This is a genomic window from Frankia sp. Cppng1_Ct_nod (assembly GCF_920656135.1).
GTDB lineage: Bacteria > Actinomycetota > Actinomycetes > Frankiales > Frankiaceae > Protofrankia > Protofrankia meridionalis.
Genome location: NZ_CAKKTK010000019.1, coordinates 1 through 57,671 on the forward strand (window position 1 = coordinate 1; position 57,671 = coordinate 57,671).

Consider the following 57,671-nt stretch of genomic DNA (forward strand, 5'->3'; position numbering starts at 1 on the left):
GGGCGGCCGAAGCCGCCGAGGCACGCCGCCGCGCGGAACACTCGCTCGGCGAGGCTCGCGGGCTCGCCGAACGCCAGGCCGAACGCCGCGACCTCGACGCGCGGCTCGCGGCGCTCGAAGCTCAGCGGGAAACGATCGGGGACATGGCCGCCGAACTGGACGCGGCACGCCGCGCCGACCCGGTTCGCCGAGCCCTCGACCACGTACGGGACCGCGCGGACAGCCTTGAGCAGGCCCACCGCGCCGAGGATGCCGCACGCCACCGGCTGCGGCTGCTCAGCGCCCGCCATGACGCCTCCGCCGACGAGCTGGCGCGGCTGTCCCGGCTCACCCACACCGACATGGGACGCCTCGAACAACTCACGGACGTCCTCACCGAGGCCGACGCGGACGACGCTGCGGCACACGCCGCCGAAACCGACGCCGACACGCATGCTGGCGCAGCCGCCGCTCTCACCGCCTACCTGCGTACCGACCTTCCCGATCAGCGGGCCGCCCTCGACGTCCGGCTGCGCCGCGCGAGGGATGCCATGGTTGCCGTGCCGGGCGTGCGTGAGCAGGCACGCCTGGCCGCCGAGCTTGCTGTCGCCGTCCGGCAACGCCATAATGCCGCCACCGGAGCGCACGATGCCGAGCGGGCCGCCCGCGACGCTCGGGACCAGGCCAACGACATCCGCCAGCAGCGGTTCGACGCGATCACCGCGGAGCTCGCCGCCGCCCTGGTCGACGACTCCCCCTGCCCGGTGTGCGGTTCGCTCTCGCATCCCGACCCCGCCGAGGTCCGGGCGGAGCATGTCAGCAAGGACGACGAGCTCGCCGCCGAAGCAGCGGCCAACCGACTCGCGGCGCAGGCCACCGACGCCCGGCGCGACGCAGACCGGTTGGACGAGCGGATCCGCACGCTGACCGGGGAACTGTCGGGCCATCTGGATTCCGCCACCGTCGCAACCGATCCCAGCGGGTCCACCGCCGATTCCGACAGGTCTCCCAACAGGTCCTTCGACCCGGTCGAGGCGTTCGCGACGGTCACCGTGCTCGGGATCGGCGACCAGCACTCCGATCGTGAAGGCACGGGCAGCGGCAGGACCGGGCGCGCCGACGACGTCTCACGGCCGTGGGATCTCCTCACGGGTTCCGAGCTGCCTGCCGAGCTGCCTGCCGAGCTGCCTGCCGAGCTGCCTGCCGAGTTGTTCGAACGGACCGCCACCGACCTGGCGAGCCAGGCCGACATCCTCGCCGCGACCGCCGATGACGCCCCGCCCGCCGAACGGGCACTCTCGTTGCTGCACGACGAGGAAACCCGGGTCTCGGCCGAGCTGGCCGGGCACAACTCCGCCGAGCAGCTGGCTCGGGCCCACGCCCAGGAGTGCCGGGCGCGAGCCGTGCGGCAGCGTTCCAGCCTCCCGCCGGAGCTGCGGGCCGCAGACCAGCTCGCTGTCCGCCAGCGGGAGGTCGCGCAGTTCGCCGAAGCCTATGCCGAGGGTCACGTGGCCGCGTCCGCTGCGACGCTCGCGGACACCGAGCACCGCCGCGCTGTGTCGGATGCGCAGGACGACGCCCGCGCCGCCGGCTTCCCGGACGCCGCCTCGGCCCATGCCGCCGGTCGGGAGAACAGCTGGATCACCGACGTCCAGGCGCGTCTGGACGCCCACCGTGACGAGCTGGTGGGGGTGCGGTCCCGGTTGGCCGGTCCCCAGTTGGCCGTTGACCCGGACGCCCCGGTACCGGTGGCCGAACGAGAGGCAGCCGTGCTGGCAGCCCGCGATGCGCACGAATCGGCGCTCGCCGAAGCGGCTCGCGCCGGTGACCGGGCTCGGCGCCTGTCCGACCTTGTTCCGGTCTTCGCCGAGGCGTTCGCGATCGTGCCGCCACTGCGGGATGGCGCCCACGAGCTGCGCGGCCTTGCCGATGTCGCCGCGGGTCGGGGCGGTAACCGCCACGGCATGCCCCTGTCGAGCTTTGTCCTCGCCGCCCGTCTGGAGGAGGTCGCGGCCGCGGCAAGCCATCGGCTGTCCGCGATGAGCGGCGGCCGGTTCACCCTCGTCCACGACGCCGGCGGCGCACGCCGCGACCGACGCCGCCGGGCCGGGCTCGGGCTTCTCGTCGAGGACGCGTGGACGGGCCGGCAGCGTGACACCGCCACCCTGTCCGGCGGGGAGACCTTCCAGGCCGCTCTCGGTCTGGCACTGGGACTCGCCGACGTGGTCACGGCCGAGTCCGGCGGGCAGACCATGGATGCGCTGTTCATCGACGAGGGTTTCGGCAGTCTCGACCCCGACAGCCTGGAGGAGGTCATGAACGTCCTGGACGACCTGCGTTCCGGCGGGCGACTGGTCGGCGTAGTCAGCCACGTCGCCGACCTGCGCCAGCGCATCCCCGCCCAGATCATCGTCGTCAAGGGCCCCCGCGGCAGTCAGGTGCGGACCACCGCCCCCTGATCGACCGAACGGCCCGGGACAGGACCGCGGCATCGTGTTCATCGTGGTGACGACGCCAGGTGGTTGAGTGTTCTTCAACAAGATCGGTACGAGTTTGTCTATATGTACACCTACTCCGCTGAAAAGCGTACACACCGATGAACTTGCGCGGATCATGGACTGTACGGCGGTTATAGGAGGTTGCAGGCCCCGGAGACGGCTACCGACCGGCTTCGCGGTACTGGACCGACATTCCAGATCAGGTCAGCGGCGGGGCGGGAGAAGGACGAGATCGTCGCGGTGGACGATCTCGCGTTCGTAGGACGAACCGAGTTCCGCGGCAAGTTCGGACGTCGAACGGCCCAGCATCCCGGGCAGCTCCACCACGTCATAGGCGACCAGCCCCCGGGCGACCGGCTGTCCCGAAGGGTTGACCAGATCCACCGGGTCACCCGCGGAGAAGTCACCATCGACCTTGGTGACCCCGGCCGGCAGCAGCGACACCCGGCGGTCGACGACCGCGTCGACCGCGCCGTCGTCGAGGAAGAGCCGACCCTGCGGGGTGGTTGCGTGCTCGAGCCACAGCAACCGGGACGCGCGGCGCGGCCCAGTGGGGTGGAACACCGTCCCCACATCGACTCCGGCGAGTGCGTCGGCGGCCTTCGCCGCCGAGGTGATGATCGTTGCGACACCACCCGACGCCGCCATCCGGGCGGCCTCGATCTTCGTCGACATCCCGCCGACGCCCACCCCGGCGCTGCCCGTCCCCCGGGTACCGACCCCGTCGAGGTCCGCGTCCGACCGGACCTCGCGGACCATTGTCGCCGGACCACGCCTGGGGTTCGCGTCATAGACGCCGTCGACGTCCGAAAGCAGGACCAGCAGGTCCGCGGAAACGAGATGCGCGACGATCGCCGCAAGCCGGTCGTTGTCACCGACCCGGATCTCCTGTGTGGCCACCGCGTCGTTCTCGTTGACGATGGGGACGACGCCGAGTTCCAGCAGCCGGTCAAGGGTGGTGCGGGCGTTGCGGTAGTGGGTCCGGCGGATCACATCGGTCGCGGTGAGCAGCACCTGACCGACCCGGTGCCCGGCCTTCCCGAACGCGGTGGCGTACCGGTGCACGAGCATGCTCTGGCCGACGCTGGCCGCGGCCTGCAGGGTCGCGAGATCCCGCGGGCGCCGCGTCAGCCCCAGCGGCGCGAGACCCGCGGCGATGGCGCCGGAGGAAACCAGCACCAGGCGTCCGGCGCGTGGCAGCACCGCGCGCACCAGAGCATCGACCCGGTCACCGTCGATGCCGCCGGTCGCGGTTGTCAACGATGACGACCCGACCTTCACCACGACCCGGTCAGCCCGGGTCACGAAGTCACGGGCCGTCACGGGCCGTCACGGGCCGTCGGACTTGTCAGGCCCGTCAGGGGTTTCGAGGCTGCCGCCCCGGCGGGCAAGGCGCTGGGCCCTGGTCAACCGGACCGTGCTGGCGAGCCGATCGTCACTGCCACGCGGGCCGAGAGCCGCGTGTTCGTACTCGGCGGAACCCGGGCCGTGGGCACCACGTCCGCTCAGGTGCGGCTCCCAGTCGAAGGTGACGTCACCGATGGTCACCGCTACGCCAGGCTCCGCGCCGAGGCGGGTGAGTTCGGCCTCCAGCCCGAGCCGGGCCAACCGGTCGGAGAGGTAACCGATCGCCTCGGTGTTGGTGAAGTCGGTCTGGCGGACCCATCGCAGTGGCTTGGCACCGGTTACCACGAATCCGTCGTCGTGGGCTCGGACGGCGAAATCGGCTTCGTCAACCGCACGCGGACGAAGAACGATCCGCGTGGCGGTCTGCGGCGGCTGTGCCGCCCGGTGCCCGGCGACCTGGTCTGCAAGCGCAAGTGAGAGCGCACGAACGCCTTCGCGGGTGGCACTGCTCACGGCGAAGACAGCCAGCCCACGGGCGGCGAGTTCGGGCCTGACCAGTTCCGCCAGGTCACGGCCGTCCGGAACATCGATCTTGTTCAGTACGACCACCCGGGGCCGGTCGGAGAGGTCCGCCGAGTAGGCCGCGAGTTCGGCCTCGATGACATCCAGGTCGGTGAGGGGGTCACGGCCCGGTTCGAGGGTCGCGCAGTCCAGGACGTGCACGATGAGCGAGCAGCGTTCGATATGGCGCAGGAACTCAAGCCCCAAGCCACGCCCGGTGCTCGCGCCGGGGATCAGGCCCGGGACGTCCGCCACCGTGTAGGGGGGCAGGTCCCCCGCCTGCGCCACACCGAGGTTGGGCACGAGCGTGGTGAACGGATAGTCGGCGATCTTCGGCCTGGCCGCGCTGAGCACCGACACCAGCGACGACTTGCCGGCGCTCGGGAATCCGACCAGCGCGACATCCGCGACGGTTTTCAGCTCGAGGACGGCGTCGAGCTGCTCCCCGGGTTCACCGAGCTCGGCGAACCCGGGGGCCTTTCGCCGGGCGGAGGCCAGCGAGGCGTTGCCACGGCCACCACGGCCGCCACGGGCCAGCACCAGGCAACTACCGGCACCGACGAGGTCTGCGATCTGCTCGCCGTCCGGGCTCAGGACGACCGTCCCGTCCGGTACCGACAGGACAAGGTCGACACCGTCGGCACCGTGCCGATTCGAGCCCTGACCGGGCCGGCCACCGGACGCTCGCTGGTGGGGATGGAAGTGGAAGTCGAGAAGGGTCGTCACGCTCGGGTCGACCCGGAGCATGACCTCCCCGCCGCGCCCGCCGTTACCACCGTCCGGTCCACCGAGTGGCTTGAACTTCTCCCGGTGAACCGAGGTGCAGCCATGCCCGCCGTCACCTGCGGTGACATGAAGGATGGCGCGGTCGACGAAGGTGGGCACTGCTGCCTTCCTCCACCGCGGCTGGCTTCGGGATGTCCGCCTGGGTCAGGCGGACACAAGCTCCGCGGCGGGCACGATGTTGATGACGCGGCGTCCCTGACGGGTGCCGAACTGGACGTGCCCGGGGGCCAGCGCGAACAGCGTGTCGTCGCTGCCACGGCCAACCTGCGAACCGGGGTGGAAGTGCGTACCCCGCTGGCGCACGATGATCTCGCCGGCGTTGACGTACTGACCACCGAAGCGCTTCACACCGAGACGCTGGGCGTTCGAGTCACGACCGTTGCGCGACGAACTCGCGCCCTTCTTATGTGCCATGTCTGTCAGGCCTTCCCGGTCTCGATGCCGGTCACCCGCAGGCGGGTCAGCTTCTGACGGTGGCCCTGCCGCTTGTGATAGCCGGTCTTGTTCTTGAACTTGTGGATCCTGATCTTAGGACCCTTGACGATTTCGACAACCTCGGCGGTCACCTCGACGGACGCGAGCGCGCCCTTGTCGTGGGTTACCGCGTCGCCGTCGACAAGCAAGAGCGCCGGCAGGCTGACGGCCGCGCCCGGCTCGCCATCGACGAGCTCGACGTCAACAACATCGCCGACAGCGACCCTATGCTGCTTGCCGCCGCTGGCCACGACCGCGTACACCGGTTCTCCTTGCTGAAGTCGGGACGGGCTTCCTGACACGGCGCAAAGACAACCGCGACCGGCCCTGATTGCACTACCTTAACAGGCCCGTCGGCAGTGCTGGCACGGCCCGCCCACCAGCGGCCAGATCTCTCCATGGCACCGATGAACCATGGCGCGTCGCCCACCATCGCGCGACCATCGGTGCTTCGCAAACGCACCGTGGTCCCGCAACCGTGCACCAGGTGAACTTCTGGTCGCAGGCGGCAGGCCCACGGCACGGTGGCGGTAGGCATAGAGGTAGGCATGGGTAGGGACGCGTGCGGCTGTCCGGACCGGCGGTCAGGGCACCGGCTCACGGCCGGGCGGGAGTTGGTTGCAGTGGGTTGGCAGGTTGTGATCTGCGTGGCTGGAGCCGTCACGGTCGCCGCTGTCCTGACAGTGAGTTGGCCGTTGATGACCTCGGCTCGCACGGCAGACCCCCGGCGACGGTCGGCGACGGTCGCGGCGTCCGCCGTGGTCGTCACGACAGTGACCGGGGTTGCCGTCAACGGGCTGGTCGGCCTGCCCGCGGGGGTCCGCGCGGGGTGGGCGCTCAGCACGGCGGGTGCCGCCTGCTGGCTGGCTGTACGTGCCCGAGGGCTGTCCACGGCCGGCGTCGCCGAGCAGCCGCCATCCGCCGGGCAGAAACCGAACGCCGACGCGTTGTCCGCCCAGGACGACGTCGTCCAGGCGCTGGTCGTAGCCTCCTACGCCCTGCAGATGGGAGACAACCGCCGGGCCAGCGATGCGGTGGACGGCGCGCTGGCCCGGTCCCGCGCGACCCTGGACACGCTCCTGCGCGAGCGAGGCCGCCATGACCTCGTCCGACGGGAACCCGCGCAGTACCGCGTGGTCGGCGACATCGCGTCTCCCGTCCGGCGATGACCGGCCGAAACCAGCCGGCACCGCACTCATCCGCCTGGTCGGGCCCGGTCGCATCGGTCAGTTTTCGCGGCCTCCCGCCACCGATTCCAGGCCGCTGGACGCTGTCTCCTGCGGCGCGGCCGTCGCACGCGACGCACGCCGGCGACCGGCCGAACGAACGCCCGAGGTCCGGGAACCGTTGGTCACCGACCCCGACGTGTTCGTCGCACCCGTCTGCCCGGTGGTAGCGGCATCGTCGGTGTCCACCGGGGCGGACGCGGCCGGCTGATCCTGGACGCCGGCCGACGGCCCACCAGCCTGCGGGGCACTGTCCGGCGGGGGGATCGGTACGGCAGGAGTGGACGGACCCGGGTCCCTCACGGGCGGCGCGGACTGGCCGTCCAGGTGCACGATGACACCACGTCCGTTGCAGTGTGCGCAGGGCTCGCTGTAGGCCTCCAGCAGCCCCTGACCGACCCGCTTGCGGGTCATCTGCACCAGCCCGAGGCTTGTCACCTCCGCGACCTGATGGCGGGTGCGGTCCCGGCCGAGGCATTCGGTCAGGCGCCGCAGCACAAGCTCCCGGTTGCTTTCCAGGACCATGTCGATGAAGTCGATGACGATGATCCCGCCGATGTCACGGAGCCGAAGTTGCCGGACGATCTCCTCCGCGGCCTCCAGGTTGTTCTTGGTGACCGTCTCCTCGAGGTTGCCGCCCTTGCCGGTGAACTTGCCGGTGTTGACGTCGATGACCGTCATGGCCTCGGTACGGTCGATCACGAGGGATCCACCCGAGGGTAGCCACACCTTGCGGTCCAGGGCCTTGGCGAGTTGCTCGTCCACCCGGTACTCCTCGAACACGTCGGCCGGGCCGACATGCCGGCGGACACGGTCACGCAGGTCGGGTGCCACCATGTCGACGTAGTCCTCGATCATCGTGGCTTCCTCGGTTCCCTGCACGACCAGCTCGGAGAAGTCCTCGTTGAAGATGTCCCGGATCACTCTGATCACAAGGTCGGGCTCGCCGTAGAGCAGCGCGGGGGCGGTGGACTTCGCAGCCTTGCGGGTGATGTCCTCCCACTGTGCGGACAGACGTGCGACGTCGCGGGCAAGTTCCTGCTCGCTGGCACCCTCCGCGGCGGTCCGGACGATCACTCCCCCGTTCTCCGGTGTGATCTTCTTCAGGATCCCCTTCAAACGAACACGTTCAGTATCCGGAAGCTTACGGCTGATCCCCGCGTTCTGTCCGTCTGGCACGTAGACCAGGTAGCGACCGGGGAGGCTGACCTGACTCGTCAGCCGTGCGCCCTTGTGGCCCATCGGGTCCTTGCTGACCTGCACAATGATCGACTGGCCTGACTTCAGCACCTGCTCGATCTTGCGAGGTCGCCCGTCCAGCCCGCTGGCGTCGTAGTTGACCTCACCGGCGTAGAGGACGGCGTTGCGCCCCTTGCCGATGTCCACGAACGCGGCCTCCATGCTCGCGAGCACGTTCTGGACCCGGCCGAGATAGACGTTGCCCGCGTACGACCACGAACTCGCCCGGGTCACGAAGTGCTCCACCAGGACGCCGTCCTCCAGCACCGCGATCTGCGTGCGATCGCCGGCGTTGCGGACGACCATGCGTCGCTCGACCGCCTCCCGACGGGCGAGGAACTCGGCTTCGGTGACGATCGGTGGGCGGCGACGACCGTTGTCGCGCCCTTCCCGACGACGCTGCCGCTTGGCCTCCAGGCGGGTCGAGCCGCTGAGCCCCCGGACCTCGTCGTCACGGCTCCGGCTCTCGCGGACGTGCACGACCGTGACCGGCGGATCGTCCGGGGCCGCTTCGTCGACCGGCCCGACGCTGTCCCTGCGACGGCGCCGACGACGGCGACGCGAACTTCCCGACCCTGCCTCCTCGTCGGGCGCGCCGCCCGCCTCGGCCCCACCCGCCTGGCCGGGTTCGTCCCCGGCCGGGTCATCCGCGTCATCCGCGTCATCCGCGTCATCCGCATCGTCCGCATCGTCCGCATCGTCCGCGTCATCGTGGTTCGGACGACGGGAACCGCTGTCGCCCGAACCGTCGCGGTCGCCGGCTGTCCGCACGCCCGGCTCGTCGAACGTGGACACATCCACGTCGTCGGTGCCATCGATCTCGTCGTCGAGCCGCGCGCGCCCCCGGCCCCGCCGGCCGCGGCGACGGCGCCGCGTCGAGTTGCCGTCGCCGCTGTCGTCGGTCGCCGGATCGCTGTTCCCGTCAGCCTCCAGGTAGGCGGACGTGGCCTCCGGCTCGAACTCGCCATCAGCATCGGCATCGAGGTCGGCGGCGAGGATGTCGGTGTCGAGGCCCCGCCGTGACCGCGGGTTCGGATCGCTCCTGGTAACCGGACCGGACGCCACGGCACCCGAGGTCCCAGCCGCGGCGTTCAGAAGGCCTACTCTCACCGCATCGGTATCGAACGGTGAGGTCCCCCTGCGCCGGCGACGCGGTACCAGGTCGAGGACAGCCGGGTCCGGCGCCTGGAAGGTCACCGTGGTGACGGCCCGCCCGCGGCGTGGGCGCTGACCGGGCTGCCCGGTCGGGCCTGCATCCGTGGTCACGGGTGTCCCGGAGATACCCGTGGGTGTCGAAGGCACGGGCGGGGAGGCCCCCGCATCGGTAAGATCGGATGGAATCCGATCCGCCGGGGACGGGTCGCCGCCGACGGTCGACACAGGTTGATCAGCCTGCGCACCCACGGGTTGGTTGGTTGTCGGTGGCTGGAGGATGGATGACTCGGCCAGCGGGAACGCGTCGGTCAGGACGTCCGGTGGCGGTCCGGCGGACCGTCCGGCTGCGCGCCGTCGTCGCGGGGCAGGACGAGTGATGGGTGTCCCATCGGAGTCTGTCGGGATGTCGTCGGGCACGGGTTATGAAGCCTCTCGGGTCCCCGGGCGCGCTGCTTTCGCAGTCGCGACCGCTCAGGAACCGCTGTCTCGGTCCGACGGCGTACCGTCGGCGAATCCTGCGACGCCCTGCATCATTCATCGAGTCGGCCGACCAACCGGCCTGCCTCGTCGCGGTCCGGCATGAGCGGGTCCGCCACGGTGCCATCCTCCAGTAGCCGACCTTGCCCGAGCCGGATCGGTTCGGGTGGCACTGGCAACCGAAGAGCAGCGACCACGCAAAGGGCGGTCAGCACGTCATCGGGTCGTACGGCGGGCGTCGTGTGCCGCACAACCACATCCAGTATCGCACAGGTGTCGTTCTCCGCACGGCAAACCATCGAGACCACTGCCTGGCGGGCATCAAACCGGCGGCGTCCGTCCTTGGTCACCCGATCCACCTCGACCCGGTCACGGGCGAGCAGCGCATCGGTCGCGGCGGTGAGCTCACCAACCGTGACACCGGGAAGCCGCACCCGCCAGCGCGACGCGTCCACCAGCTCCGCCAGCGGGGTCGAGGTGACAGGCGCGCACGCCAGAACGTCCAGCCCGGAGGGCAGCGCCGCGTTCAGCGCCTCCCGCAGCGCGGTGAGGTCACGATGTTCCGCCAGGGCGAGCTCGACGTACTCGGCCTCGCTGGCAGCGCCTGTCGGGGCCGCGCCCAGCCAGGAGATGCGCGGATGCGGGCTGAACCCCGCCGAGTAGGCCATGGGGACGTCCGCGCGCCGAAGGGCACGCTCGAAGGTCCTCGCGACGTCCCGGTGGGACAGAAAGCGCAGCCGGCCCCGTTTGGCGAAACGCACCCGCACCCGTGCGACGACCGGGGGCGGGGGCGGGCCGTCAGGACGCCGGGGCATGGGCCGACGGGGCATGGGACGACGGGGCATGGGACGCCGGGGACGGCATGAGTGGCAGCAGGGTCCGGCCGGTCGGGCCGATCTGCGTTTCGGTACCCATGGTCGGGCAGACCCCGCAGTCGTAACAGGGCGTCCAGCGGCAGTCGTCCAGTTCGGTCTCGCGCAGCGCATCCTGCCAGTCCGACCACAGCCAGTCACGGTCAAGACCGGCGTCCAAGTGGTCCCACGGCAACACCTCATGCTCGTCGCGTTCCCGGACGGTGAACCAGTCGAGGGACACCCCGAGCGGCCCCAGTACCTGGGCGCAGGCCTTCTCCCAGCGTTCGAAGGAGAAATGCTCGCTCCACCCGTCGAACCGACCGCCGTCACGCCACACCTGTTCGATCACTGCGCCGACCCGGCGGTCGCCACGGGCGAGCAGGCCCTCGATGATGCCCGGACGTCCGTCGTGGTAACGGAACCCGATCGCCCGCCCGACGTCCCGGTCGCCGCGGATGGCGTCACGCAACAACTGCAGCCGGCGGTCGGTGACCTCGTGGGACGCCTGCGCGGCCCACTGGAACGGCGTGTGTGGCTTCGGGACGAAGCCTCCGATCGAGACGGTGCAGCGAACGTCGCGGTGGCCGCTGGCCCGACGTCCCGCTTTGATCACTTCACGGGCCAGGCCCGCGATCGCGAGAACGTCGGCGTCGGTCTCGGTGGGCAGACCGCACATGAAGTACAGCTTCACCTGCCGCCAGCCCTGGGCGTAGGCCGTGCTGACCGTACGGACCAGGTCCTCCTCGCTGACCATCTTGTTGATGACCTTGCGTAGACGCTCGGAGCCGCCTTCTGGCGCGAAGGTCAGCCCGCTGCGGCGACCGTTGCGGGAGAACTCGTTGGCCAGTGTGACGTTGAACGCGTCCACCCGTGTCGAAGGCAGGCTGAGCGAGGTGTGGGTGCCCTCATACCGGTCGGCCAGACCCTTGGCGATCTCATCGATCTCGGTGTGGTCGGCGCTGGACAGCGACAGCAGTCCGACCTCGGTGAAGCCGGACGCCTCCAGGCCCCGCGCCACCATCTCGCCGATGGTGTCGATGGTGCGCTCCCGGACCGGCCGCGTGATCATCCCGGCCTGGCAGAAGCGGCAACCGCGGGTGCAACCACGAAAGATCTCCACGCTCATCCGCTCGTGGACGGTCTCCGCGAGCGGCACCAGCGGTGCCTTCGGGTACGGCCAGGCATCAAGATCGGAGACAGTGTGCTTCGTCGGCCGGGCCGGCACCCCGGGACGGTTCGGGACAACCGCGTGGATGCGGCCGTCGGGCCGGTAGTCCACGTCGTAGAAGGCCGGGATGTAGGCAAGCCCGCGCCGGGCGAGACGGGTGAGCAGCTCGCCCCGCCCACCCGGGGAGCCCGCGGTCCTGAAGGCCCGGACCACGTCGGTGATCGCAAGTACAGCTTGTTCACCGTCGCCGAGGACGACCGCGTCGACGAAGTCCGCGACCGGTTCGGGGTTGAACGCGGCATGCCCACCGGCGATCACGATCGGATGCTCGTCACCCCGGTCGAGCGCGTGCAGTGGGATGCCCGCCAGGTCGAGGGCGGTCAACAGGTTCGTATAGCCGAGTTCGGTGGAAAAACTCACACCCAGCAGATCGAAGTCACCGACCGCGCGGTGGGCGTCCACGGTGAACTGGGGGATGCCGTGCTCACGCAGCAGGTCCTCCAGATCCGACCAGACCGAATAGGTTCGTTCGGCCAGGACGTCGGGCTGCTCGTTGAGGATCTCGTAGAGGATCTGGATGCCCTGGTTGGGCAGGCCGACCTCATAGGCGTCCGGATACATGAGACACCAGCGGACCACCGCGTCCGCCCAAGGCTTGACCTGGGAGTTTCCTTCTCCTCCAAGGTAGCGCACGGGTTTGCGGACCCGCGGTAGCAGCGGTTCCAGACGGGGAAACAGCGACTGTCCGGACATGCACGCGAGCCTACGGCACACAACCCTACAGAGCGTACGGGTCGGAGCGGGAACGCAGGCGGACGTTCTGTAGCAGGCCGACCGCCAGCATGTTCGCGAACATCGACGACCCGCCGTAGGAGAGGAACGGCAGCGGCAACCCCGTCACCGGCATGATCCCCAAGGTCATCCCGATGTTGACGAACGCCTGGAAGGCGAACCAGCACACCACCCCGGTGGCAATCATCGTCCCGAAGGAGTCCCCCGAGTCGAAGGCGATCGACAATGCCCGCCACAGCACCAGGCCGAGCAGCACGAGGACGCCACCGGCACCGAGATAGCCCAGTTCCTCCCCGGCGACGGTGAACACGAAGTCGGTCTGCTGCTCGGGCACGAACTGGCCCTGGGTCTGCGTCCCGTGGAACAGCCCCCGACCGGTCACCCCGCCGTTGGCGATCGTCGTCATCGCCTGGTTGACGTTGTACCCGGTGGACGAGGCGTGCTGGTTGTCCCGGACGAACTCGGTAAGACGCGCTTCCTGGTAGGGCTTGAGCAGGTGAAACTGCAGGATGGCAGCGCCGAAAAATACCCCGCACAGGATGAGTCCGATCACCCATCGACTCGGGGCGCCGCTGACCGCGAGCATCCCGAGGATCACGAACACGAATACCATGACGGTGCCGAAGTCGGGCTGCATCATGATGAGCGCCATCGGAACGGCCGCGAGCACCAGCACCAAAATCACGTCCCAGTGGCCGGGGTCGAGCCGGATTCCGGTGTCGCGGTCGTCGTGCCGCTCCCCGAGGATCATCGCCACCCCGACGATGAGGGCCACCTTGGCGAACTCCGAGGGCTGCAACTGGAATCCCGCCGGCAGGACGATCCAGGAGTGCGCGCCGTTGATCGTGCTTCCGACAGCAAGGACCGCGACCAGCCCGAACAGCGATCCCAGGTACACGAACGGCGCATATGCACGCAGGATCCGGTAGTCCAGCAGCATCGCACCGGTCGCCAGTACCAGCCCGATGGCCAGGTTGAGCACATGGCGCTTGAGGAAGATCTGCGGGTCGCCACCGCTTCCGATCTCGCGTTGCCGGGTGGCGGACCACACCAGCAACGCGCCGAGGACCGACAGCGCGATCACGCTGACCTGCAGCGGCCAGTCCAGCCGGCGCAACGGCGAGTGCCGGCCCGAGGCCCGGTCACGTAGCTGCCCGATCCGTCCCCGCAGCGCAACAGGAGACGAACGCAGTGCGGTCGGGCTGGTCATGACACTCCAGATATGATCATGAATGCTGACGGACGCGCTGAACCGGCGGACGCGCTCTCAGGGCGGCCCACGGACCGGGCCGTCATCGGCCCTGACCGTGGACCGGCTCTCGGAGACGGGGACGGGGGATTCGCCCGGATCCACGACCAGCGGCCCCCGCGACGATCCCGGCCCGCCGGCGATCACAGGAACGACCGTCCTGCCGGTCACGGCGAGTGCCTGCACGTCCGCGGCACGACCCGCGAGCGGCTCGGTGGACGGGCCGGTGGACGGGCCGGTGGACGGGCCGGTGGACGGCTCCGGCGTGGCTCCGGTCGAGGTGAACGTCCCGTCCCGATCAGGGGTCGGCAGGTCCGCGGGAGGCTTGCCACCGGGCAGCGCCGCGGCGCGCCCGATGCCGTAGATGCTCTGGTAGACGGCCTTGACCGCCGGGGCCGCGTACTGCGCGCCGGTTCCGGAATCCGGGATGGTCACGACCACCACGTACTGCGGGTCGTTCGCGGGCGCGAACGACGCGAACCAGGATGTGTCCCCGTGCCCCTCCACCTCGGCGGTACCGGTCTTGCCCGCGACCGGGATCGTGTCGTTCGGCCAGTCCGCGAACACGCCGGTCGCGGTCCCGCCGTTCTCGCGGGTCACACCCGCCAGGGCGTCACGGATGTAGGCAAAGGTCTCGGAGGCGACCGGAACCCGCCCGACGACCGTGGGGGGGATGCGCCGCACGACCCTGCCGTCCGGTGACATCACCGCCTCGGCGATGGTAGGTCGGTACACCGTCCCGCCGTTGGCGATGGCTGCGTAGGCGACCGCGAGCTGCAACGGACTGACCGACAGGTACTGGCCCTGGCCGATCGCGAACTGGGTGGCCGCGCCGCCGTTGTACAGGTAGCCGTCGACGCACGCCTCCGCGGCGTACTGGCGGTACCGCTCGGCCTTGGCAGGGTCGGTGACCTCCGGGTAGCCGTTCTGTGCCCGGCGGCAGTAGGAGTCCTTCAGCTCGTCCCAGATCGCCTTCGCGCCGTCGCGGCCGACCACCGACCCGGCGATCTCGCCCGGCAGGTCGACCCCCGTCCTCCTGCCGAATCCCAGGGCCCGCGCCATCGTCACGAAATACTCGCCGGGGGTCGCATACGGACCGCGGCCGTTACGCAACCCGCCGTCCGCGATCCAGGCGTCAAAAGCGAACTTGTCGAAGATGACGTCACAGGAGATCACCAGTGCCTGGTGCAGGGTGATCGGTCCGGCGGACGACCCCTCGAAGTTGTGGAAGACCTGGGTACCGATCTGTAGCGACGGCCCGCAGTCGTACCTGCCGTCGGTCGACGCTCCCAGGTTGCTCAGGGCCACCGCGGTGGACACCGGCTTGAACGTCGAACCGGGCGCGCTCGAACCCTGGTACGCCCGTGACAGCAGGGGAATGCCGTTGGCCGGATCCGACAACGCCTTGTAGTCGGCCTCGGAGATCCCACCGACGAAGACGGACGGATCGTAGGAGGGCAGACTGGCCATGGCGATGACGCGACCGGTACGGGCGTCCAGCACGACACCGGACGCGGTACGCGAACCGCCACCGATCTTGTTCACCGTATCCTGCAGGGTCTGCTCGAGAGTCTGCTGGACACCGACGTCCAACGACAGCACCAGGTTGTCACCGCTGCGTGGCTCGAGCGACGACGCCGTTCCGGCGACCCTCCCGAACCGGTCGACCTCCAGTTTCTGCACACCGTCGGAGCCGCGCAGGTCAGCGTCGTAGGTGTATTCCAGACCCGATACACCGATGAGGCTGTTCTGGTGGTACCCGTGCCCGGCGCCGTCGGAGTCGAGCTGTTCCTGGGTGACCGGGCTGAGATATCCCAGTTCGTGGGCGGCCAGGGAACCGTAAGGGTATTCCCGCACAGCCTGTAGGTCGGCCGAGACCCCGGGGAACCGGTCGGCATGCTCGATGACGGCCAGCGCCTGCTGGGGGGGGACATCCTTGGCCACCGGTACCGGCTGGTAGGGCGAGCCGTTCCAGCACGGCGGCTTCACCGTGGCCGAGCAGAACTGGATGCGCTTTGCGATATCGGCGGCGGGGATACCGACAACGCTCGACAACTGCGCCAGCACCGCCGCGCCGGAGTCCTTCTGTCGGTCGATCACCGAACGGTTCACCGAGATGACCAGTGACGTGCGGTTACGGACCAGAGCATGCCCCTGGTCGTCCACGATCAGGCCGCGAGTCGCCGGCATGACCACTTCACGTACCCGGTTGGCCTCCGCGACGTGGCGGTAGTGCTCACCGTTGAGCACCTGCAATGCCCACAGACGAGCACCAAGGGTTACCAAGAGTGACACAACGAGAACACGCAGGACCACCACCCGCAGCCGGATGCGGTCGTCCAGCGTCTCGGCCGCGGGTCGGCGCCTTCTCATGACGGCAGTCCTCTCATGAGCGGTCCCCGCGCAGCCGCCGCAGACCGACTCCCACGAGCGGGAACACCAGCGGGGTCAGCACCAACGCATAGAGCGCGGCACCGACCGTGCGGAGCAGCGCCTGGGTTCCGGTCAGGCTGACATCACCGAGGATGGCGGCCATTGCCGCGTGACCGGCCGTCCCCAGGGCCGAGGCTGCCGCGACCACCACCAGTGGCAGGTATGCCGTGCGTTCAGCCTCGTCAGAGGCCAGTCCCACGCCGTACCCGACCAAGCAGAAAATCATCGTGGTCTGTCCGAGGACATGAGTCGAGAGCAGGTCGGCGACCAGCCCGACGACGAAACCGACGATCACTCCGAACAGCCGTCCCTCCACGAGCGCCGCGCAGGCCAGCATGATCAGAACGATGTCGGGAGGGCCGAGCGGCAGGTCGAGGGCGGCAACGACCGACAGCTGTAGCACGATCGCGACGACCATCGTGACGATGGCCATCGCGACGCTCCTGCCCCGAACCTCGGCCTCACGCGTCCCCGCGTCCCACATGGCCGCGCCTCAACCGGTGCCGGCGGTCGCCGCGGGGGCGAGCGCCGGTACCGGAGAGATCTGGGCGGGTCCCGAGGGTCCGGCCTGCGACGGAGCCGGGGATGGAGCCTGCGACGGAGCCGCCGAGGACGGAGCCGGTGACGGCGGTGCGGGAAGCGGTGTCAGCACCCGGTCGCCGGGGTCGCTCACGGGTTTGCCGACGATGACGCCGACCATGTCCAGCGACCCCATCGAGGCGAACGTGGTGATCTCGACCGAACGCGAGAGACCCCCGCCCGCGTCGAGAACCTTCGCGACGACACCGATCGGTACCCCGGCGGCATAGTCCAGACTGCCGAACGTGACCAACCTGTCTCCCACCTTCATCTGATGGGATGCGTCGTAGAGGGTGAACGTGAGGACGTCGGGACCACCACCGCCGGAGACCGCGCCGAGCAGCCGGGTGCTCTCCAAGCGGGCGCCGATGTGGCTCGCGGGATCGCAGGCAAGCCGGACCACCGAGGTGTGGGCTGTCACGGAAAGCACCGTGCCCACCAGCCCGTCACTATTGATCACCAACTTGTCCGGTGCGACCCCGTTGTCGCTACCCGCGTTGACCGTGACGGTCCAGTCGGTGCCGGTGACGTCCCCGACCGCGATGACCCTGGCGGGTACGATCATGTACTGCCCCTTGTCCGCGAGCAGCCGCAGGCTGACCAGCGCGGCGGCTTGGCGGCGCACCTCGGCATCGTCTGCGACCTGACGCCGCAGCTGCGCGTTTTCCGCCGCGAGCGCGTCCGCGCGCTGCCGGTAGCGGTTGGGGTGGGTGAGCGACGACACCGTACGCCCGATCGGGCGGGTGACCGTGCTCACCGCGTCCTCGACCCCGCCGAACGCGCCACGCAACATACCCCGGGCACCGGACGAACTGTCGCTGGAACGATAGTCGACTGTGATCAGGATGAAGGCGACCACGAGCAGCACGAGGACGACGATGCGGGAGCGCCGGGTGTCACGTCCCACCACAGGCCTCCGTACCTGACGCCTCCGTACCTGACGCCTCCGCAGCCGGCATCCCCGTGCCCGGCAAGGGTCAGCGACGGGGCTCGGAGATGAGCACCTGTTGAAGCGCTTCGAACTCCTCGACGCACTTGCCGGAGCCCATCGCGACCGAGTGCAGCGGGTTGTCCGCGATGTGGATCGGCATGCCGGTCTCGTGACGCAGGCGTTCGTCCAGGCCCCGCAGCAGCGCTCCCCCGCCGGTCAGGACGATCCCGCGGTCCATGATGTCGCCGGACAGTTCCGGCGGGCACTTGTCGAGGGTGACCTTGACCGCGTCGATGACCGCGTTCACCGGCTCCTCCACCGCCTTACGGATCTCCTCGGCGGTGACGACGATCGTCTTGGGCAGGCCGGAGACCAGGTCACGGCCGCGGATCTCGGCGCTGGGCTCATCGGACATCTTGTGCGCGGAGCCGATAGCCATCTTGATCTCCTCCGCCGTCCGCTCCCCGAGCATGAGCGAGTACTCCTTCTTGACATAGGAGATGATCGCCGTGTCAAGTTCGTCCCCGGCGGTCCGGATGGACTGGCTGGTCACGATCCCGCCCAGCGAGATCACCGCTACCTCGGTGGTTCCGCCGCCGATGTCGACCACCATGTTGCCGGTGGGTTCATGGACGGGCATCCCGGCTCCGATGGCTGCGGCCATCGGCTCCTCGATGATGTAGACCTTGCGTGCGCCGGCCTGATAGCCGGCGTCCTTGACGGCTCGTTGCTCAACCCCGGTGATACCGGACGGGACGCACACGACCAGCCGCGGTTTGGCGAAGTGCCGTCGCCGGTGAACCTTCTGGATGAAGTAGCGCAACATGCGCTCGGTGGTGTCGAAGTCGGCGATCACACCGTCCTTGAGGGGACGGACCGCGACAACGTTGCCGGGAGTGCGGCCGATCATCCTCTTGGCCTCGGTACCAACCGCGAGAATCCCTGTCGTGGTGGTATTGATCGCGACCACGCTCGGTTCATTCAGCACGATCCCCCGACCACGCACGTAGACGAGGGTGTTGGCGGTGCCAAGGTCGACGGCCATGTCACGGCCTAGGAACGACAACGAACTGGACATCGTCGGATGCCGGCCTTCCCGGGTGTGCGGTTTGGTTGCGCACGCAGGGCGTGCTGGGGTTGTAGGGCAGGCGGTGTCCGTAACGAGGGCATATCCACTGCTTCTTCGACGTGCCCCATCCAGTAGTCCAGTAACTCAGTAGAGACGCTGTAGCGGACACCAAAGCCTAGACCGGGCCCCTCGAGCTGCCGTCCGTGTAAGGGATACCTGACGCGTGACGGTCCACGCGACACGCCGGGCCATCCGGCCTGCCGGCCCCTACCCGTCCGACCAGTTCTAACACCCGGAGTCACAAGGATGCTACCTGAGGCAACCAGTGGAGACACCTGGAGCGACAATATTCCCCAACCTGGGCAGACCCGCCACAATCGACGACCATGACGTATCCACCCAGGCGCAGACCTTCGCGGGCCTCAGCTGAGCCCGGGGAAGAACAGGTCGATCTCGCGCTTGGCCGACTCCGGTGAGTCGGAACCATGAACGAGGTTCTGCCCGATCTCCAGGGCATGGTCACCCCGCAGTGACCCTGGGGCGGCCTTGACCGGATCGGTAGCGCCGATCAGGCCGCGCACCGCCTCGATCGCCCGCGGGCCCTGGACCACCAGCGCGACCAGCGGACCGGAAACGATGAAGTCGACCAGCTCACCGAAGAACGGCTTGGCGGCGTGCTCGCCGTAGTGGGTCTCGGCGACCGATCGCTCCAGCGTGCGCAGCTCGAGCGCGACAAGGGTGAGACCCTTGCGTTCCAGCCGGCCGACGACCTCGCCAACGAGGCCACGGCTCACGCCGTCGGGCTTGACCAGGACGAGGGTACGTTCGACGGACACAGAACTCCTTCTTCTGCTCACTCACACGGACAGTCGCAGCATTCCGCAACTGTTGTTGCCTCTTCGAGGCCTCCGGTGGCGCAGGAAAAACCATGATCGCGCCACCTTCGGCACAGCGACCTCTCGAAGGCCTCCGGTGGCGCAGGAAAAACCATGATCGCGCCACCTTCGGCACAGTAGCAACCTACCCGTCAGCGACGCAGAAGGTGCCGGGCCTCCCCCACCGTCACAAGCGACCCGGTCACCAGCACCCCGGCACCGCCGAGCTCCGCCTCCTGCTCGGCGAGACGCACACCGGCGTCGAGCGCGTCGTCAAGCCGAGCGGCGACCTCCACCCGGTCGTCACCGAAGATGTCCACCGCGATCTGCGCAAGGTCGTCAACAGGAATTGCCCGCGGCGAACTGCTCTGGGTGACGACCACCGCATGCAAAACCGGCTCGAGCACGGCCAGGATGCCGACGGCGTCCTTTTCGGCGAGTATTCCCACGACACCGACCAGGTGATCGAATCTGAACGCCTCGTCCAACGCGGTGGCCAGCGCCTGGGCGCCTGCCAGGTTGTGGGCTCCGTCCAGCAGGACCGTGGGTGAGCGCCGGACCACCTCCAGGCGGCCCGGGGACTCTGCTCGGGCGAACCCCGCCCGAACGGCGTCGATGTCCAGCAGGTCACGGCCGCCACCGAGGAACGCTTCGACCGCCACGAGCGCGCACGCGGCGTTGTGTGCCTGGTGCGGTCCGTGCAGGGACAGGAAGAGATTCTCGTAGACGCCGCCCAACCCCTGGATGGTGACCAGCTGCCCGCCGACGGCGACGCTGCGGGCGAGGACCCCGAACTCCAGCCCCTCCCGGGCCACCGTGGCGCCGACCTCGGCGCACCGGCGCAACAGGACCTCCGCCGCTGCCGGCGGCTGTTGGGCGAGCACCGCAAGCGCACCCGGGTGGATGACGCCGGCCTTCTCCGCAGCCACCGTCTCGGGCGAGTCCCCAAGCTCCGGATGATCGAGGGAAATCGGGGTCACAACCGCCACGGCCGCGTCAACGACATTGGTCGCGTCCCAGCTCCCGCCCATGCCGACCTCGATGATCCCGACATCGACCGGCGCGTCCGAGAACGCCGAGAAGGCCATCGCGGTCAACAGCTCGAAGAACGTGACCCGCTCGGGATGCCGGCCGTCGACAAGCTCCACGCAGGCGATGACGTCGTCGTAGGCCTGGGTGAAGGCGGCTGCGTCCACGGGCCGTCCGTCCACGCTGATGCGCTCGGTGACGTTCTCAAGATGCGGAGAGGTGTAACGGCCGGGCCTGATCCCGAAGGCGCGCAGCAGCTCGTCCACCATGCGGGCCGTCGAGGTCTTGCCGTTGGTCCCGGTCAGATGGATCGACGGGTAGGAACGCTGTGGCTGCCCCAGCAGGTCGACCAAGTCCCGCATGCGTTCCAGGTCGGGCAGCATGCGGTGCGGAAACCGGCCGGCAAGGGCCTTCTCCACCCGGGCGAGACCAGCCGCGTCGACACCAGAATCTCCCACGCTGTCCAGTCTAGTGCCGCATCAGGCCGACTTCTCCTGGCGCGGGGTCCGCTTGGATGCGGCGACATCGCGTGGGACCAACGTGGGGTTGACGTGTTCGAGGACGACCTCACGGGTCACGACCGCCCGGGCGACGTCCTTACGGCTCGGGATGTCGTACATGACCGACAGCAGGACCTCCTCCATGATTGCCCGCAGCCCGCGCGCGCCGGTACCGCGCAAGATGGCCTGGTCCGCAATCGCGTCCAGGGCGTCAGCGGTGAAATCAAGGTCGACGTTGTCCAGTTCGAACAGTTTCCTGTACTGCCTGACCAGGGCGTTCTTCGGCTCGGTAAGAATGCGGATGAGCGCTTCCCGATCGAGGTTCGACACACTTGTGATCACCGGTAGGCGCCCGATGAACTCGGGAATCATCCCGTACTTGAGCAGGTCCTCCGGCATGACGTCGCTGAAGACGCTCGCCGCCTCCGGATCGTCCTTCCCGTGCAGGACCGCCCGGAATCCCAGCGACTTCTTACCGATCCGCGAGTCGATGATCCGGTCCAACCCGGCAAAGGCCCCACCAACGATGAACAGGACGTTCGTGGTGTCGATCTGGATGAACTCCTGGTGCGGATGCTTGCGACCGCCCTGCGGTGGAACGCTTGCGGTCGTCCCCTCCAGTATCTTCAGCAGGGCCTGCTGGACGCCCTCGCCGGAGACGTCCCGGGTGATGCTGGGGTTCTCCGACTTACGCGCGATCTTGTCGACCTCGTCAATGTAGATGATGCCGGTTTCGGCCTTCTTGACGTCGTAGTCGGCAGCCTGGATGAGCTTGAGTAGAATGTTCTCGACGTCCTCACCGACATAACCGGCCTCGGTGAGCGCGGTCGCGTCGGCGATCGCGAACGGGACGTTGAGCATTCGGGCGAGGGTCTGCGCCAGCAGCGTCTTGCCGCACCCGGTGGGCCCCAGCAGAAGAATGTTACTCTTCGCCAGTTCGACATCACCCTTGGTGTCGCCACCGGCTCCACCGCCGGCCTGAACCCGCTTGTAATGGTTGTAGACAGCAACCGACAAGGTCTTCTTGGCCTGTTCCTGGCCGACGACGTAACCGTCCAGGAACTCATAGATCTCGCGAGGCTTCGGCAGTTCGTCCCACTTGAGATCCGAGGACTCCGACAGCTCCTCTTCGATGATCTCGTTACAAAGGTCGATGCACTCGTCGCAGATGTAGACGCCGGGCCCGGCGATGAGCTTCTTCACCTGCTTCTGGGACTTGCCGCAGAACGAGCACTTGAGCAGGTCACCGCCATCACCTATGCGTGCCACCGAGGACTCAGTCCCTTCGTCCAGACGATGGTGTCGCCTGCGTGTCAGGGGCGGCCACGCCACCCGGTCATCGCTTGCCTGTTACCGTCCTGCCCTCCGCCACCGGCGACTTCGCCACGACGCCAACGGCTTTGGTGGGCTACCTGTCGCGTCCACGTGGGGACCGTACCCCCTACAGCCGCCCGGTGAGAGCCCTATCGCGCGGCTCGTGTAGGTCAAGCCTACGGTCATCTGCCGTGTCCTCGCCCGTCCACGCCGTCCGGTAGAACCTTCGAACGGCGTGGACGGGGCAACCGTCCCGGCGATGTGCCCGACGGCGCGGCCCGACCCTAACGGCCGGCTGGCGTCGCCGATGTCAGCCGGGAGGACTTACGGGTCGAGATGACCTCGTCGATCAGGCCGTAATCCCGGGCCCCGGCCGCGGTGAAGTACTTGTCGCGCTCGATGTCGCGGCGGATCTGCTCTTCGGTGTGGCCGGTGTGAGTGGCCAGCATCCGCTCCAGCAGCGAGCGCATCCGCAGGATCTCCCGGGCCTGGATCTCGATGTCGCTGGACTGCCCCTCGCCCTGCGACGAGGGCTGGTGCAGCAGAACGCTGCTGTTCTCCAGAGCGAAACGCTTGCCCGGAGTGCCGGCCGTGAGCAGCACCGCCGCGGCGGAAGCCGCCTGGCCCATGCAGATCGTCTGGATGTCGGGCCGGACGAACTGCATCGTGTCGTAAATGGCGGTCAGCGAGGTGAACGACCCCCCCGGCGAATTGATGTAGATGGAGACGTCGCGGTCAGGGTCCTCGGACTCCAGGAAGAGCAACTGCGCCATGACGTCGTTGGCGGACGTGTCGTCGATCGGCGCACCCAGGAAGATGATCCGCTCCCGCAGCAGCTTCTCGTAGGGGTTGAGGACGATATCGCCCCGACTGGTCTTCTCGATGACCTGCGGCAGGACGTATCGGCCGGTGGGCTGACCGCTCGGGCTCTTACCGATGATCGGCTGGTACATGATGGGTACCTCCGCGAGGAGCGTGTGGTGGTCGGTTGCCGGATGTCGACGCCGGGGTCGTCAGCTGACCGGTCCCTCGCTGGGGACCTGGCGGGCCTGGGCGACGACATGGTCGACGAACCCGTAGTCCTTGGCCTCCACCGCGGTGAACCAGCGGTCACGATCGGAGTCCCGCTCGATCTGCTCGATCGGCTGGCCGGTGTGGAACGCGATCCGTTCCTGCATCATCCGCTTGGTGTAAAGCATCTGCTCGGCCTGGATCGCGATGTCGGATGCGGTACCGCCGATGCCACCGGACGGCTGGTGCATCATGATCTTCGCGTGCGGAAGCGAGTACCGCTTACCGGACGCGCCCGCGCACAGCAGGAACTGGCCCATGGAGGCGGCGAGACCGAGAGCAACCGTCGCCACGTCGTTCTCCACGTACTGCATCGTGTCGTAGATCGCCATACCGGCGCTGACGGACCCGCCCGGAGAGTTGATGTAGAGGAAGATGTCCCGATTCGGATCCTCGGCGTTGAGCAGCAGCAGCTGGGCGCAGATCGCGTTGGCGATCTGGTCCTCCACCACCGAACCCAGGAAAATGATCCGTTCGCGGAGCAGGCGGTTGAAGACCTGCTCGTCGAAACCAATCCCACCCTGCCCCGGCGAACGCAACTGTGGGACGGCCAGGCTCGGGGCTGCGATGTTACTCACGGTTAGCTCCTCGGCTTCCTCGCGCTGGCGACGGTTGATCTGACCGGCTCGACACTATCTGTGACCCGCGCCGGTTCCAGGACTTCACGCTCGATGTTCGCGCTGGGCGTGAGGACGAGGCGGTTCAGGATCCGTCAATCCTTACATTTCGGATAACCGGGATGCGCGAACCACCCACACGCAACGACCCCCGGACAGTCATGTCCGGGGGTCGCGGGCCATCCCGTCGTCGACGGTGGGCGATCAGGCGCCGGGTTGATCCGAGCTGTCGCCCGTCTCCGCCTCGATGTCCCTCTCGTCCACCCTGTCCGTCTCGTCGACTTCATCGAGTTCGTCGACTTCGTCCTCGGCCGCCGGCTCCGGCCGGCGCGCCAGCGCCAGCTCGACCGGATTGCCGTCCGGGTCGACGACGGTCGCCTGCTCCAACAGGAAGTTGAGGGCCTTGCCACGCAGGGCGTCCGCCATGATCGAAGCCAGCCCGTCCCCCTGCGTCAACTGCTGGGCGAAGAGCTCCGGGCTCACGCCGAAACGCTGCGCACGGCCGATCACCTGCTCCATCAGCTCGCCCTGGTCGATACCGATCTGCTCGGCATCGATCACGGCGTCCAGGACGAACTGCGACTTCAGGGCCTTTGCGGCAAGCTGGCGCACCTCGTCGAGGTACTCCTGCTCGGTCTGGCCGAGCGACTCCAGGTAGGAGTCGCGGTCGGCGCCCATCCGCTCGAGGTCGTGGCTCAGACGGTGCTCGCGTGCCTCGACCTCGCTGTCGAGAACCGAATCCGGCACGGGTACGTCGACCCGCTCGATCAGAGCGTCCAGAACACGCTCCCGAGCCTGTGTGAGCTGGTTCTGCTCGGCGCCGCGGCCGAGACGCTCACGGACGTCCGCCAGCAGCTCGTCCAGCGAGTCGAACTCGCTGGCGGTCGTGGCGAAGTCGTCGTCCAGCTCGGGAAGCTCGCGTTCCTTGACGCCGCGGACCGTGGCGGTGACCTCCGCCGAGCTGCCCGCGTACTCGCCCGCGAGCAGCTCGGTCTCGAACGTCCGGCTCTCCCCCTCGGAGGCGCCCGTGACCGCCTCGTCCAGACCGTCGATCAGCGTGTCGCTACCGACCTCGTAGGACATGCCGGCGGCCTCGGCGCCCTCGACGGCCTCGCCGTCGACGGTCGCGGACAGGTCCAGCGAGATGAAGTCGCCGGTCTGCACCGCACGCTCCACCGGCTTGAGGACGGCGAACCGCTCCCGCATGGTCGTCAGCTGCGACTCCAGCTGTTCGTCGGTCACCTCGGCCGCGTCGACGGTGATCTCAAGACCGTCGTAGTCCGGCAGCGTGATGTCCGGCCGGACGTCCACCTCAGCGGTGAACACGAGCGGCGCCCCGTCCTCGAACGAGCTGATGCCGACCTCGGGGCGGGACAGGACGTCGACTTCCTCCTGTTGCACGGCATCGCTGTAGAACCGTGGCAGGGCGTCCTGGATGGCCTCCTCGAGGATCGTCCCTCGACCGAGGCGCTGGTCGAGGATGCGTGGAGGTACCTTGCCCGGCCGGAAGCCCGAGACGCGGACCTCCCGCGCGAGCTTGCGGTAGGCGGCGTCGACGGATGGCTTGAGCTCGTCGAAGGGCACCTCGACGGTCAGCTTGACCCGGGTGGGGCTAAGGGTCTCCTTGGTGGCCTTCACGGCGCGGCTAACTCCTGATGCGGCGGTGGATCGGATGGACGCGCCGAGATTACCGGTCGGGGCGGGGAGACTCGAACTCCCGATCTCCTGCACCCAAAGCAGGCGCGCTAGCCACTACGCTACGCCCCGTGGCGTTGCTCCTCCATCCTACGGGGTAGGCTGAGTGACGCTCCGCGGGTGTAGCTCAATGGTAGAGCCCCAGCCTTCCAAGCTGGCCATGCCGGTTCGATCCCGGTCACCCGCTCCACGGCTCAGCGGCCCGACGCCGGGCACGGGCGAGCCCCAGCCGGCCCGCCCGTGCCACCCACGTGCCAGATCACCCCTCGGCCCGTCCGCCGTCAGGTCGACGGCACGAGAGTCGTCAGGCAGAACGGGTGTCCCTCCGGGTCGAGGAGCACACGCCATCGGTCCGGGGACGGCTGCTCGTCGGCGGGTCGTGCGCCGATGGCAATCGCCTGAGCCTGTGCCGCGTCGAGATCCTCGACCGCGAACTCGATGTGCACCTGTTGCGGGATACCGCCCGTGGGCCACGTCGGGGGTCGATGGTCCGGGACCCGTTGCGCGGTGATCCAGACGGCTGGCCCTTTGACCGCGACGAAGTTCTCACTGCTGAAGGCGATCTCGCCGCCGGTCAACTCGGCGTAGAACCGGGCCAGCGGATGGGGCTCGGAGCAGTCCAGCGAGATTGCTGCCAGGCGTGCGATACCAGCCACCACTTTTCTCCTTACTGATTGTGACATGCCGTTGCATTCGGCGTGACGGATGCGCAAACGCTACCGTCGGCCACCGACAGAAAACGTCAAAGTCGGATGACCACGGCCGGAGGCGGACCGTCCTGACCGGATTCGTTCAGCGGTGCCGGTAACGTTCGTCTGTGAGCGCCACACTCGTCGCCAAGGACCTCGCCGCCGGATACGGCGGGCGGCAGCTGTTCAACCAGCTGGACCTGATACTCGGCCCGGGTGAGGTGGTCGGGCTGGTCGGGGTGAACGGCGCGGGCAAGTCCACGCTGCTGCGGATGCTCGCCGGCCTCACCCGACCCGAACACGGCACCGTGCGGCTCAGCCCGCCGACCGCCTCGGTGGGCTATCTTGCGCAGGAACCCGACCGCCGGCCCGGCGAAACCACGCGGGCCTTCCTGGCCCGGCGTACGGGCGTCACCGACGCGCAGCACCGGCTCGACGGGGCCTCCGATGCGCTGTCCCGACAGGAGCCGGGCTCGGACGACGGATACGCCGAGGCACTGGAGCACTGGCTGGCCCTGGGTTGTGCCGACTTCGACGAGCGCGCGGCCACGGTCGCGGCCGATGTAGGGCTCGCCACCGACCTGGACGCGCGGATGACGGCCCTGTCCGGCGGCCAGGCGGCCCGGGCCGGGTTGGCCGCCCTGCTGCTGAGCAGGTTCGACGTCTTCCTGCTCGACGAACCCACCAACGACCTCGACCTGGACGGCCTGGCCCGCCTCGAGGAGTTCGTCACGGGACTTCGGGCCGGTGTCGTGGTGGTCAGCCACGATCGGGAGTTCCTCGCCCGCACCGTCACCGGCGTCCTCGAACTAGACCTCGCGCAACAGCAGGTTGGCTTCTTCGACGGCGGCTACCAGGCCTATCTGGACGAGCGTGAGGTGGCCCGGCGGCACGCCCGCGAAGCCTACGAGCAGTACGCCGACCGGCGCGGCTCGCTGACCGAACGGGCGCAGACCCAGCGGACCTGGATGGACAAGGGTGTGCGCAACGCCCGGCGCAAGTCCACCGACAACGACAAGATCGGCCGAAAGCTCCGCGCCGAGGCGTCCGAGAAGCAGGCGGCGAAGGTCCGCCAGACCGAACGCATGATCGAACGCCTGGATGTGGTCGCCGAACCACGCAAGGAGTGGGAGCTGCGGATGCAGATCGCCGCGGCCCCGCGGGCCGGCGCCGTTGTCGCGGTGCTCACCGACATGGTCGTCCACCGCCCCGGGTTCACCTTGGGCCCGGTGACCGCGCAGCTCGACCGGGCCGACCGGGTCGCCATCACCGGGCCGAACGGGTCCGGCAAGTCCACGCTGCTCGCGGCGATGCTCGGCCGGCTGCCGCTCGACGCGGGCCGGGCGTCACTCGGACCGGGGGTCATGGTCGGCGAGGTCGACCAGGCCCGCGGGCTGTTCGCGGGAGAAGGCACGGTGCTGGACGTCTTCGCCCGGCTGCTGCCCGATCTGGTCACCGCCGACCTGCGCACCCTGCTGGCCAAGTTCGGGCTTCGCTCGGACCACGTGGGGCGGGCCGCGTCCACCCTGTCGCCCGGTGAACGCACCCGGGCGGCGCTGGCCCTGCTGCAGGCACGCGGGGTCAACCTGCTGGTGCTGGACGAACCGACGAACCATCTCGACCTGCCCGCGATCGAACAGCTGGAGGCCGCCCTGGCCGACTACACCGGGACGCTGGTCCTGGTCACCCACGACCGGCGGATGCTGACGGCGGTCCACACCACCCGCCGGTGGCGGGTCGATGCCGGTCAGGTCACCGAAGCGGGCTGACCGGGCGCCACGCCACGGTCAGGCGATCTGTCAGGCACCATCGGACCTACCATGACGCTCGCCGACCTGCTGCCCGAAAAGCCCGAACCCGACGATCTCTTCGACGCCTTCACCGCCTGGGCCGGGGAGCAGGGCCTCACGCTCTACCCGGCCCAGCAGGAGGCGCTGATCGAGGTGGTGTCCGGTTCCAACGTCATCCTCGCCACCCCGACCGGTTCCGGGAAGAGCCTCGTGGCGACCGGCGCCCATTTCGCCGCCATGGCTCACGGACAGCGCAGCTTCTACACCGCGCCCATCAAGGCGCTGGTGTCGGAGAAGTTCTTCGCCCTGTGCGCGACGTTCGGCGCGGGACGCGTCGGGATGATGACCGGGGACGCGAGCGTCAACGAGACCGCCCCGGTCATCTGCTGCACCGCCGAGATCCTCGCCAACATCGCCCTGCGGGACGGAGCCGGCGCCGACGTCGGCCAGGTGGTGATGGACGAGTTCCACTTCTACGCCGAGCCGGACCGTGGCTGGGCATGGCAGGTGCCGCTACTGGAACTCCCCCGCGCACAGTTCGTTCTCATGTCGGCGACCCTGGGTGACGTACGCCGGTTCGAGGAGGACCTGACCCGGCGGACCGGCCGTTCCACCGCGGTCGTCCGCTCCGCCGAGCGCCCGGTGCCGCTGTTCCACCATTACGTGACCACCCCGCTGCACGAAACGCTGGAGGAGCTTCTCACCACCCACCAGGCGCCCATCTACGTCGTCCACTTCACCCAGGCGTCGGCGTTGGAACGGGCGCAGTCGCTCATGAGCATCAACGTGTGCAGCCGTGCGGAGAAGGACGCCATCGCCGAGATGATCGGCGGTTTCCGGTTCACCGCCGGGTTCGGTCGGACCCTGTCCCGTCTGGTCCGCCACGGCATCGGCGTCCACCACGCCGGGATGCTGCCCAAGTACCGGCGGCTGGTGGAACTACTCGCCCAGGAAGGCCTCCTGAAGATCATCTGTGGCACCGATACCCTCGGGGTCGGGATCAACGTGCCGATCCGCACGGTCGTGTTCACCGCCCTGTCCAAGTACGACGGAACCCGGACCCGTCACCTCAGCGCCCGGGAGTTCCACCAGATCGCCGGCCGGGCCGGCCGGGCCGGTTACGACACGGTCGGCACCGTCGTCGTGCAGGCGCCCGAGCACACGGTGGAGAACGAACGCGCGCTGGCCAAGGCCGGCGACGACCCGAAGAAGCGGCGAAAGATCGTCCGCAGGAAGCCCCCGGAGGGGTTCGTGTCCTGGGGCACGCCGACGTTCGAGCGGCTCGTCGCCGCCGAACCCGAACCACTGACATCGAGCTTCACCGTCAGTCACTCCATGCTGCTCAATGTGATCAACCGGCCCGGTAACGCCTTCGCCGGCATGCGCCACCTGCTCACGGACAACCACGAGGACCGTCCGGCCCAGCGCCGCCACATCCGCCGGGCCATCGCCATCTACCGGGCGCTGCTGGCCGCCGGAGTCGTGGAGAAACTTCCGGTCCCGGACGAGGCGGGACGCAGCGTGCGGGTAACCGTCGACCTGCAGTTCAACTTCGCCCTCAACCAGCCGTTGTCGCCCTTCGCCCTCGCCGCGCTCGAGCTCCTCGACCGGAACGCGCCCGGCTACCCACTGGACGCCCTGTCGGTCATCGAGGCCACGCTGGACAACCCGCGCCAGGTTCTGTCCGCGCAGCAGTTCAAGGCCCGCGGTGAGGCCGTCGCCCAGATGAAGGCCGACGGCGTCGAATACGAGCGGCGTCTGGAACTGCTCGACGAGGTCACCTACCCCAAGCCCCTGGACGAACTGCTCAGCGCCGCCCTCGCGATATACCGGCGGGGCCATCCGTGGGTCGACGACCACGAGCTCGCTCCCAAATCGGTGGCCCGGGACATGTACGAGCGGGCCATGACCTTCGTCGAGTACATCGGCTTCTACGGCCTGGCCCGCTCCGAGGGCCTGCTGCTGCGTTACCTGGCCGACGCCTACAAGGCGCTACGACACACCGTGCCCGAGGACGCCCGGACGGAGGAGCTGGCCGACCTGACCGAATGGCTCGGGGAACTGGTCCGCCAGGTCGACTCGAGCCTGCTGGACGAGTGGGAGCAGCTACGCAACCCGACACCGGACGCGGCGACCGCCGCGATCGCCGAACAGCCGCCCGCGGTGACCGCCAACACCCGCGCGTTCCGGGTACTCGTCCGCAACGCGCTGTTCCGCCGAGTGGAGTTGGCAGCCCTGCGACGCTACGACGATCTCGGTGCACTCGACGCCGACGCGGGCTGGGACGCCGACCGATGGGCCGACGCCCTCGAGCCGTACTTCGACCTCCACGGCGAGATCGGCACCGGCCCGGACGCCCGCGGCCCGGGACTGCTCATCATCAAGGTCGAACCCGGGCGCTGGACCCTGCGTCAGATCTTCGACGATCCGGCCGGCGACCACGACTGGGGTATCAGCGCCGAGGTCGACCTCGGCGCCTGCGACGAGGCCGGAACCGCCGTCCTGCACGTCACCGCCGTCGACCAGTTGTGAGTCGACCAATTGTGAGTCGACCAGTTGTGAGATGTGAGCTACCCGGGCAGGTGAACGACCGCGACCGGGCAGGCCGCATGCCGGACGCACTGGTCGCCCACGGAACCGAGGAGCAGCTCGGCGAAGCCACCGTGACCACGTGCGCCGACCACCACCAACTGTGACGTCGTGGACTCCAGCAGCAGTGCCCGGGCAGCGGAGTCGACCACCACCTCGCTGCTGACACACAGCTGCCGCGGAGCGTCACGCAGGCCCGCGGCCAGCGCGTCGTCGAGCACGTCGTTCGCGTGGTCGACCAGAGCCGGACCGACCAGGGCGAGAAAGTCCGGATAGGGCGTTGCCGCGACCGCCAGCGCGTGCACGACGCGCAACGGCACGTCCCGGTACACCGCCTCGCGAGCCGCCCAACGCAGGGCGGCGACGGACGAGGCCGACCCGTCCACCCCGACGGTCACCGGACGGCGATCGCCCGCAACGCCGAAACCCCGTCCGCGTACGGCGACGACCGGGACCGGAGCATGGTGGACGACGGCATGGCCCACCACCCCGCCGAGCGCCCGGCGGGACATGGCGTTGTCCCGCGCGCCCACCACGACCATCAGCGCGCAGCGCGACTCCTGGAGCAGGGCGAGCACGGCCGGTCCGTGGACCACCCGCCGGACGACCTCGCCCTGCGGGTGGAAAACCGGGACACCGGCCACCACCGACTCCAGGACCTCGGCCGCGGCCGCGGTCAGCCCGTCACGATCGATGGCGTGGGCCCGGCGGTGGACGAGTCCGGGTTGGCCGTCCGCGGTCCATGCCAGCACGGCTGTCACCGACCGCCCGTGCAGGGCAGCGGCGTGCCGGGCCCACCGCAACGCCTCGACGGAACCGGGCGAACCGTCCACCCCCACGACGATCCCCGGCGGCACGGCGCCGTCCGTCATCGCGGCTCTCCTGATTCCCCTGGGCCTCCGGCGGCGCCACGAACAACGATCGCGCCGCCTTTGGCCGGCTCCTGATTCCCCTGGGCCTCCGGCGGCGCCACGAACAACGATCGCGCCGCCTTTGGCCGGCTCCTGATTCCCCTGGGCCTCCGGCGGGCTTGCCGGTCCACCCGTTCCGATCTTCGCGCCGTGGAGCGGTCCCGCGTGGGGAGGATCAGTGCAGTGTCGGGGTGATGTTCGACTCCCGTGCGGCGGCCCCGTCACCGAACGGTCGGGCCTCACCTCCCACAACGTTCCCACCGGCCGGACCACGCTGGCCGTCGCGGATTGGGTCAACGGCGGGTCGCCGCGGGCGCCGCGGGCGCCGCGGGCGCGGAGGGCGGGCAGGTTCAGATGCGACAGGATTTTCTCCTACCGAGGGTAGGAAAACGGCCACGATCTGCAAATCGCACGACAGCTGCATCTGTGAAACCTTCGTCAGTCAGACCCTTGACGGTCTCGCTCCGGGCGTTCGGCGCGCTGCCGATCTTCGGCGACGGTATCTCCCGGAAGGTGGCATTCCGCTCGAGTCGAGCCGGTCAACAACAGTCCGTTTGGGGACACCACCCGCCACCGGTCGCCGCGGGGCGCGACTAACGTCTCGTGGTGTGCGACTGGCGACATGGAACATCAACTCGGCGAAGGCGCGGCAGGCCCGTCTGATCGAATGGCTGGACCGGGTCCAGCCGGACGTTGTCTGCCTGCAGGAGACCAAACTGTCCGACGACGCCTTCCTCGAGCTCTTCGACGAGGACCTCTTCCGGCGCGGCTACACCGTCGCCCACCACGGCGACGGACGCTGGAACGGCGTCGCGATCCTGTCCCGGACCGGGCTCGACGACGTGGAACGGGGGCTGGTGGACGGTCCGGGGTTCCCCGAACCGGAGCCGCGGGCGCTCGCCGCGACCTGCGCCGGCATCCGGGTCTGGTCGCTGTACGTCCCGAACGGACGCGCCGTCGACGACCCGCACTACGCCTACAAACTCACCTGGCTCGCCGCGCTGCGCACCTGCCTGGAGGAGGCGTTAACGACCGTACCCGTGCTCGCCTGCGGCGACTTCAACATCGCTCCCACCGATGCCGACGTCTGGGACCCGGCCGACTTCGTCGGCGCTACCCACGTCACCGACGCCGAACGGCAGGAACTGCGGGAGCTGTACGACCTCGGCCTGGTGGATGTCATGCGCGAGCGTTGGCCCGACGAGCAGGTCTACACCTACTGGGACTACCGGGCACTGATGTTCCCGAAGAACATGGGCCTGCGCATCGACCTCACCCTGGCCAGCGCTCCCGTGGCCGAACGGGTACGGGCGGTGTGGGTGGACCGCCAGGCACGCAAGGGCACGGGCACCTCCGACCACGCGCCGGTGGTCGTCGACCTCGACCAGGCACCGGACGGCGACATCGGCCCGATGGTCCCTCCACCGTCGACTCCCCGGCCCACCGCCCGGGGGCGCAGGGCGGGCACCGCCAAGACAGCGGAGGCGAAGCCGGGCGGCTGACGAACGGACCTCCTTCACCGGTGGTTGTGTCCCCGGACAGCGCCGGGGACACAACCACCTCGGGGATCAGTGAGCCGGGTTCCCCTCCACCGCCGGCGCCTGACCGGCCGCCGGCGCAGCGGCATCCGACGACCCGGAGCCCTCCAGGACCGCGGGTGCGCCAGGGGCCACCGGGATGCGGGCGCCGCGTCCGGCCGCTATCGCACCGGCAAGCCGCAGCGACAGGACACCGTGGTCGTAGGTCGCCGAGATCTGGTCGGCGCCCACCCCGTCCGGCAGGCTGAACTCACGGTGGAACACGCCGTGTCGACGTTCCCGCAGGACGATGCCATGGCTGTCGTCCTGGCGGGTTCCGGTGCGCTCCCCGCGAACGACGAGCCGACCGCGCTCCAGTTCGACGGCGACGTCTTTCTCCACGTCGACACCGGGAAGCTCGAGGTGGACAACGATGTCATCCCCCTCGGTGACCACATCGGCCGGCGGGGCGAAACCCACGCGGACCGTTCGGGCCCGGTCACGGCCACCCCAGGAACGACGGACGATCTCGTCGAACTCCCGGTCCAGACGCCCGAACGCGGCAAACGGGTCCCACAGGTAGGTGCTCATGGCTACTCCCTTCGGGTGCGATCCCCACCCCGGCCGATTCTGTCGAATCTCGACACCGCTGGGTTTGGATCACCTCATGGTTATTGAGTCTAGCAAGCTCAGACTTATGAACGGCAATAGAAGCAGTCCGGTTCCCGCCACGGCCGGCACGAACCCGGATCCCGCCTGCCTCGGGCATGCAGGAGCGGGCCTGCGCGACGTCCACGTGCTCGACGGTGGCCTCACCGCCTGGACTCGGCGAGGCGGAGCGCTCGCGCGCGAAGCCGGATCACCCTCCCCGGGCGATGTGACCGTCCGACCCGGCGGCATGCCCACCGGCGGACGTCGTCGGCGCCCGAACGACCGCACGTAGCGGCATCCCGCTCGACGCACCCGTGGCCGAGCGACCGGCGGTCAGGCCCGAAGCGACCGGCGGTCAGGCCCGAAGCGACCGGTCGTCAGGCATCGCGCAGGACCATCGACCAGAAAGCGAGGAGCAACGCGACCACCGCGTAGACACCGAGGACCGCGACGCTGGCCCCGGCGGACAGGCTCATCGACGGGGGACTCACGGTAATGATCGAGACCGCCATCGTCCCGGGCAGGTACGGCACGACACGCTCCTGCAGATCCACCGGAAAGAACTGGGTCACGATCTGCAGCACGACCATGAGGCCGAACAGGACGCCGAGGGCTCCGGCGGTATGGCGGATCAGCCCCCCGAGCCCGAGGGCGATCAGTCCGATCAGGGTGAGGTAGGCGGTGGCACCGAGGATGATTCGGATCATCCCGGCGTCGCCCAGGGACGCCTGCCGGCCGGTCGGGCTCAGCAACCACTGACCGAGCACGAAGGCGGCCAGGCAGGCGACGAACGAGCCCACCGTCACCACGAACGCGAAGATCACGGCCTTGGCCGCAAGCACGACCAGACGGTCCGGTACAGCGGCGAAGGTCGTCCGGATCATCCCGCTGCCGTACTCGGAGCTGATCACAAGGACACCGAGAACCCCCACCGCGATCTGGGCCATGAAGATGCCGGTGAGGCTCATTGCGGCCGGCTCTCCGCCGATGTCCCCGTGTTCCCTCGCGGTCATGGCGCACACGAGCGCCGCCAGGCCGATCGTGATGACGAAGGCGGCGGTGAGGGTCCAGTACGTCGACCGGACAGTCCAGAGTTTGGTCCACTCGGACCGCACCGCGTTGCCGAAGGCGTCCACGGCCGGGCGGCCGAACCATCGGCCGCCCGCAACGGTAGGCGAGGAGGTCTGCTCGACCGGGACACCGGCGACCGGGCCGCTGTCCGCCGGGACATCTTCGATTGGGTCCGGCTCGGGCTGCAGGGACATGGGTCAGATCCTCGGTTCGACGGTCGCGGGCTCGGTCCGGTAATCGACCGCATCCCGGGTCAGGTCCATGAAGGCCTCCTCCAGGGACGCCCGCTGGGAGGACAGTTCGTGCAGGACGACTCCTGCCGCCGCGGCAAGCTCCCCCACCGCGGGCGCGTCCATGCCCAGGACCTCCAGGGCACCGTCCGGCCCGAGCTGCACGCTCGCGTTGCCCTGCCGCAGCAGCACCGACAGCTGCTCCGCCTGCGGGGAACGTACCCGGACCCGGTTGCGTGAGCTGGTGGACAGAAGATCGGAGACGCTTGCGTCCGCGACGAGCCGGCCCCGCCCGATCACCACAAGGTGGTCCGCGGTCAGGGCCATCTCGCTCATCAGGTGGCTGGAGACCAGGACGGTCCGTCCTTCGGACGCCAGCTGTTTCATCAGGGCTCGGATCCACCGGATACCTTCGGGATCAAGGCCGTTCACCGGTTCGTCGAACAGGAGTACACCCGGATTGCCGAGCAGCGCGGCGGCGACACCGAGGCGCTGGAACATTCCGAGCGAGAATGTCCGGACCCGTCGCCCCGCGACACCCGTCAGCCCCACCGTCTCCAGGACGGCACCCACCCGGGACGCGGCGATACCGTTGCTGCGCGCGATACACAGTAGATGGTTAAAGGCGCTCCGACCACCGTGCACGGCACGCGCGTCGAGCAGCGCGCCGACCTCGAGCAGCGGACGGCGGATCGAACCGTAGGGCCGGCCGTTCACCCTGATCTCACCCGCTGTCGGCCGGTCCAGGCCGATGACAGCCCGCATCGTCGTCGACTTTCCCGCGCCGTTCGGCCCCAGAAAACCGGTGACCCGGCCGGGAAGGACCCGAAACGAGAGGTCGGCCACGGCGACAGTCGAACCGTAGCGCTTTGTCAGTCGATCGACTTCGATCATCTGTCTCCATCCAGACCGCCCGCCGCAAGACCGGCGCCACCTTCGGTCTCCCTTTCCTACACGAGACCCCCACACCCCGGGCGACCGCAATGATGCCCATAGTGGCAATGGTCACACAGGCTGCTCACCATCACCCCGGACACCACACGATTGAACGGACAACGCCGCCGCAACCACCGACGACGCCGACCCCTCCGGGTGACCTTACCGAGATGACCTGTTTCGACAGGTTTAAGATACTTTCGACATCATGGTCGAATGCTGAACCATGACCATCGCCAGCAGAAGGTGGTCAAGCATGCACGAAAGATCGGTTCTTTCAGCTCCGCCCGATACATCCCCCACCGTCGAAGCGACACCGGGTCTCGGTTGGATCGAACAACTGGTCCTACGAGGTGACGGCCTGACCACAACGGCATTGGAGATCCTCACCGTCCGAGTCCGCCGGCAACAGCGGATCCCGCTGGACCCGTCGGCCGATCAGGACCGCGCTGCAGGAGACCCGTCCCACCCCGACCTCGCGTTCGGGGACACCGAGACGTACTCGGATATCGGGATACGCGACCTCGACTGCGAGACCGGGGACGACCTGTTGATCCGCGAGGTGCTGCTGACTGGTGACGACGGCGTCACCTACGGCACGGCGAGCGTCCTCGCGGTGGTCAACAGACTTCCGGTCGACGTCACCCGCGGGCTCGCGGAGACCGAGGAGCCCATCGGCAAACTGCTCGTCCGAGCCGCCCTACCGGTCGTTCGCGAGCTGCGGGCCTGGGGGCTGCTCCCGGCGGGGGACTTCGCCGCCCATCTCGGCCCGGGTATCGACGGACAGTCGCGGGTGCCGGCCCGGACCTACCGGATGCGTGGGATGTTGACCGGACGCCCCCTGACGCTGATCACCGAATGGTTCGCTCCCCGGCTGTTCACCGAAAAGCCCGGTGGACCCGACCTGCAGGCTGCCCGCAGCCATCATTTCGCGTCCTCGTAGGTGATGTTGATGATCGTGAAACCGAGCGCGCCGAACAGCCCTCGCAGCATGCTGGCGGTGTTGCGTTCGGCGAGGGTCAGGACGGAGCCGTCGGCCTGCGCGGCCTGCGTCATCCTGCCCGCGGCAACCACGTAGAGCTGCTGGTCATCGCTTTCGCTACCGGTGAGAAAACCGCCGATGCGGTCCAGCACGCCTTTCTGCCGCGCAACGACATAACTGTGCTTCGGGTCGATCACCGGTTCGGACAGGACGGGCTTGGGGAGACGGACGGACACCGTCCGCCTGTCCTGCGAAACGGTGACCGCACCGGAGTTGAGCTTTCCGAAATCAACCACCGAATCAACGGCGCCGACACCGACGAACAACGTCCGCTCACCACGCAGCGCCGACGGAATGAACCTGGTGTCGTCCTCGAGATCAACGACGACCTCGAAATGAGCACTGGCCGCATGGTAGGCACTGAGGTCCTCCAGCGAGCGCAGCACAGCGGGTGAACTGCGGTCCACCGTTTCCTTGCCGAAGGGATTGGACAACGAGGGCCGCCAGCCGCCGACCAGTCCGACGACAGCGAGAACGAGCACCAGGCCGACAACGATGAGGACCAGCCGTCCGATACCGGAACGGGCACGGATTCGACCGACGATGCCGGATCTTTCGCTCATGACGGCCTTCATACCCGAAAAAATCCACGAGCACGCGCCAGCCGGATGGAGACGAGCACCGTCACAGCTGCCTGCTGCCCGCTGTTACCCGGACCAGCTTCCGGCCGTCCGCGCGAGGATGATCGCGGTACGGTCGTCGCTCGGACGTCCGGGCGCATGCGCGCGGACCGCATCGAAGACGCCGTCGAGAAGCTCGGCGGGCTCCCGTGTGTGGTCCCGCAGGATCTCCGCGACCAGCCTGTCCTCGCCGAACTGCTCGCCTCTGTCGTTGCGGGCCTCGGTCAGGCCGTCGGTGTAGATGAACAACACGTCGCCGTGACGCAGCTGTACCGTCGCGGTCGACCAGGCACCGGGAGCCGCCAGGAGACTGGACACCAGCGGCCCGGTGGCGGCCAGCGTGACGACGTCCGCACCACGTCCCGGACTCCTCTGCGATCCGATCGCCCGCGCCAGCGGCACCGCGGGCGGCGCGGGCACCACAGGCGGCGCGGGCGGCGCGCCACCGCCGTGCCCGGAAACACGGGCGGCACCGGCGGTCGCCTCCAGGTTCAGGCCAGGCCGCACGGCGACCCCGGTACCCGGGGAGGATCCGGAGCGCCGCAGCAGCAGCCCGTCCGGGTGACCGGCGTTGGCGTAGTGGACCGTCCCGCTGCTGGGGTCGACCACGACGACCATCGCCGTCGCGAAGACCTCGTCGGTCTCACCGAGACTGTCCACGACCCACGCGATGGCCTCGCCGGGGTCGAGCACCCCTCCGGTCAGGGCGGCTCCCAGCAGCTGCTTGAGCCGCAGCGCGTACACACCAGCCGCCGACCCATGACCGGAGACGTCACCGACCACCACTCCGACCCGGCCACCTGGAAGATCCACGGAGTCGAACCAGTCACCGGCCAGCTCTCCTTCGGCCGGATCGACCCGACCCCGCACGACCAGCCCGGACGCGTGCAGGGTGGACGGGGTCAATGCGTCACGCAGGGCGACCACAGCAGGCCCCTCCTGGGCGAGGGCCTCCCACGACCGGTCGTTCTGGCGGACAAGGCGTACCAACTGCGCCCGCATCGCCTCCACGTTGGCGGCGAGCTCGACGAGCTCCTTGGGTCCCACCGCCGGGATGCGGGTGTCGTAGCGCCCGGCTGCCACCGCGTTGACCGCGCGGCGCAGCGACGCGATCGGCCGCAGGAGCCAGCGGCGGACGGCGATACTAAGAATGATCATGATGACCGCTACCAGGAACACCGCCGTACCCAGCGAACTGAGCAACAGGTCCTGGGCACTGGCGACCCGGCCCGACGTGGACATCTGCGCCTGGGAGATCGCCACCTCGAGGTTGGTCATGCGCGAGCGCAGCGTGCTGAACCGGGCATGCGCGGTCCCGGACTGCTCCACGGCTCGGGCCGTGGCCACGTCGCCGTGCTGCATGGCCGCAAGCTCCGGCCATACGACCGTCGACAGCCACGCGCCATGTGCCTGGTCGACCTCGCGCATTTCGGCCAGCAGGGCAGCCTGGCCGCGTAGCAGCTCCTCCAGGCGTGCGTAGTGGTCCGGGATGACCGTCCCGGCCGCCGTGAACGGTTCGAGCAGCGAGAGGTCCGAAGTGATCAGGTAACCGCGGACACTGCTCTCCTGATCGACGTAGTCGGCCAGGAGCATGGCGGCGGTGGTCGCCGCCGGGTCCAACCGGGTGCCCCGCTCGGCGCTGGCGTTGTTGGCCCGGACCGCGGAGTACACGGCAACCCCCAGCGTGGCGAGGGCGACCAGGCAGGCAAGGGTCGCCAAGGCCCTGATACCACGGCGCAAACCCGCCACCTCGGCCACCGTGACTCCCTCCGATCACCGAAGCCCTGCCGCCTCGAGGTGGGGCTCCCTGCATTGTCGCCCAACGGGACGCGGTGCCCACCTCGGCCGGTCGCGGCCCACCTCCACCGGTCGCGGCCGGCCGCAACCCGCTACGCGGGCCGGTCTCGTTAGCAGGACGTACGGGGGATGTCAAGGTCAGGCACGGCTCCGTTCGCGATATCACCTCAAAGCGACGGCGGCCGGAGTAACCGCAACTTCACGTAATTACCTTCGGCCACTAGCTTGTAACTACAGGCAATGAACCGGCAACCGCGAATTCGTTACCCATGCCACGACGATCACAGCTCGAGCGTTGCCACCTGAGTAAACCCGTGCGAGCGAATGCCACAGAAGATCAATTCGGATTGGAACTACCGACAGTCACTATTCACCACCTGCTTCCATCCGTTACGCTCTGCTTGGTCAATGCCAGCACAACCGCGTGGCCACATCTCTGGGATCAGGCCACGCCGATCACGCCACGAAGATCCGAGTTCGGATATCAAGGAGGCAACCAGGTAATGGCGGCGGAGACTCCGGCACGGCGACCACGAGCAGAAGGCAGACCGAGGCAGGAGGCTGACGCAGGCTCGCAGGAGCCGCCGGCCGACGCCGCCATTTGGAGCGAAGGGCTCACCAAGCAGTACGGCACCCGACGCTCCGTGGACCGGATCAACCTCCACGTTCCCGTCGGGGCGCTGTCCGGCTTCGTCGGACCCAACGGGGCCGGCAAGACGACGACCTTGCGGATGCTTCTCGGGCTGATTCGGCCCACCGAGGGGCGCGGCTTCGTCCTCGGACACCGCATCGACGCCCCGGCTCGTTACCTGGCCCGGGTCGGAGCGATGATCGAAGGCCCGACCTTCCACCCAGGTCTGACCGGGCGGGCCAACCTGCACCTGCTGGCGCGCCTACGCCGGCTCGGCCCGGACCGCGTCGCCGAGACGCTGGACATGGTGGGGCTCACCAGTCGGGCCGACGACCGGTTCACCTCCTACTCCCTCGGGATGAAGCAGCGCCTGGGGATCGCAGCCGCCCTGTTGCCCGGCCCCGAGCTGCTCGTTCTGGACGAGCCGACCAACGGGCTCGACCCGGCGGGGATCCGCGAGATCAGGAGCCTGCTGAAGGACCTCGCCGCGACGCGGATGACGGTGTTCGTGTCCAGCCATCTGCTGTCCGAGGTCGAACAGATCTGCGACCACCTGGTGATGATCCGCGGTGGACGGCTGCTCTTCCAGGGCCACGTGACCGAACTGCTCGCCGCCGAGGATCCGCGGCTCGTCCTGACCCCCGAACACCGCGGGGACGTGCACCGGTTGGCGGTCCTGCTCCGTGACCACGGCCTGCGCGTGGATCCGGTGCGGGAGTCCGCGAGCGGGACGGTGCGGGTGCACGCCCCTGAAGGTGTCGCCGCGAGCCTCAACAAGATCGCGATGACGGCAGGCATCACGCTGCGGGCGCTGACCGCCTGCCGGCCCACACTTGAGGAGACCTTCCTGATGGCCACCGGAGGTGTCGACGGGGACCTGATCCCACGCAGCCGCACCGCCCCGGACGCGACCGTCGGGTCCGGTGCCTCGGGGACGGCCGTGTCGGACATCTCCGGGCAGGCGTCATGACCGCGATATTTCGGGCGGAGTGGGTCAAGCTCGGCCGCCGGCGGTTCTTCGCCGGCACACTCGCGGCCGTCACCGCCGTGGCCGCACTCGGCGCGGTACTGACCATGCTGTCGGTCGGGCGCAGTGACTACGACGGCATACCCGTCACCGCGACCGCGATGTCCGCTCCGAACGGGGTCATGCAGGGGCTGGAGGCCGTCAGCATCCTGCTCGGGGTGGTCGCCCTGGCCGTCACGGCCACCGTGATCGGCGGCGACTACGCCCATGGAACCCTGCGCAACCAGCTCATCGCCCACCCGCACCGGCTTCGCCTGCTCGTGGGGAAGTGCCTGGCCCTGGCCGCGTTCGTCGCGGTGCTCGTCGCCGCCGCCACCGTGGTCGCCGCCGCCGGATCGTTCGCGATGGCGCCCGTGACCGGTGTGCACACCGGTGCCTGGCACAGTGCGGCCGGCCTGCTCGAAATCGGCAAGGGCTATGTGAACGTGCTCACGGCATCCCTGGGATACGCGACCCTCGGTGTCCTCGTCGCGGTCGTGTTCCGCTCCCCCGCCGCCGCGGTGTCGGTCGGACTAGCCTACGCCCTGCCGCTGGAGATGCTCGTGTCGCGGATCTGGAGTCCGGCCGCGAACTGGCTGCCCGCGCGGCTCATGGACGCCTTCGCCTCAGGCACGCACGGTTATCACGTCGCCTATCAGGCTGCCGGTATCCGGCTTGCCGTCTTCTGCGCGGTCGCGGCGATGGTTGCCGCCGTGCTGTTCAGGCGCCGCGACATGACGTCCTGACCGGCGGCTCCGATCAGGCAAGCACGGCCCGCAGATCGATCCGCATCAGCCACTGGTCCAGTTTGAACGGCGGATACGGCCAGGCTATGGAGTCAAGCACCAGTTGGTTGACGGGCAGCCACATCACCCGACGGTCGACGTCAACGGCACCCCGCCGGACACCGATGTAACGGGTGGACGGCCCGCGCAGCCGCCCCAGTCCGATGTCGATCGGCCGGCCGGCAGCGAAGGTCATGTCCGCGCCCCGCCCGGACGGCCGGACCACCTGCACCGTCCCGTCAAGCCCGGCGAGCATGACTGCCCCGCTGTCCGGATCGACGACGATGCTGCGGACCAGGCCGCCCCGGTCGGTGCCTGCGACGAGGTAGTCGGGCGGGTTCACCGCTCCCCAACCGCCTACCGGCCAGCCGTCGGTGGTCGGCGTCCGGGTGACCAGGCCCCGCTCGGAACCAATCTTGGGATAGACCGCGAGCGCCGCGGCACGCAGCCCGTCCGCCCTCGTACGGGCGACGTACAGCGTGCCGTTCGCGTCAAAGCAGGCGGTCTCCATCCGGGAGTCGTCCGCCGAGGCACGCACCGGATTACTACGTGGAGTGATTGTTCCGGTCGTTCGGTTCCCCGTGCCCACGGAGTAGGAGAACTCCTGGATGGGGAAGGACACCACCCGGTCGTCCAGGGTCCGACAGTCGCTGATCAGCACGAAACGCTCATCACCTGCCGTGCTCGTGGGATCGGCGACGACCTCGCGAGGGCTCACCACCACCGGCATACCGAAGACCCGGACCTCGGGGTACTGCCAGCTCGCCCGCACCCGTCCCGCGGTGTCCACGACGAGAAGGGATCCCTGGTCGGTTCCAAGACTTCCCGCGCCGAAATACTGCGCGATCACCAGATGCCCGCTGCGCGGCAACCTGGTGATCGCGGCCGGGCCACGTGACCACCGCGGTTCACCCGGGCGTTCGACCGGGAAGGCGGACGCCGAGACCCCGGGCGGCGCGGACGCCGCCAGCTGGTCCGTCGTCCACGACCTCGTCGGATCATAACGCCACGGCCGTCCCGGAGCGGGGCGGCGGACCTGCCCGAGTACCGGAAGCCGCCCGTAGACCGTCGTGTCCCAGCCGAAGTACGACATGGCCGAGACGAACACCACCCGCTCGTCGAGACCTGAACCGATCACCGTGACGTCCGCGATGTCAGCCCCGCCGACGCCGCGGTACCACGGCTCGGACCGGGGCAGCTCCGTCCGCCCGGTGCTGGACGGGACGACCAGCCGGGTGAAACGGAGCGGACCGGGCTCGAAAACCGCGAGCTCCATCCCGGTCCCCGTCGGCTGTGCCTGGTTGTCCGAGAACGGCGTGGTCGCGGTGAACACGGTTCCGTCGGAGGTCACGGTCGACGCATAGGCGGCCTGGCCCGGACCGAACCCCCAGCCCGGCACATCCACTGTGCTGATTGAGGTGCCCCCGGTATGTTCCCCGAAACTGCCGGGCGCGCCGAACAGCACCAGGGCATCCCGGTGGACGCCTCTCGACGACCCGATCAGCCGCCTTGCCACACCGGTGGCGACGAGTGCGCCGAGACCCGTCACGGCCGCGCCGGCCACCACCCGACGGCGGGTCGCCCCTCGGCGTCTCGCCGGCGGCACGTCGTGGCCCACGTCCGGCGGCGTGGGCGAGACCGTCCCGGCAGCCCCCGACGCATCCTGGTCGGGCTGGGACTGGGGCTGTGCCGGAACCCGTCCCGGGGAAGCGGTGACCAGACCCTGCTGGCCGGCCGCCTGTTCGGGGCCGCCGCCGGGACCGGTGTCACCGGACGCGTCAACGGATGCCAGCGGATGGTCCCCCGGTGCGAAATCCCGACGCATGACTCCTAGTCTCCGATGAAGGCGGTGACCGCTCAGGATCGAAGACCATCGGGGTGACCTACCTATCGGTCGACGGCTGTGGCCGGTTGCCGGCCAGGCTCAACGGCCATACCGCGGCAACGAGGTCGCAACAACCGGTTGCAGCTGACGACCGGCCGACCGGTCGGGGTCACCGGCCTGCTCGGGTGCGTCGAAGCCGACCGGTTCCGTCGCCGCGACCGACCCGCCGAGCACGACCGGCGAGTGCGCCCGGAACACCATGAAGCCAGCCATGAAGGCGGTCACCGCCTGGCAGACGAGACCAACCACCCCGGTGGCGACCAGATTACCACCAGCTATAAAGAGACCACCTGCGGTAAGCGCCGTCCCGGCCATGAGCACTCCCACCACCCCCCGCCGGCCCACACCGAGCAGGTAGTTGGTGAACAGCAGCGTCACGGCAAGGCAGGTCATGGCAAGCGCCAGCACCGGCAGTGCCGACGCGCCCGCGGCCAGGCGCGGGCCGAAAACAGCGGAGAGCAGAGGTCGCGCGGCCACCGCGCCGATCCCCACGAGCAGCAGCCCGGGGGTGACCACCCACGCGACAGCCGCGAGCAGCGCCGCGGTGGCCGGACGCCCCTCATACCGGCGCCGGGCCGCCTCCGGCAACAGGAAGTTGGCCACCGCCAGACCGATGAACACCGGCACCTTGCAGGCCGTGGCAATAGCCCCGTACGCCCCGACCTCGCCGGGGTTCAGCCAGCCGACGATGACCACGTCCATGTTCTGTAGCAGCGCGAGGGGCACCAGTGCGCCGAGCGCAGTTGTCGTGTCGTGCCGGAGAGCGTGACGGGTCCGCACCCTCGGCGTGGACCGGATGGGCATCGGCCCCCAGGAATCGATGCCGTTCGGACCTGTCCCGTCGAGGCCTGTCCCGTCGAGGCGCCGCCCGGGCCCTGCCGCAGCGCCGCCGCCGGCGCGAGCAGGCGCCGGCCGCAGCCGCGACAAGGTCGGCGCGGTCCGCCCCACGCTCCGTCGGGCGTCCTCGGTGGCGAGCAGGACACCGACGATCAGACCGAGACCCGCGCCGTTCACACCGAACCCGGCGAACACGAGGCCGATCGTGACAGCGATCCGGCCGACGCCCTCGAGGACGAAGTTGCGGGCAAGGTCCTGGTAGGCATGGCGAGCCTGCAGCAGGCCGCGCTCGACCGACAGCGAGACCCACATCGCCGCGGCCGCGATCGCCTCGGCAATCGCCAACGGGTGCGGATAGGACAGCATCGCCGCCGCCGGGCCGCACACCACCAGCCCGAGGACGCAGGTGACTACCGCCACGACCGTGCAGCCGCCTCGCAGCCGGCGAACCCACCACCCCCGGTCATGCCGGGATGTGCCGGTACCGGAGGTGTCCCGCTGTACCACCGCGACCTGGAGAGCGGAACCGCCCATCGACAGAATCAGGAAAATGCCGGTCTGGACGACCAGGGCACCATAACCCGTAGCATTGAGTGTCCGTGCAAGCACAAGATTGGCCAGGAGGTTACCGCCGTTGACTGCGATCCCGGCGACCGCGAGCGACCCCGGACCCTGGAGAACTCGCGCAAACAGCTCACGCCGACCGGCGGAGCCACTGAGGTTCGCCATCCAGATCCCTTCCGAACGCCCGCCTGTCCACAGGCGCGCCCTGCTTTATCGTTTTTTGCCGGACGCCGCCTGCCAACGGTAGGCCAGCGTCGAAGCCGGCCGATGTCGGGTGCCCGCAATCTGGCACCATCGGCACGCGGCCAAAGGTAGCGGGCTGTGGCGAAAACAACAGGCGAGCCTTGCCGGAAACGACAGAACTGTGCCGGGAACAACACCGGCCAAGGGGCCACGATGAAAGGATCCAGTCAGGTGCCGGTGAACGTGCCGCCCGCGGGTGGCGTGAACAGGCAACTCAAGGCGCTCGCCGGGCGCCGAGTGGTGTTCCTCAACTGGCGTGATCTGGATCACCCACAGGCCGGCGGCGCCGAGCTCTACTGTCAGTCGGTTGCCGAACGCTTCGCCGCGGCCGGCGCACAGGTGAGTCTGCTCACGGCCCGCCCGCCCGGTCGCCCACGTTCGCAGAACGTCCGCGGGGTCGACGTCCGCCGTTGCGGTGGCACCTTCGGGGTGTACCCGGCGACGCTCGCCCGCCTGCTGCGCGACCGCCGCGGTATCGACGCGGTGGTGGACTGCCAGAACGGTATCCCGTTCTTCAGCCCGCTGGTGCTACCCGCCGCCACCCCCGTGATCCAGGTTCTGCACCACGTCCACCAGCGGCAGTTCCCGCTGTACTTCCCGGGGCCCATGGCCAGGATCGGGCAGCTGCTGGAAGCTCCGGGCAGCCGCTGGGTGTATGGGCGACGACCGGTGGCGGTGGTGTCGCCATCCACCCGGGACGAGGCCCTCGACGTCCTGAACCTGCCCGGCCCGCGGTTCGTCGTGCCGAACGGCGTCCAGCTTCCCCCACCAGAGCTACCGGACCGGCCGACGCAGCGCCCGACGATCGTCTGCGTCGGCCGACTCGTGCCCCACAAGCGCCTGCACCTGCTGTTCGACGCGCTGCCGGCACTGCGCACGTCCCATCCCGGACTGGTCGTCGATGTCGTCGGGGACGGACCTGACCGTGAACGGCTCACCCGGCATGCCGCCGGGCTCGGGCTCGGCGAGGACGTCCTGCGATGGCACGGCTATGTCGATGCGGCTGAGCGTGACCGGCTGCTGGCGACGGCCTGGCTGACGGTGAACCCGTCCCACGGGGAGGGCTGGGGGCTGTCCGTACTGGAGGCGAACGCCCATGGCGTGCCGGCGGTGGCCTTCGCGGTCCCGGGGCTGCGCGACGCAGTCCGTCACGGCCACACCGGTTGGCTCGTAGACGAGACCGGCGGGACCGGCGGGACCGGTGCGCTCGGGTCCACGGTCGACGCGGCTCTGAGCACCCTCGCGGACCCGGTCGCGGCGGCGCGCCTGCGCGAGCAGGCCCGAGCGTGGGCGGCGTGCTTCTCCTGGGACGCCACCGCCGAGCTGCTGGCCCGGGTGGTGACGGCGGAGATGGACCGGCTGAGCGCAAGCTCCCGGGGCGGGAAGGCACACGAGCCACGCCGCCCGGACGCCTTCGTCACCCGGGCGGAGTTCCCGCTGCCGCCCGGCCAGGAGCTACCGGCCCTGCGCCGTACCGACCTGGTGTACCGGGAAGCCGGCTCAGGACGCGCGGTCGCGGTGCTCTACGGCGCACGGCCCGCCGATGCACGTGCCGCACTCGTGCGGGCAGGTGTCGCCGGCCCGATCGAGGTGCGGGCCGCGGCCGGTGAGGATCTGCTGGTCGCAGCCGTCCGCTCCACGATGCCCGACGATGTGTTCCCCGCCACCAGGGCGACGGGCCGGGCTACGACGCCCGCGGCCCGTTGAACCCGCGGCCCCTCAGAGCGCAGCCTGGCGGGTCAGCTCGTCCAGTGCCGCCCGGAACAGCTGCGCGAAACAGCTCGCCGCCGTCGGATCGAACAGATCACGGTGATAGCAGAATGTCAGATGCAGTTCGTCGCCGTAACCGACCGCCGCGATCACAAGCCCCTGCGGCGGGCCGGCGAACGCCGCGAAGTGAAGCGATGTGATCATCTGGTCGGAAAACCTGTCAGAAAGCCGACCCAGGTTCGTCATGCTGGTCGTCGGCATCAGTACGGGCCGGGCGGCGGTCACGGCAAGGCGCAGTAACGCGTGGCGGACAGGTGCGGGCAGCCGGGCCACCCCGCCGACAGCGTCCCCGGTGCCCGGCGGCGGCCCGCCCGCCTTGCTCGCCGCTGTCTGCCCGCACACCACCGCGAGCAGGGTGGCAGGGTCGCGCCGGTCGGACGGCCCAGTGGTGATCAGCGCCTCGCCGGTGTGGTTACCGATGGCGGACTCCTCACCCCGCTGACGCAGGCTGATCGGCATCCGCACCCGCAGCTGTCGGGTGGCCTGCCCCGCCATGGTGTTCCAACGCTCCACCGCCATCTGAGCGGCCGCGAGCAAAAGATCGTTTATGGTGACCGTGGCCCCGCCCGCGACAGGACGACCGGGTTTCGGGACGGGCACCGCGTCGCAGTGCACACCGTAGCCGGGCCCCCACCGGTCAGCAGGCATGCCTCGGCGACCACCTCGACCGGGCATACCTCGACCGGTCGAGACCGCGACCCGACTGGGAGTGGTCTGCCACAGCGCTGACAGGTCGGGTAGGAGCCGGCGGGTCGGACGGCTGGCGTGGATCACGCCGGCCGGGTTCGTCTCCGTGTGGCCAGGCTCCGGCCGCCGCGGTCTCGTGGTCGCTCGCATCCGGCCATGCACCGTGGACGATTCGAGCTCCGTCGCACCGTCAGAGGCGCAGCGTTCCAGGATCGCCTGCAGCAGCATCGCCACGCTCAGCCCGTCCAGGGCGACATGATGCGCGGCGAGCGCCACGGCATCGCCCGCGGGCAACCGGATGTGCAGAACCCGCAGCGGAGGCGACGACGTCAGATCGAACGGTTGTGAGCACAGCGCCGCGAACGCCGCCCACAGGTCGGGTTCGTCGGCCCCCTCGGTGGAGGTGAGCAGGATATCATCCGCCACGTCCGGGAACCACCACCGCCGACCGAACAGACCGGTGCGCATCCGCGCACGGGCCATCGGATTGCCCGCAAGCACAGCCTGTACAGCACCTTGAAGCGCTGAGGCGTCGATAACCCTGCTGGTACGGGCGACCATTCCGACCGTGACCGGGGCAGGCCGACGATCGGATGCCATGATCATGTCTTCGAGTACGGAGAAGGGTCGCTGCTGGGAAGCCGGGGCCCGCTCGACCCCTCCGGGCTGTGCGGACGGAGCAGGATGCACGGCCGACTGCGGATGCACGGCCGGTTGCGGGAACAACGCCGGCGACCGAACCTCGCGGGAGTAAATGCCTGTACCTTCCTTCGACTTGCCCGGCGACTCCGTCCGAAAGGACGGTCCAACGGTGAAATATCGTCGTACAGGCAAGTTTCGGGTCCACTCACGCGCTTCATGGAAAATGGACTCACAACAGTGGCGCACACCTCAACCGCTCACCTGGGATCCACCGGTCGGGGCGCAGAGCGAACCGCCGTGGAGGCGAGCACGCACGCGAACGCGACTGCGCCGCACAGCTGAACCTGCCAGCCGAAGGCCCCCCGGCCGGACCCGGGGAGGCTGTCCGGGGTGAACGCCACCACCATCCCGGCGATGCTCACGCAGCCGGCGGCGATCCAGGAAAGTACCACCGGCGAACGCGCAGCGAGCACGGCGAACACCGGAACGACAAGTGCGACCGGACCAGCGACCAGCGCCACCACACACATACCGGACGTGACGGCAGCCCACCGCAACCGTACGGCCCCGCGACCCGAGCGGCCGCGCAGGCCCGAAACCCACCAGCCACGTACCCGTTGACCGCGGCCGCGCACCCGCCGCTGCGCCCACCGCTCACGCATCCGAAGACCACGCATCCGAAGACCCCGGGCACGTCCCCACCGGTATCGGTTCCACACGCCGGGCGGAACCACCGTGAGCGCCACCAGCCCCGCGACCATCGTGGCTCCGAGGGCGATGTTGCGACGGTAGGCCTGCCCCGGTCGATTCTCGATCATGATCGTGCCGGCCGCGCCAGCCGGGATGATCCATCCCTGCTGCCAGCCGTCCAACCGGATCACGCGCAGCGGCTTCCCGTTCAGGGACGCGGTCCAGGACGCGTTGGCGTTCTCCCGGACGGCGAGGAAACCGCGCTCCCCTGCCGCGATCTCGACCGTGCGCCGCTCCGGCGTCCATCCGGTGATCCGGGTCGCCCGGGGGGCCGCGGGCTCGGCCTGCGCCGCCGCATCCGTCAACGTGAGCGAGTCGACGGCGAACGGCGCGGAGCCCGGTTCGGTCATCAACAGGTGCGGGCCGGAACCGAGGGTAATCTGCCCGTTGTCGTCGCATACACTCATCGTGATCGGGCTCAGTGCCCTCGCATCCTCCTCGACACCGTCGAGCCGGGTAGCGTACCGCCGCCCGTCCACCCGCACGAACGGGCCGGACCCGCACGGTAGCGACAGCGTCCGCGCCGATGTCGATGTCGATGTCGTGTCCTGGTCATCCCCGGTGGCCGGGCTACTGACGGGCAGGCCACCGACGGTAAGGGCACCGGGAAGCCGGACGGCGGTTCCGCGGACGATGAGAACGACCGGTCGCGGCACGTCGAACCGCCGGTCGAGCTGCCGCTCCTCGTCGTCACCGAACGGCAGGGAGGGGTCGACCCTGTTACGCGCGAACATGTAGACAACCGGGCCCGAGCCGGCCGCGGCGAACAACGGTGTCAGGTCGGACGGAGTCTGGAGGTACCGCTGGAACGTGACGCCCGGAACCGTCAGTTCACGGATGCCCGCGCCCAGGAAGGGGTTGTCCTCACCGCTCAGGTGCTCGAAGCCGACCCGGAAGAACCGGGTGGGGCCGGGCGGTACGGTCAACCGCTGGGGGGATTCAACCGGTTCGACCGGTGTGACCACAGATCCGGTCTCAGTGGTCACACGCAGCGCATGGACGGCCGGCCGCAAACGGCTTTCCTCGAGAAGTCGCACCGTCAGCGACGGGACTTCGATCTCGTGTCCGACGTCGACCTGTAGCCACTGCCCGGTGGATCCCCGGTCGGTTCTGGCGTCCTGCCACGCGGTGTCGGGATCACCGTCCACGGCGTTGGCCGGTTGCAGGTCCGGCGCGGGCGCCAGCTCGAAACCGTACGACGACGCGGTGACTGCCATCCCACCGACATAGCCGGCGGTCGTCTGATGCCCGGCCACCGGCCGGTCGGTCCACTGCGCCGGCGGTCCGGTCGCACCCGCCGCACCTTCGGTCGGCCCGAGGACGTAGGAACGGTCGCCGTGGACGAGACCGAAACTGTTGTCACGGCGGGCGAAGGTGTCGGTCACCACCAAGGTCGTCCGTGGACCGATGACATCGGCCGCGGCGGGATCGTCCGGGCCGGCCAGGTCACCCGCCAGTACGACCGCCTGGTCGGGCAGCATCCCGGCGGCCGCCATCTGCACGGTTGCCTCGGCACCACCGGAGACGACCATGGCGGTGTCGGCCGGATACGCCTGCACCTGGCGGGCCCCGTCCGGCACCACCCACACTTCCAGGGCCGGCACCTGCTCCTTCGGATTACGCAACGCCGGGACGAGCCTGTCCTTGGCCGCGGAACGAGCGGCCACCATCGGGCCGAACGCCACCGTCCGTCGCAGACCGGAGCCACGCAACGCACGGTAGATCTGCTCCGTCGACGGCGGCACGTCCCAGTCCTTGTTCTGCAGGTCGTTGCGGATGAGCACCTGCCCGACCCCGGCCCGGGTCAGGGCGTCGGCGAGCCCCGGCGCCGAGCCGAGCGCGAGCTGTTGCTCGATCCCGTCCATCCATCGGGCCACGCCGACGCCCCCGAGCGGGACCAGGCTGCGGACCCCCCAGGGTGTCCGCGCGAGCCACTGCATCGGCTCGTCCAACGGCCGGCCCCAGTCGTACTCGCCGAACGCCGTCCCCGGCAGCAGCAGTGTCCGGCCACCGGCCGGATTGGCCTCGAGCCAGCCCGCGGCCTGCCGCCAGTAGTCCGGCACCTTGCCGAACGCGCCGGCCGGGGTCATCTTGCCCGCGAGCGCCGGCGTCATCCCCGCGATCACCGCGGCTGCCACCGCAAGGGCGACCGGAACCTGGCCGCGCACCGACCGGCCCCAGGGAGGTGGGCCTGGTACCCACCCGGTGCCGGTACCGGGGGCTACGCGTCGTCGCCGGGAGCCCGCGACGGCGAGGGTGTGAGCGACCCCGAGCGCCATCGGCAGTCGAACCACCGGTTGGAACTTGTAGACGTTGCGCAGGAAACCGAACGGGCTACCCAGCAGGTCACGGATGACCCCCGCGAGTGGGCTTCCCGGCTGCCCAGGGTAGGCGGCGCAGACCGCGAGGATCCCGATCCCGAACGTGACCACGAGGAAACGCCGGGCCGGCAGGTCGGTGCGGGCAAGCCCCCAGACTCCCAGCGCCGCGACAACGGCCGACCCGACCACCGCGGCCGGCGTCGCGACATACTGCTCTGCGGCAGGCAGCCACGGGCTGGGCAGGCGCAGATAGGCCATCCAGTCGCTGGCGCCCCGCAGCGCCTCGCTGACGGACGTCGTGGTGGTCGTGATGTCGGCGGTCTCGGTGAAGGGCAGGAAGTTCAGCCCGTACCGGCTCTGGATGAGCAGCGCCAGAATCCACCACGCGGTCGCGAACACCACCGACACGACCCACCAGCCCCGCAGCGCCCAGGTTCGCCGGCCGGCCCCCGCGAACACCAGCAGCACCGCCGGGCACAGCAGGACGTCCAGGGTGACGCTGGCGTTGACGCCGCCGGTCGTGAAGACCGCAAGACCGGACAGGGCCGCGGCCCGCCGCGGCGCCAGCAGCCCGGACGTGCCACCAGCGCGCGGGGCCGTCGCCAGCACGAGCGGAAGGACGATCCAGGGCAGCATCGCGCTCGCGGTCAACGCGATGGAGTTGGAACCGATCTTTCCCAGCACGAACGGGGATGTGGAGTAGACGAGACCGGCAACCACCCGTCCCGGCCGACTACCGACATGCAGCGCGTCCGCGAGCCGGATCACCCCCCAGGACGCCACACCGAGTAGCAGGGCCATCCACAGCCGCTGGATTACCCAGGGTGGCAGGCCTAGGGCGTTCCCGGTGAGGAAGAACGATCCCATCGGGAACAGGTATCCGATGCGCTGGTTGGGAAGCAGCCCGAAGTCCGAGTCCGAACTCCACAGATGGGTACCCCCGGCGAGAAAACGCGTCGGGTTCAGCGCCACGTCGATCTTGGTGTCCGCGGCGAGCCGGCCGGGTGCCTGCAACAGGCACAGCAGGACGAAGCCGGAAGCCAACACGACAATGGGCCACCAGGGCGTCCGGTCGGGACGACCTTGAACCCCCACGGGCCCATCATCGGGGTCGCCGCGCCGCGGCCACTGATCCACCGACCCGAGGCTGTCCTGCTCCTGCAGCGAAACCGGTCCACCAACGTTCATACGACCTCACGCGGAGCCGACTGCAGGCCGGTGTCCCGTCCACCTCCGATCCTGCCCGCCGCCCCCGCGGGGATGTCCGAGCCACCGCCTACCGCCAGCACGCCCGCACCCATACTGATCACCTTGGCGACCGGGGCCGGCTGCAGGACCAGGGCTGGCTGTGCCTCGACGGTCCGCAGGTGCAGTGGCGCGGACGCGACCCGCCGCCGGTAACGCCGGGCCCGCAACACGTCGACCAGCATCGCCGGAGTGTGCCGGGTGACCCGGAACGTCCCGCCGGCCACTTCCGACCAGTGGACCGGCACCTCCGCGATCCGGTAGCCCATGGACCGCGCTATCGAGAGGACCTCCACGTCGAAGCCGAAGCCGGTGGACCGCGACAGGCTGAACAGCATTTTCGCCTCGGCGTGTCGGAACGCCTTGAACCCGCACTGGGTGTCGGCGACATCGAGCGCCGCCAACGTCCGGGTGACCTGGTTGAACGCCCAGCTTCCCATCCGCCGGCCGTTTGTACGGACCGCGTTGTCGCCGATCCGGCGCGACCCCAGCGCCACTTCGGCGTTCTGGAGAGCGGCCAGCAGCAACGGAAGATCGTTGACGTCCGAAGCCATGTCTGCGTCCATGAAGACGATCGACGCGCCACGGGCCATCGCGACCCCGGCCCTCACTGCCGTGCCCTTGCCGGAGTTCCAGGGCAGTCGCACGACCCGCGCTCTGGGCAGTACGTTCAGCAACCGCTCGGCGACCTCGGCCGTGCGGTCGGTACTGCCGTCGTCAACAACGATCACCTCTGCACCGGCAAGCTTGCCCACCACGGCCACCAGACGGGGCAGTGACTCGGGGAGCCGGCGCGCCTCGTTGAAAGCGGGGATGACGATACTGACGGGAACGTGGTCCAAGAGTCACTCCCAAGCTGCGTCGGCAACGATGAAGGCAGTTGCGGTCATCTGCCGATCTCGAAGCATTTCGTGACGTCCTATTTGGTTCGGCCGAGGTCTCGATGCGACATCGCCGAGCCGTAAAGATCCGAGATTTCATGTCAGTGTGCACTCGACAAAAACCAGTCGATCATGAAATCATTCGACTGGTGACCGCTTGCCTGCGGCTTCCTGCCATGCATGGCAGCGGCCAGGATCCATACATGCGCCCACCCTCCATCGATAGTCGGCACACCGGTTCACGGCCAGCCGAACCCGATCATCCACCGGCGGTGGTCTGAATTCCGCCGGACCCCCAACGAACACCGCTCCCACGACCTCACTCTCGGTAGTCATCGTGAGCACGGTTCCCGAGACAACGACCCGCGAAGCACGACTCCCCACTGATCGGCACCGCTTGATACACGCGTACCCACGACATCCTCTCGCAGGCACGATGTCCCCCTTCGCCCGCCACCGGGACATCACCCCGACGCACATCCGACAGTCGGTGTTTGGTCACACGGCCCTGCCCTGCGGACCGGACGGACAGCCCCGCCGTCCGGTCCGCAACGGCTTCCATACGCAGCTCATATGTATGGAGGCGGCTCCAGCTGCCGCCGGGTTCGGCAGGTGCCCGGCCCTGACGGGACAGCCCCGCGTGTCGCGGACGACACGTCCGGCCGCAGACACCGCCAGATTCGATCATGCCGTGTCGCCGCCGGCATCCGAGCCGGCCGAACCTCACCCCCAACGGTCGAGGAATCCATCCCGGCCCACCCGGCCGGCGCCCGTCCCGACCGGGTGCCGGCCATGATCTCCGTTCGCCGGTGGCGGACCGTTCCATCTACCGAGCACGGGTGCCTCCAACAACGATCGGCTGAAAGACAACCGGACCAGGTTGGTGTCCGGGGTTTTTCGCCCAGCTGGAACGGCTCCTGAAACACTTACGCCCGCCCTTTGCGAACCAGATTCCTCACAGCGGGTCCACCTCGTCGTTCCGCACTGAAACATACCCCGTCCGGGAATGGCGGAACCCTGGGTCTTTCTTCGACGGTCGGGTCGGTGTGGTTCTGCCGGTAACGTCCCACCGGTTACGCCAGTGCATTTCAACCAGGGACGTCCGGACGCGGAAGTCAGCCCGAATCCCGCGCTACGCCCGAAGCTCACCCATAAACGTTCGCCGGTCTTCGGGACCGCCCGTTCCGCCGCACGAGAACACACGGACGGCATCCAGGCGGACCCCGGAACGGAGCATCACCACGAGTAACCATGACACGATGGTGCGGCACCCTGGACCGGTGAATGTCCGCTGGGTGTCCGCGCCGGGCGGGCATTCGACGGTCAGTCAGCCAAAGGTTACACGATCATGAAACTTCTCGCGCGGCCGAAAGCACCGAGGAACCCTAGGAGATCAATCCATGACCCAAAGTCACCGGGACGCCGATAAACCAGAACCCGACGATGCGCGGTCGATCACGCCGGCCGAGCCGGACCCGGGGCAGAACGCGCCAACGGGTCCGGCCGGCGGCCAGCACGACAGGTCGGGGCGTCGGCGGGAGACAGGCGATCCCGGCCTGCGTGCCCTGGTGGGCGAGGGCCGGTCCCGGCTGCCTCCGGGGACGGCGATGCGGGCCCGCGACGTCGCCCGTCCGAGCATCGACGACCTGGCCGAGGCAGAACGAAACGTCGTCCTTCGCAGACGGCCGTGGACGGACTCCGCCCCTACCACCGCAGTCCCCATCACCACCCGCAGGCAGCACGGCCGTTAGGGCGTGCTGCCTATCCTGGGTCCGTCCGGCTCGGGCTGCCCGGGAATCATGAGATCACGGCGTGAGCGGCGCCGACGGCGCCGGGACCGTGCCGGAACGCTCATACGCCGCGAGCATGCTGATCCGCCGGACGTGGCGTTGTTCAGCGCTGAACGGCGTCCCGAGGAACACCTCGACGAGGCCGACCGCCTCCGAGACCGTGTGCATACGGGCACCGACGCTGATCACGTTCGCGTCGTTGTGCAGCCGGCCGAGGCGGGCGGTTTCGACGTTCCAGGCCAGAGCCGCGCGCACGCCGGCGACCTTGTTCGCCGCGATGGCCTCGCCGTTGCCGGATCCGCCGATGACCACGCCGAGGCTGCCCGGCTCGCCCGCCACCGCGGCAGCGGCCGCGATCACGTACGGAGGGTAGTCATCATCCGGATCGTAGGCGGCGGGGCCGTGGTCAACCGGCGAGTGGCCCAGTTGGGTCAGCCGAGTGATCAGCGAGGCCTTCAGTTGGAAGCCGGCGTGGTCTGAGCCGAGGTGGACGCGCATGGGACGAAATGATGCCTGTCCCCGGCGGCTCTCACCGTCACCCAGACCGATGACCTAGGAAAATCGTACCCAATGGGGGATACCAAGGCGCGTTTTCCCGAATTGTCCCCACCGGATGGCCCTTGACCGGAAGGCTCCGACCTGGACGTCCCTCAGTCGAACACGGGTCCGCGGTCCCGGGTGCGCTTGAGTTCGTAGAAGCCAGGGGTGCCCGCGACGAGCAGCACACCGTCCCAGAGCCTGCCCGCGGCCTCGCCCTTCGGCGCCGGGGTGACAACCGGGCCGAAGAACGCGGTGTCCCCTACCGCGATCACCGGCGTGCCGACGTCCATGCCCACCCGGTCCATCCCGTCGTGGTGGCTCGCCCGCAGCGCCTCGTCGAGTTCGCCCGCTGTCGCCGCATCGGCAAGATCCGCGGGCAGTCCGACCTCGGCCAGCGCAGACCCGAAGGTCTCGGCGTTCCACTCGGCCTTCTCCAGATGACGACGTCTACCCAACGCCGTGTACAGCGGGAGCAGCACCTCGTCGCCGTGCTGCTGCGCGGCGGCGATGCAGATCCGTACCGGGCCCCACGCGCGCTTGATGGTCTGAGCATACTGGGGAGAAAGATCCCGGCCCTCGTTGAGGACCGCAAGGCTCATCACATGCCAGCGGAACCGCACCGGACGAACCTGCTCGACGTTCAGCGCCCAACGCGAGGCCAGCCATGCCCACGGGCAGCTCGGATCGAACCAGAATCCGGCCTGCGTGATCGGGGCGGGTGGCCCCGGGTCCACGGCGGGCGACTGCGATGGCTGCGAGACGACGGTTGGCGTGGTCACAAATCACTCCTGGTCACCAAGTGGCGAAGTATGTGTCCAGGTCAACCATCGGGAGCGGGTGACTCCTTCCCGGATCGGGCAAGATAGCCCGCCACCCGGTTGACCACGGCCACGAACGGGACGGCAGCGATCGCGCCGGGGATGCCGGCGAGCACACCGCCCGCGGCGAGCGAGATGACTATCGCGAGGGGATGCAGGCGCACGGCCCGCCGCATCACCAGCGGCTGCAGCAGATGGCCCTCGATCTGCTGCACGGCGAGCACCACGCCGAGGATGACCAGGGCGGGCACCAGACCGTTGGAGACGAGCGTCACCAGGACCGCGGCCACGCCGGCCACGGTCGCTCCGACGATCGGGATGAACCCACCCAGGAAGGTCAGCAGGGCCAGCGGCGCGACAAGCGGCACTCCGACAGCCACCAGTCCGACGGTGATGCTGACCGCGTCCACCAACGCGACGATCACCGTACCTCGGATGTAGCCGGTGAGCGTCGACCACGCCTCCCGACCGGCGCCACGCACCTGGTCCTCACCCCCGGCCGGGAACCGGGTCAC

The 57,671-nt window shown here is 69.1% G+C and carries 44 protein-coding genes and 2 tRNA genes (1 of these 46 running past the window's edge); 12 read left to right on the plus strand and 34 right to left on the minus strand.

Annotation, left to right across the window (positions count from 1 at the left end; translation table 11 throughout):
* The coding region (locus NBW77_RS08105) for an SbcC/MukB-like Walker B domain-containing protein (protein ID WP_250279510.1) at positions 1 to 2,438 on the plus strand (2,438 nt) is incomplete at its 5' end.
* Positions 2,439 to 2,681: 243 nt separating this feature from the next.
* Here NBW77_RS08105 and proB read toward each other — a convergent pair.
* From proB to rplU, 4 genes are read right to left on the minus strand one after another with little or no spacing between them, the layout of a single operon-like run.
* Positions 2,682 to 3,800, minus strand: a complete 1,119-nt coding sequence (proB, locus tag NBW77_RS08110; protein ID WP_131746128.1) for a glutamate 5-kinase — start codon at positions 3,798 to 3,800, stop codon at positions 2,682 to 2,684.
* 6 nt (positions 3,801 to 3,806) lie between these two features.
* A complete protein-coding gene (gene obgE / locus NBW77_RS08115) occupies positions 3,807 to 5,270 on the minus strand; it encodes a GTPase ObgE (RefSeq protein WP_131746127.1) in 1,464 nt (487 codons plus the stop codon).
* 45 nt (positions 5,271 to 5,315) lie between these two features.
* Positions 5,316 to 5,585, minus strand: a complete 270-nt coding sequence (rpmA, locus tag NBW77_RS08120) for a 50S ribosomal protein L27 (RefSeq protein ID WP_131746126.1) — start codon at positions 5,583 to 5,585, stop codon at positions 5,316 to 5,318.
* A gap of 5 nt (positions 5,586 to 5,590) precedes the next feature.
* Entirely contained in the window at positions 5,591 to 5,908 is a 318-nt protein-coding gene (gene rplU / locus NBW77_RS08125) for a 50S ribosomal protein L21 (protein WP_131746125.1), read from the minus strand.
* 384 nt (positions 5,909 to 6,292) lie between these two features.
* Here rplU and NBW77_RS08130 point away from each other — a divergent pair, with 384 nt between their 5' ends.
* On the plus strand, positions 6,293 to 6,814 hold the full coding sequence (locus NBW77_RS08130; protein ID WP_242605707.1) for an MFS transporter: 522 nt from the start codon (positions 6,293 to 6,295) through the stop codon (positions 6,812 to 6,814).
* 57 nt (positions 6,815 to 6,871) lie between these two features.
* On the opposite strand, the gene NBW77_RS08135 is transcribed toward NBW77_RS08130, so the two are convergent.
* From NBW77_RS08135 to NBW77_RS08205, 15 genes are all read right to left on the minus strand, one after another.
* Positions 6,872 to 9,376, minus strand: coding sequence for an Rne/Rng family ribonuclease (locus NBW77_RS08135; RefSeq protein WP_242605706.1), 2,505 nt, complete (start codon positions 9,374 to 9,376; stop codon positions 6,872 to 6,874).
* Between the two features lie 419 nt (positions 9,377 to 9,795).
* The gene (locus NBW77_RS08140) at positions 9,796 to 10,557 is read right to left on the minus strand and encodes a TIGR03936 family radical SAM-associated protein (protein WP_131746122.1); all 762 of its coding nucleotides are present in this window, start codon (positions 10,555 to 10,557) and stop codon (positions 9,796 to 9,798) included.
* Positions 10,541 to 12,517, minus strand: a complete 1,977-nt coding sequence (locus NBW77_RS08145) for a TIGR03960 family B12-binding radical SAM protein (RefSeq protein ID WP_250279511.1) — start codon at positions 12,515 to 12,517, stop codon at positions 10,541 to 10,543. The genes NBW77_RS08140 and NBW77_RS08145 overlap by 17 nt, the downstream gene beginning before the upstream one ends.
* A gap of 25 nt (positions 12,518 to 12,542) precedes the next feature.
* The gene (gene rodA / locus NBW77_RS08150) at positions 12,543 to 13,766 is read right to left on the minus strand and encodes a rod shape-determining protein RodA (RefSeq protein ID WP_131746121.1); all 1,224 of its coding nucleotides are present in this window, start codon (positions 13,764 to 13,766) and stop codon (positions 12,543 to 12,545) included.
* A 57-nt stretch (positions 13,767 to 13,823) separates the two neighbouring features.
* Positions 13,824 to 16,178 (minus strand): penicillin-binding protein 2, encoded by a 2,355-nt coding sequence (mrdA, locus tag NBW77_RS08155; RefSeq protein ID WP_502799454.1) that lies wholly within the window; start codon positions 16,176 to 16,178, stop codon positions 13,824 to 13,826.
* Between the two features lie 13 nt (positions 16,179 to 16,191).
* Positions 16,192 to 16,671, minus strand: coding sequence for a rod shape-determining protein MreD (mreD, locus tag NBW77_RS08160; protein WP_242605704.1), 480 nt, complete (start codon positions 16,669 to 16,671; stop codon positions 16,192 to 16,194).
* A 60-nt stretch (positions 16,672 to 16,731) separates the two neighbouring features.
* Positions 16,732 to 17,724, minus strand: coding sequence for a rod shape-determining protein MreC (gene mreC, locus NBW77_RS08165; RefSeq protein WP_131746119.1), 993 nt, complete (start codon positions 17,722 to 17,724; stop codon positions 16,732 to 16,734).
* 70 nt (positions 17,725 to 17,794) lie between these two features.
* A complete protein-coding gene (locus tag NBW77_RS08170) occupies positions 17,795 to 18,826 on the minus strand; it encodes a rod shape-determining protein (protein WP_131746118.1) in 1,032 nt (343 codons plus the stop codon).
* 413 nt (positions 18,827 to 19,239) lie between these two features.
* Positions 19,240 to 19,653, minus strand: a complete 414-nt coding sequence (ndk, locus tag NBW77_RS08175; protein ID WP_131746117.1) for a nucleoside-diphosphate kinase — start codon at positions 19,651 to 19,653, stop codon at positions 19,240 to 19,242.
* A 191-nt stretch (positions 19,654 to 19,844) separates the two neighbouring features.
* Positions 19,845 to 21,179 carry a bifunctional folylpolyglutamate synthase/dihydrofolate synthase gene (locus tag NBW77_RS08180; RefSeq protein WP_242605703.1) on the minus strand — a complete coding sequence of 445 codons (1,335 nt, stop codon included), beginning with the start codon at positions 21,177 to 21,179 and terminating at the stop codon, positions 19,845 to 19,847.
* Between the two features lie 21 nt (positions 21,180 to 21,200).
* Positions 21,201 to 22,490 carry an ATP-dependent Clp protease ATP-binding subunit ClpX gene (gene clpX, locus NBW77_RS08185; RefSeq protein WP_131746116.1) on the minus strand — a complete coding sequence of 430 codons (1,290 nt, stop codon included), beginning with the start codon at positions 22,488 to 22,490 and terminating at the stop codon, positions 21,201 to 21,203.
* Between the two features lie 329 nt (positions 22,491 to 22,819).
* Positions 22,820 to 23,488, minus strand: a complete 669-nt coding sequence (locus NBW77_RS08190; RefSeq protein WP_131746115.1) for an ATP-dependent Clp protease proteolytic subunit — start codon at positions 23,486 to 23,488, stop codon at positions 22,820 to 22,822.
* Between the two features lie 60 nt (positions 23,489 to 23,548).
* Entirely contained in the window at positions 23,549 to 24,184 is a 636-nt protein-coding gene (locus NBW77_RS08195) for an ATP-dependent Clp protease proteolytic subunit (protein ID WP_131746114.1), read from the minus strand.
* Positions 24,185 to 24,427: 243 nt separating this feature from the next.
* Positions 24,428 to 25,861: a trigger factor gene (gene tig, locus NBW77_RS08200; protein ID WP_131746113.1), complete on the minus strand. Its 1,434-nt coding sequence runs from the start codon at positions 25,859 to 25,861 to the stop codon at positions 24,428 to 24,430.
* A gap of 56 nt (positions 25,862 to 25,917) precedes the next feature.
* Positions 25,918 to 25,990 (minus strand) — tRNA-Pro (locus NBW77_RS08205).
* Between the two features lie 44 nt (positions 25,991 to 26,034).
* On the opposite strand from NBW77_RS08205, the gene NBW77_RS08210 reads away from it, so the two are divergent.
* Positions 26,035 to 26,108: transfer RNA gene (locus tag NBW77_RS08210), tRNA-Gly, on the plus strand.
* Positions 26,109 to 26,199: 91 nt separating this feature from the next.
* On the opposite strand, the gene NBW77_RS08215 is transcribed toward NBW77_RS08210, so the two are convergent.
* On the minus strand, positions 26,200 to 26,574 hold the full coding sequence (locus NBW77_RS08215; protein WP_131746112.1) for a VOC family protein: 375 nt from the start codon (positions 26,572 to 26,574) through the stop codon (positions 26,200 to 26,202).
* 161 nt (positions 26,575 to 26,735) lie between these two features.
* Here NBW77_RS08215 and NBW77_RS08220 point away from each other — a divergent pair, with 161 nt between their 5' ends.
* Together NBW77_RS08220 and NBW77_RS08225 are read left to right on the plus strand one after the other, a co-directional pair.
* Positions 26,736 to 28,376 carry an ABC-F family ATP-binding cassette domain-containing protein gene (locus NBW77_RS08220; protein ID WP_250279512.1) on the plus strand — a complete coding sequence of 547 codons (1,641 nt, stop codon included), beginning with the start codon at positions 26,736 to 26,738 and terminating at the stop codon, positions 28,374 to 28,376.
* A 51-nt stretch (positions 28,377 to 28,427) separates the two neighbouring features.
* The gene (locus NBW77_RS08225) at positions 28,428 to 30,929 is read left to right on the plus strand and encodes a DEAD/DEAH box helicase (RefSeq protein ID WP_250279513.1); all 2,502 of its coding nucleotides are present in this window, start codon (positions 28,428 to 28,430) and stop codon (positions 30,927 to 30,929) included.
* Between the two features lie 38 nt (positions 30,930 to 30,967).
* Here the strand turns inward: NBW77_RS08225 and NBW77_RS08230 are convergent, their stop codons facing one another.
* A complete protein-coding gene (locus NBW77_RS08230; protein ID WP_131746110.1) occupies positions 30,968 to 31,858 on the minus strand; it encodes a universal stress protein in 891 nt (296 codons plus the stop codon).
* A 647-nt stretch (positions 31,859 to 32,505) separates the two neighbouring features.
* Here NBW77_RS08230 and NBW77_RS08235 point away from each other — a divergent pair.
* On the plus strand, positions 32,506 to 33,399 hold the full coding sequence (locus NBW77_RS08235) for an exodeoxyribonuclease III (protein WP_131746109.1): 894 nt from the start codon (positions 32,506 to 32,508) through the stop codon (positions 33,397 to 33,399).
* Positions 33,400 to 33,465: 66 nt separating this feature from the next.
* Here NBW77_RS08235 and NBW77_RS08240 read toward each other — a convergent pair whose 3' ends face one another.
* Positions 33,466 to 34,005, minus strand: a complete 540-nt coding sequence (locus tag NBW77_RS08240; protein WP_131746108.1) for an Hsp20/alpha crystallin family protein — start codon at positions 34,003 to 34,005, stop codon at positions 33,466 to 33,468.
* Positions 34,006 to 34,081: 76 nt separating this feature from the next.
* On the opposite strand from NBW77_RS08240, the gene NBW77_RS08245 reads away from it, so the two are divergent.
* Positions 34,082 to 34,357, plus strand: coding sequence for a hypothetical protein (locus NBW77_RS08245; protein WP_131746107.1), 276 nt, complete (start codon positions 34,082 to 34,084; stop codon positions 34,355 to 34,357).
* 85 nt (positions 34,358 to 34,442) lie between these two features.
* Here the strand turns inward: NBW77_RS08245 and NBW77_RS08250 are convergent, their stop codons facing one another.
* Positions 34,443 to 35,330 carry an ABC transporter permease gene (locus NBW77_RS08250; protein WP_131746106.1) on the minus strand — a complete coding sequence of 296 codons (888 nt, stop codon included), beginning with the start codon at positions 35,328 to 35,330 and terminating at the stop codon, positions 34,443 to 34,445.
* 3 nt (positions 35,331 to 35,333) lie between these two features.
* Positions 35,334 to 36,260 carry an ABC transporter ATP-binding protein gene (locus tag NBW77_RS08255; protein ID WP_131746105.1) on the minus strand — a complete coding sequence of 309 codons (927 nt, stop codon included), beginning with the start codon at positions 36,258 to 36,260 and terminating at the stop codon, positions 35,334 to 35,336.
* Between the two features lie 298 nt (positions 36,261 to 36,558).
* On the opposite strand from NBW77_RS08255, the gene NBW77_RS08260 reads away from it, so the two are divergent.
* A complete protein-coding gene (locus tag NBW77_RS08260) occupies positions 36,559 to 37,245 on the plus strand; it encodes a chorismate--pyruvate lyase family protein (RefSeq protein ID WP_242605702.1) in 687 nt (228 codons plus the stop codon).
* On the opposite strand, the gene NBW77_RS08265 is transcribed toward NBW77_RS08260, so the two are convergent.
* Positions 37,227 to 37,907 (minus strand): DUF4230 domain-containing protein, encoded by a 681-nt coding sequence (locus NBW77_RS08265; RefSeq protein ID WP_242605701.1) that lies wholly within the window; start codon positions 37,905 to 37,907, stop codon positions 37,227 to 37,229. The two genes, NBW77_RS08260 and NBW77_RS08265, sit on opposite strands and share 19 nt — an antisense overlap.
* An 84-nt stretch (positions 37,908 to 37,991) precedes the next feature.
* The gene (locus NBW77_RS08270; RefSeq protein WP_131746102.1) at positions 37,992 to 39,722 is read right to left on the minus strand and encodes a SpoIIE family protein phosphatase; all 1,731 of its coding nucleotides are present in this window, start codon (positions 39,720 to 39,722) and stop codon (positions 37,992 to 37,994) included.
* 542 nt (positions 39,723 to 40,264) lie between these two features.
* Between NBW77_RS08270 and NBW77_RS08275 the strand changes: the two genes are divergently transcribed.
* Positions 40,265 to 41,362 carry an ATP-binding cassette domain-containing protein gene (locus NBW77_RS08275; RefSeq protein WP_131746101.1) on the plus strand — a complete coding sequence of 366 codons (1,098 nt, stop codon included), beginning with the start codon at positions 40,265 to 40,267 and terminating at the stop codon, positions 41,360 to 41,362.
* On the plus strand, positions 41,359 to 42,144 hold the full coding sequence (locus NBW77_RS08280; protein ID WP_250279514.1) for a DUF2705 family protein: 786 nt from the start codon (positions 41,359 to 41,361) through the stop codon (positions 42,142 to 42,144). The genes NBW77_RS08275 and NBW77_RS08280 overlap by 4 nt, the downstream gene beginning before the upstream one ends.
* 13 nt (positions 42,145 to 42,157) lie before the next feature.
* Here the strand turns inward: NBW77_RS08280 and NBW77_RS08285 are convergent, their stop codons facing one another.
* A complete protein-coding gene (locus NBW77_RS08285) occupies positions 42,158 to 44,008 on the minus strand; it encodes a hypothetical protein (RefSeq protein ID WP_242605700.1) in 1,851 nt (616 codons plus the stop codon).
* A 99-nt stretch (positions 44,009 to 44,107) separates the two neighbouring features.
* Positions 44,108 to 45,634 carry a lipopolysaccharide biosynthesis protein gene (locus NBW77_RS08290; RefSeq protein WP_131746100.1) on the minus strand — a complete coding sequence of 509 codons (1,527 nt, stop codon included), beginning with the start codon at positions 45,632 to 45,634 and terminating at the stop codon, positions 44,108 to 44,110.
* A gap of 231 nt (positions 45,635 to 45,865) precedes the next feature.
* On the opposite strand from NBW77_RS08290, the gene NBW77_RS08295 reads away from it, so the two are divergent.
* Positions 45,866 to 47,419, plus strand: a complete 1,554-nt coding sequence (locus tag NBW77_RS08295) for a glycosyltransferase family 4 protein (protein ID WP_502799455.1) — start codon at positions 45,866 to 45,868, stop codon at positions 47,417 to 47,419.
* A 12-nt stretch (positions 47,420 to 47,431) separates the two neighbouring features.
* Here NBW77_RS08295 and NBW77_RS08300 read toward each other — a convergent pair whose 3' ends face one another.
* The 3 genes from NBW77_RS08300 to NBW77_RS08310 all read right to left on the minus strand — a co-directional run bounded on the left by NBW77_RS08300 (position 47,432) and on the right by NBW77_RS08310 (position 53,969).
* Entirely contained in the window at positions 47,432 to 48,769 is a 1,338-nt protein-coding gene (locus tag NBW77_RS08300) for a hypothetical protein (RefSeq protein ID WP_165485959.1), read from the minus strand.
* Positions 48,770 to 49,068: 299 nt separating this feature from the next.
* Entirely contained in the window at positions 49,069 to 52,977 is a 3,909-nt protein-coding gene (locus NBW77_RS08305) for an alpha-(1->3)-arabinofuranosyltransferase domain-containing protein (protein ID WP_250279516.1), read from the minus strand.
* A gap of 89 nt (positions 52,978 to 53,066) precedes the next feature.
* Positions 53,067 to 53,969 (minus strand): dolichyl-phosphate beta-glucosyltransferase, encoded by a 903-nt coding sequence (locus tag NBW77_RS08310; protein ID WP_131746097.1) that lies wholly within the window; start codon positions 53,967 to 53,969, stop codon positions 53,067 to 53,069.
* Positions 53,970 to 55,408: 1,439 nt separating this feature from the next.
* Between NBW77_RS08310 and NBW77_RS08315 the strand changes: the two genes are divergently transcribed.
* Positions 55,409 to 55,759, plus strand: a complete 351-nt coding sequence (locus tag NBW77_RS08315) for a hypothetical protein (RefSeq protein ID WP_250279517.1) — start codon at positions 55,409 to 55,411, stop codon at positions 55,757 to 55,759.
* Positions 55,760 to 55,813: 54 nt separating this feature from the next.
* On the opposite strand, the gene NBW77_RS08320 is transcribed toward NBW77_RS08315, so the two are convergent.
* The 3 genes from NBW77_RS08320 to NBW77_RS08330 all read right to left on the minus strand — a co-directional run.
* Complete coding sequence (locus tag NBW77_RS08320) at positions 55,814 to 56,296, minus strand: ribose-5-phosphate isomerase (RefSeq protein ID WP_131746095.1); 483 nt, start codon at positions 56,294 to 56,296, stop codon at positions 55,814 to 55,816.
* Between the two features lie 152 nt (positions 56,297 to 56,448).
* The gene (locus tag NBW77_RS08325; RefSeq protein ID WP_502799456.1) at positions 56,449 to 57,117 is read right to left on the minus strand and encodes a mycothiol-dependent nitroreductase Rv2466c family protein; all 669 of its coding nucleotides are present in this window, start codon (positions 57,115 to 57,117) and stop codon (positions 56,449 to 56,451) included.
* 41 nt (positions 57,118 to 57,158) lie between these two features.
* Positions 57,159 to 57,671 carry the end of an AI-2E family transporter gene (locus NBW77_RS08330; protein WP_131746172.1) on the minus strand. It continues 714 nt past the right edge of the window, so the window shows 513 of its 1,227 coding nt (coding positions 715–1,227); its start codon lies beyond the right edge, outside the window; the stop codon is at positions 57,159 to 57,161.

Excerpts from the sequence above, each read along its gene's own strand:
- rpmA (WP_131746126.1), bottom strand. The coding sequence starts at position 5,585 with ATGGCACATAAGAAGGGCGCGAGTTCGTCGCGCAACGGTCGTGACTCG.
- NBW77_RS08140 (WP_131746122.1), bottom strand. The coding sequence starts at position 10,557 with ATGCCCCGGCGTCCTGACGGCCCGCCCCCGCCCCCGGTCGTCGCACGG.
- NBW77_RS08145 (WP_250279511.1), bottom strand. The coding sequence starts at position 12,517 with ATGTCCGGACAGTCGCTGTTTCCCCGTCTGGAACCGCTGCTACCGCGG.
- rodA (WP_131746121.1), bottom strand. The coding sequence starts at position 13,766 with ATGACCAGCCCGACCGCACTGCGTTCGTCTCCTGTTGCGCTGCGGGGA.
- mrdA (WP_502799454.1), bottom strand. The coding sequence starts at position 16,178 with ATGAGAAGGCGCCGACCCGCGGCCGAGACGCTGGACGACCGCATCCGG.
- mreD (WP_242605704.1), bottom strand. The coding sequence starts at position 16,671 with ATGGCCATCGTCACGATGGTCGTCGCGATCGTGCTACAGCTGTCGGTC.
- NBW77_RS08170 (WP_131746118.1), bottom strand. The coding sequence starts at position 18,826 with ATGTCCAGTTCGTTGTCGTTCCTAGGCCGTGACATGGCCGTCGACCTT.
- NBW77_RS08190 (WP_131746115.1), bottom strand. The coding sequence starts at position 23,488 with ATGTACCAGCCGATCATCGGTAAGAGCCCGAGCGGTCAGCCCACCGGC.
- NBW77_RS08225 (WP_250279513.1), top strand. The coding sequence starts at position 28,428 with ATGACGCTCGCCGACCTGCTGCCCGAAAAGCCCGAACCCGACGATCTC.
- NBW77_RS08230 (WP_131746110.1), bottom strand. The coding sequence starts at position 31,858 with ATGACGGACGGCGCCGTGCCGCCGGGGATCGTCGTGGGGGTGGACGGT.
- NBW77_RS08240 (WP_131746108.1), bottom strand. The coding sequence starts at position 34,005 with ATGAGCACCTACCTGTGGGACCCGTTTGCCGCGTTCGGGCGTCTGGAC.
- NBW77_RS08245 (WP_131746107.1), top strand. The coding sequence starts at position 34,082 with ATGGTTATTGAGTCTAGCAAGCTCAGACTTATGAACGGCAATAGAAGC.
- NBW77_RS08250 (WP_131746106.1), bottom strand. The coding sequence starts at position 35,330 with ATGTCCCTGCAGCCCGAGCCGGACCCAATCGAAGATGTCCCGGCGGAC.
- NBW77_RS08255 (WP_131746105.1), bottom strand. The coding sequence starts at position 36,260 with ATGATCGAAGTCGATCGACTGACAAAGCGCTACGGTTCGACTGTCGCC.
- NBW77_RS08260 (WP_242605702.1), top strand. The coding sequence starts at position 36,559 with ATGCACGAAAGATCGGTTCTTTCAGCTCCGCCCGATACATCCCCCACC.
- NBW77_RS08265 (WP_242605701.1), bottom strand. The coding sequence starts at position 37,907 with ATGAGCGAAAGATCCGGCATCGTCGGTCGAATCCGTGCCCGTTCCGGT.
- NBW77_RS08275 (WP_131746101.1), top strand. The coding sequence starts at position 40,265 with ATGGCGGCGGAGACTCCGGCACGGCGACCACGAGCAGAAGGCAGACCG.
- NBW77_RS08280 (WP_250279514.1), top strand. The coding sequence starts at position 41,359 with ATGACCGCGATATTTCGGGCGGAGTGGGTCAAGCTCGGCCGCCGGCGG.
- NBW77_RS08285 (WP_242605700.1), bottom strand. The coding sequence starts at position 44,008 with ATGCGTCGGGATTTCGCACCGGGGGACCATCCGCTGGCATCCGTTGAC.
- NBW77_RS08290 (WP_131746100.1), bottom strand. The coding sequence starts at position 45,634 with ATGGCGAACCTCAGTGGCTCCGCCGGTCGGCGTGAGCTGTTTGCGCGA.
- NBW77_RS08295 (WP_502799455.1), top strand. The coding sequence starts at position 45,866 with ATGAAAGGATCCAGTCAGGTGCCGGTGAACGTGCCGCCCGCGGGTGGC.
- NBW77_RS08300 (WP_165485959.1), bottom strand. The coding sequence starts at position 48,769 with ATGGCATCCGATCGTCGGCCTGCCCCGGTCACGGTCGGAATGGTCGCC.
- NBW77_RS08315 (WP_250279517.1), top strand. The coding sequence starts at position 55,409 with ATGACCCAAAGTCACCGGGACGCCGATAAACCAGAACCCGACGATGCG.
- NBW77_RS08320 (WP_131746095.1), bottom strand. The coding sequence starts at position 56,296 with ATGCGCGTCCACCTCGGCTCAGACCACGCCGGCTTCCAACTGAAGGCC.